The sequence below is a fragment of the Sporolactobacillus shoreicorticis genome, from assembly GCF_024125445.1.
In the GTDB taxonomy this organism is placed as follows: domain Bacteria; phylum Bacillota; class Bacilli; order Bacillales; family Sporolactobacillaceae; genus Sporolactobacillus; species Sporolactobacillus shoreicorticis.
Genome location: NZ_JAMXWM010000025.1, coordinates 1 through 56,590 on the forward strand (window position 1 = coordinate 1; position 56,590 = coordinate 56,590).

Below are 56,590 nucleotides of genomic sequence, written 5' to 3' on the forward strand. Positions count from 1 at the left end.
GGATACAAGATCCAACCTTGCTTTTTCGTTCATAAGATCCATAGCAATTTGAATTGATTATGGGGGTTTAAACCCTTTTATCACGCTTGGCTTTTGTTCAGTTTTCAAGGAACATTCTTTGTCGTCTCTATCAGACGACCTAAACAATTATATCTTCTTAAATCTTCATTGTCAATCCTTTTTTTTAATTTAATTTTGATTACTTAATCGCATCAAATTATTAGTTCGGAAAGACAACAAAATTTATTTTATCAGCTATAAAGAAAATGTCAACAGTTTTTTTATTTTTTCCTATCCATAAAGACGGTCCGCATATTAACTAGAGCTTGCCCATACAATGGTACAAACAGTCGAGCGAGGTGGACACTCATGCTTTGGATCATCAATGGTAAACGTTTAAAGAACATCATACTGATTATTATTGCCGCTTTCTTTGCGGCACTGATCTTATTTGTTCAAAAACAAGAAACGGATGTGTTTACACCGATTCAGTCAACTGGAGCGCTCTCAAAAGTTGAAACAGATCAGAAGCACTTAGCTCTGACATTTGACATTAATTGGGGAGATCAGCAGCTCCCGCTTATTTTGAAGACTCTTAATAAGGAGCATGTGAAAGCGACCTTCTTCATTTCCGGAGAATGGGCCGAACGGCATCCGAGCATTGTCCGCAGCATGGCACGAAACGGGCATGAAGTTGAATCTCATGGCATGCGTCATGAAGATTACACGCAATTGGATACCTCTCGCGTTCGCTCGGACATCTTGTTTGGTCGCGAAGCGATTTATAAAACACTTGGCGAACGACCGAATATGATACGACCGCCCTTCGGAAAAACAAACAAAGAGACATTGAAAACAGCAGGCAATTTGAATCAGCAAGTGGTGCTTTGGAGCGTTAATCCTCGAGATGAAACAAATCCGGGCTACAAAGTCATTGTCAGTCGAGTCTTGCAAAAAACGGGCAAGGGAGACATCATTAAACTCCATGCTTCAGACTCGGCAAAAGGGACGGATCGTGCGTTGCCTCTTATTATAAGAGAGCTTGAAAACAGAGGGTTTCAATTTGTCACATTAAAGAGTCTTATTTCCGATACTCAGTCAAAAAGCAAGTTAATGGATTAAGGATTTTCCTGACTCTCCGAATTCTGCTGGCTTTCCGATTTTTCCTGTTCTTTCTTTAAGGCGGCAATGATCGCATTGGCAAGCCGTTTTTTATAGAGTGGAGTCGCCATGAGTTCGCTAATGGTCTGCTCGATTTGCCCGCGAAACGGCTTGGTTTTAAGAAGGCTCAAGTATTGCTGCTGCATTTCAGGCGTCTTTAGAATATCCATCATCATGCCTTGATACCCCGGATCCTTCATCATTTGCTTCAATAATTTCTCATTTTCGCTTTCCATGGTTTTAGCCAGTTGTTCAGAGAAATCAGGATCGCTAAAGAGTTGCTTCCATAGCTTTTGCCCCTGCTCCGTCGTGAGTGTCTGTACAATTGTTTTACGGACAATCGGATCATCCAGCACAATTGCTTGTCTCATTTCGCTGTCTTTCAATAAATCTCTGATCGTATCTTTGCCTTCATCAGTTTTCAGTAGATCCAGAACCATTTTTTTATTTTCCTGATAAGTTGGCTGTTCTTGCCCGCTTCCGCAGCCCACCAAGCCACTGAGCAAAGCAGCACACAGAATCAATGATAGTACCCTAGACATAAATGCGATCCTCCTTAAATGGCAAGTCCCTGATTTAATATGTGTGGCTCACAGTTTTTTATACAGGCAACTTGACTGAATCGCAAAATAAAAAGGCGGTACCGATCTGTTGATTAAATAGGATTATTGTGCAGTAAAAATAGGCTGTGCAATACCTTTTTTGCGGTTTTTCACTATTCGTTATGAGTTTCGGAATTCATTACTACTTTTGATGATTTAGTTACCACTTTGAGCTCTTTCGTTACAAGTTTCCTCTTCGGTCTGGCTTTTCGATCGTTTGGTCCAACTTTTCCACGCTTCGACCTAACTTTTGCTGTACGGCTTTCGCGGATGACTGCCCATCCTCAATTGCGTTTACTGCGCATCTTCCATCTACGATCCAGAAGTAAAACCCCGAACTCGGATGTCCACATCCAATGCTCGGGGTGAATGGTTTAGAATCAATTTTTAACATATCTTTCCAATTACTTTTTCAGCAATCCCATTGTAGACAGCGGCGACCGGATCATCTTCAAAATAGACGCCTGGTGCAAATTCTCCTTCTTTCGACTGCGGCTGCGTGAGCGGCACCCGTCCAAGCAGATCGGTGTGCAGCAGGTCACTGAGTTTGTCGCCACCGCCTTTGCCAAAGACATACTCGATCTCGCCTGTTTTTTTGCTTTGGTAGTAAGCCATGTTTTCAACAATCCCGAGGATTTCGTGTTTGGTGTGGACTGCCATGGCGCCTGCACGCGCTGCGACAAATGCGGCGGTTGGATGGGGTGTAGTGACAATGATCTCTTTTGAGTGCGGCAGTTTGCTGTGAATGTCCATGGCCACATCACCGGTTCCCGGAGGCAGATCAAGTACCAAGTAATCCAAGTCGCCCCAATATACATCATTGAAAAAATTGTTCAGCATTTTGCCGAGCATCGGACCACGCCAAATCACCGGAGAATTGTTTTCAACAAAGAAGCCCATGGAAATGACTTTGATGCCCAACCGTTCAACCGGAATAATCCGATTATGTCTTATCTCCGGGCGCTTCTCAATCCCCATCATGTCCGGCACACTGAAACCGTAAATGTCGGCATCCAGCAGGCCGATCTTCTTCCCCTGCCGCGCAAGTGCGAGCGCGAGATTAACGGAAACAGTCGATTTCCCCACACCGCCCTTGCCGCTTGCCACGGCAATGAACTCAGTCTTAACTCCCGGAGAGAGCAGTGTCGGCAGATCAACTGGAAACCCGCCCAGTTGTTTTATTTCTACATCGCTGAGCACTGCAAACCGAACACTGACCACTTTTGCGCCTTGTTCTTTAATTTTGGAAGAGAGTTCAACCTGGATCTGCATCTGCTTCACTTGATCCTGCTTGGCAAGCGCGATCTTCAAGCGAACGTGATCATCCTCGATTGTCAAATACTTCAATGCCTGTGTTTGCAAAAGATTTTTATGTAAAAAGGGGTCCTGGACGGTTTTCAAAACATCCAAAACCTGCTGTTGCTTAATCATTTTCTCACCAACCCTCTCCCAATTGCATGCACCCTCAGTATACCAATCCGATTATGAAAAACCCAGCAATTGAACATTTGTGCCTTAATCAGAAGGGACCTTTTCATTCGTGAAATAACGCATGACGCCTTGGCTGATAGAAGCTGCCGCTTGCTTTTGATAATTGCGCTGAATAAGTAATGCTCGCTCCTGGGCATTTGAGAGAAATCCTACCTCGACGAGTGCGGACGGTGCTTCCGACTTTTTTAGGAGATAGACATGGCTGATCGGTTTCGCATATCGGTTTGTATTGCCGAGATTGCGTTTCAGAGAATCCTGAATGAATAGTGCGAGCTTGCGGTTTTCGCTGAACTTCGGATGGTAAAATGTTTGAGCGCCATGCAGGCTCGGCATTGGAATCGCATTAAGATGAACACTGACAAAGGCGTCTGGATGCGTTTTATTAATCAGGTCTGCTCGGCGCACGAGGTCCTGCCTTTTATGCCGTCCTTCATAATTGTCGTCTGCCAAATCCATGTCCTTGTCCCGGGTCATCACCACAACAGCGCCCATTTCCTGCAAATAATGACGCACATCCTGTGCAATTTTGAGGGTAATATCCTTTTCTTCTGTGCTTCCGCCTACCGCACCTCCGTCTGGCCCCCCGTGTCCCGCGTCAATGACAATGATCCGTCCCGCCAGCGGTGTATGCCAATTCTGACTCGTATGCCAACTGACCAGCCATTTGATACCGGCCAGTGATACAAAACCGAGCACTACGATCATACATCCCCAAAATAACCATCTGCGTCTCACGCCAATCCCTCCACCCATGCAAGCCTGTCTCTATCTCATATATATGGACAAAGCCTGCGATTATGCGCGGATTAGCGAAGCTTGAGACGCCAGCGTTTTAATGAGGCGTCAAATCCCTCAGACCACCAATTGAATAAGTATTTGCGGCATGTATCCTGCAAGTCATCAAGCGATTGTTGATCTGCCCCCCAAAAAAGCCAGAAATCATAAAAATCATCAAAAAGCCCATAAAATTCAATTTTACATCGTTTGAATGCCGCAATTTTTTCTTCCCCGTAAAAACCGAAACGTCCCATCGAAGAACCAAGCAAAAAGCTCTCAAGTGCGTATTCTGCACACATCTCCTTGCCGGTTTTCACTGCCGCGGGAACAAGCACTAAATAACTGTCAAAATAATCGTGCACCGCCTGTTCAATTTTAGTAAACGATAAATCTTGAAGCGCTCGTCGTTCTGAATCAAGCTGCTTATGGCGCTGCTTTTCTTTAAAATCCATGACTACACCCATGATCGCTCCTCCTTCCCTCTTTATCATCGGGCAAGTGAGGTGCCGGCAACCGTAACACCTTTTTCCATGCCGCTGTGATCACAAGGAAAGTGGTGCCAGCATAATCCGTGTAAAAATATTTGTCTTTGGAATGATTGACGCAGGCTTATGAAAAACTGATACTTAAGTTAAAATAATTAAATAGGGAAAAGCAATCCGGAGGTGATTGTCATTGACTGATCGAACCCGACTTTTTTTCGATGAAATCGAAGGAATGGTTCGAGGCGGCTTCCTGTCTCAAGCGGAGGCATCACGCCTGCGTATCGCTTACACTGGTTATATAGCGCACCTAGAAGCGGCGACGAACGTGCCGATTGCGCGACCGAAAAAACCGCCGCTTGAAAAATCAAAGGGATTAGAAGCCCGCAAAATCAAAGCAGCGCCAATGCCAAAACAGCCGAAGAAAAAGCTGACTCACGAGCAGCTTCGTGAGAAAAATTTGACGCTGGTACTGATATTAGGTGTTTCATTTCTTCTTCTAGGCGGATTCATTTTAGCGACAACGAATTGGGGCACGATGAATGCTTGGGTGAAGATGCTGACCATTCTTTCTGTTTCTCTTGTCTTTTCTGTAATGAGTTTCATTGCGCGCAAGCTGCATATCCGTCAAACAGCCTTTGCGTTCACAACATTATCGGCGCTCTTTCTTCCTATTGTGCTTGTCTGTGCTTCGTATTATCAACTTTTCGGCACTTATTTTGCCCTTCATGGTTATGGTGCATCGCTGCTCGGCTTTTTCTCATCCCTGCTTTTTGTTCTGCTCTATCATTGGATTGCCCGGCGTTTTGCATCCCGCTTTTTTAAGGGACTGTCGCTTTTATTCGGCTATATCGCGCTGTGCTTCGGCACCTACTTTATGACGCATCAGGTAATTGCATGGCAAACGCTCATTAACCTGTTCAGTCTTTTATGGCTCGCTGCGCCTCACTTCGTGCGGCACGCAAGACAGTTCCGCTTTTTTCACGATACGCTGAAGTACGACCGGCTGTTTACTCAAGCTCTTGTGGTTGCAAATGTTCTTCTCGCTTTGGTCTTTTGGCGTCCCGCAGTTGCCTACACACTTGTGACTCTCCTTGTGTCCTGTTTATTTCTCTGGTGCGTTTATCGAGAGCTTTCCAAGGTCTATCACGCCGGTTTCTTATTCTTTTGCACTCTGACCTTTCTGCAAACGATGCTGTATGCCCATAATGATTCACTCTCGATCGTCCTGTGGACCGCACTGCTTATTTTCTATACCTCCCTTTCGGAATTCGCCATCCGGCGATTTGCCGATTCACTTTGGATACGTGTGTACCAGCACTTGAACGTTGCCGCCGGCTGTTTCTTCAGCAGTGCAATCCTGCTCGTCACGTATTCCGATGTCACTGTTCCTCCGAGCCGCGGCATATACTCGTTGTCTCTGATCTGTCTGGCTGTTATTCTTGGTATCCTTGATTATTTGACGCGGCGTCACCCGGCAGCATGGTTTCCTTACGCCCCATTGTTCTCGGCTTATGCACTTGTCTTTGATGCCTGCGTGATCTTTAGAGACTCCTTTACGATTGAACTTCGCAGCGTCATGATGCTCAGCATTGCGCTTTATTCAGGACTTTTCCTCTATAAAAAGGCAGCGCGCTTCATGTCACGTTATCAAACAGCACTTCCGATCATGGTCACAAGCTTCACGCTGCTCAGCCTGACCGCAAGCTATGCGATTTTCAGCAAATTGGAATGGCTGACTTGGTCATTTATCGCTTGGGCACTCATGCTGCTGACCGGTTTACTGCGTACGGACCTGATCGCGAAAATCGCGGGACATAGCCAATCCGCCGCATTCGGCCTGATCCTGCTCATCTTTTTCCCTAATAGCTGGCAATATGATATCCAGCTGGCATCAGCGAGTGCCGTTCTGCTTGCGGCTCATTTGCTCACGCGGACGTACTTGGCACCTTACCAGATGACAATCCTTTATACAAGCGGTGTTTATTACCTACTTTCGTTCCTGTTTATCTTTAACAAAATTGAGTTGTTCCGGTTCTTGCCATCCTTTTCTACGGCATGCTGCTTTCCGTTATATTCCTGATGCGAAAACCAATCGATTTATGGGCCGCGCTGCATGGATTGCTGACCATTATTGCTTTACTCTACCCTGTTTGGCTGCTTGTAAGCCATGACATTCCGGTTACCGCGCCCGTACTCTATCTGGAAGGTGCAGCGTTCGTCTCGGCGGCAGTATGTTACCTGCTTCATCAGAAAAAGCTGACACTTGTCGAAACCATTTATTATTGGCTGACGCATATATTTATGTTTTTCAGTATCTTGCTCATTTGGAACAGCTTTTTTGAAGCGCCTGCGTTTCCATTGGTATCGGCCTTGGCCGTGGTAGGCTACATGTACTATTGCTTCAAAACAAAAAATATGGCTGCGCGGTTAATTAGTTTTTGCGTTTCCGCAATGCTTATCCTTACGCTATTCGAAAACAGCTGCCTTTTCTGGTCTATAACCGGCATAAATTTTGAGCAATGCCTCTCTGTTACGACAGTGATCCTGCTCTTGTTTTACAGCAAAGCAAACAGCTTATGGCGGTTTACAGCCTATTATCCAACACTTGTTTTTCTTGGTCTTTCTGTGCCGACTGCTTTTCTTGATCCGTTCTACTGGATGGTCATTCCGCTCGGGGGATTCGCCTGGTTTACCTGGCGCGCAGTCAAAACGGCTGAACGCTATATATTCAGTTCCATTGTTTTCCTGCTGATTTTTCTTTTGGGTCTGCGAATTCAGGAACTACTGCCGATAACACATGAGGCAGTTTATTCACTGGCATTGACCGCACTCGTTGCAACACTGTGCTGGTTCCTTGGCAAGGAAACCTGGCGTCCCATCCTGTATCCAGCCGTTTTTGCTCTTTTAGTATTCACTGCACTGACTGCCATTCGCACGACCTGGGATACTGTCAGCATGATCATCACCTTAATCGGAATCTGTGCATCGGCCGGCCTTCTTATATTCCTTTACCTTTACCGTCTGAAGAATCTGAGCGTCGTGCCCCTGATGTTGCTTTCCCTGCTGATTTGGCTGAATCTGGTTAATGCACCTTTTGGGGTCAAAACGGCAAGCTTTCTCAGCGCTTCACTGGCTCTGCTCGTCGTTTCACTCTGGAGGCGGAAACCCTTTATTGAGAAAACGCATTTTTCGCTTAATTATGAACGGATCACAGCCTTTGCCTATTTATTCGTTTTTTACGGATTCATGGCCGCGCATACACTCTATTTCGGAAGGCTGGCTGCTGCCTGTCTTGCGGTATTGTATGGCGGATTGACTGCCTATCGCAGCACTCAACTCGAACGGAAAGTCTGGATGAACGGAGCGCTGGCTGCTTTACTTTGGCCGGCGGCGATTATCCTGCAAAAAAGTCCGCTCTTCCCATTTATGAATCATATGCTGCTTGCCGCGCTTTTCCTGATCATTGTCTCCCTCTCCTGCCGAAGAATATGGGGCGCAGGTCTCTATTGCCTGCGCATTGAATGGATTGCGGTTGCTGTCATTTACCTGCGGCTGATGCTACTCGCGCTCATGATCGGCGAGACAGGAGCGCTGCTTGCCTTCGCCGTTGTGGCATTGATCGGCACAATCAGCGGATTTCTTTTAAAATATAAATCCTATTTCTTCTCAAGTATCGTGGCACTGATCATCAGCTTGCTCTATAACCGGCGCCATATGTGGGTTGTGCTGCCTTGGTGGCTTTATCTGGTCATCGGCGGATTCGTGTTGATTGCCACCGCCAGCATCGTCGAATGGACGCGGCAGGATAAACTCCGCCGTGCCAAACTTAATCTGCCGCCGCGTGTGTCGATGCTGCGCAAAATCAAATATTATCTCCATACATGGCGTTAATAAAAGCTCCCGGAAGTTGCCGGGAGCTTTTATTATGCGGTTTGACTAATCATTGCCTTCAGCTGGCGTACATGCGTGCGATCCTGATTCAGCAACTCCCTGACGACCCGCTCGCTTTCCGCCGAGAGATTGCCACGCACCGTTTTTTCCGTCATCTCAATGCCAAGCTGCTCGCCTTCAATTGCCTTTTGGATAATTTGTTCATCCTCATGCGGCACCCTCAATTTAACAAGATAGTCTTGAAAGGCTCCGATCCAGCCGGCATCTTCAATAGGGGTACCGCCCAGATTCTGAATTCGTTCGACAACGCGCAGTGCTTGCTCCCTGATCTCATGCTGAATCGTTTGAAACGTTTGTTTGAGATCATGATTCTTCGCGTTTTCCATAAAATGATCATAGGCATGGATACCCATATACAAACCCTTCAGCAATCCATTTAATGCTGTTAATTCTTCATTTTTCATGACTAATCGCACCTTTCACTCCTAGGCTTTCCTATAAAAGGTAAAATCATCAATCAACCATTTGCGATTCATGTTAAGTGAATCGTATAACCTTTCAAGTACATGAGCACTGAAAAAAAATGACGATATTCTACAGATAACTCATTTGATTTTTTTTTACAATTTTAGGCAAGAAAAAAACCTGCACATAAGTGCAGATTCCTTCTTAAAATTATTTACCTACCGCGATTCCATGAAAATGGCTGATTTCCACGTTATCCGGTTTGCTCGCAATCAATATCTTTTTTCCGTTTTTCTTTTCTAGCTTTAACGTCTGAGTCAACTTTCTGAAAGTCTGAGTTCCGTCGCCACGTAACGTAACCTTATTTAAATATAAAATATTGTTTTTAATGACTGCCTGACTTGATTTTACAGCGCCTGCAAGTGCGACGGGATGAAGGTTATAGTAAATATAATTTTTCGTAATTAATAGTTGATACATTGTGTAAGTACTCTTCTTACCAAAATACCATGAGCCCTCAAACTGTTTATACGTCGCAACCCGTGATTTCGATAGATTGGCGACATTGATATAGCCAACTGTTTTGTGATAAGTGACGCGATCCAAATCATGGGCAGGTTTATGACGTAAATAAAATTTTGTATTGGTAGGAAGATCTTGAATCATTTTAGTTTCCTGCTTATCCTTGTAAATCCTCGTTCCTTGCACAGTATAAAAAACGGTAGGTTTCGGCGCTACAGCCGATGACGATGACGAAAAGAACTGTTACTTTTAAAATTAAATTGCACATCTATGAAATATTAACCTGCACATCAGAGTATTATGATTATAGATGGTTAATTTCTCATTTTTGAGAATGATTTCCTTTTATATCTTGCTAATGTACTCTCACTTATTCCAGTGATTTCAGCTACTTCACCGAATGAAGAAAATGTAAGAAGAGATAGTGCGTATTCGATCTGTTGATCATTAAATTTTCTTGGTCTTCCTTCGCGAAACCCTTCATGTTTCCTTGCTTGTTCTTTACCTTCCTGCGTTCGTGTAATTACGAACTCTCTCTGCACGAGTAAATGCACAGAAAATCTTAAAAATATGCTCCCCGTCTGGCGTACTATCCATAATACCCATATTTAATATATTAACTGTTACTTGCATATGAAACAGGTTACTGACTATTGTCATTGCCTTTGAGTAACTGCGTGCAAAAGAGTCAAGTTTTGGGACGACTAACGAATCACCACTTTTTAAACGTGAAAGAAGAATTTTGAAATTTGATAAATCCTGCTTTAACTCAGACGTTCTATCCAAAAAAATTTCAGTACATCCAGCAGAATGTAACATTTGATACTGCTTCTCCAAACTTTGAGATTGCAGAAAAACGCGGACATAACCATAGATCATCGTATCACCCTCCGAATTCATTTTATTCCCAGTGTCAGGCTGTCCCGTGCAGCGTTGACAACATCCAATGAAATAGATTGAAGGTTATTTATCTCAAGAATCCTCTCAATTTGTGCAAAGAGACGGTGGATCAATCTAAAGTTACCATTTGTTATTCTTATGATACCTGAGATTGCCTCATAGTCGGAAAAGTCCTCTAATCTCACAGACAATCCCAATTCATGCCATTTATACTCTAGGATGTGATGTGCCTCATCCTTGCTTAAACGGTCAAATTCATGTGCAAATCCTATCCGTGAATATAATTGAGGATAACGCGATAAACGTTTTTCGATTCCAGGCATTCCGACAAAAATTATCGCCAGTTCATGTTGATCATAAATATCTCGAAGTTGCTCCAGACCTTGCATCTTTAATCGATCAACTTCATCAACAATAATCAAAGAAATATTTTCAAAATGATTGTGTGAATACTTTTCTTCTGCTCCAAATGTTTTCACACGATACGCTGCAATTCTTTCAATATCACCAGTCATTCGTGTTGCACGAATAGCTGGTGCTGTATAGAAAACGATCTGATGATCAAGGATTTTCTTGTCTACGGTCTCAACTACTTGTGGAGCGGTTTTAAGTGTTGATCAATATAGTCCCAATCCGAATAATACCTTGAAGAAAGTGTCTTCCCAACTCCTGGCAAGCCATAGCAAATCCCAATGTACTGATATTTAATACATGCATCGCAAAATTCAGCAAAACGTTTATATTCCTTGGTTTCGATAAAACTTATTTTTTTATTCATTGAGGTACCTCTTCAATTTTGTTTTTTTCGGCTTTTTATCATTCACATTAGACTGTCCTGTTGTTTAAGTACAATTTCCTCTACAACCGTTTTAGCGCTATCGATTTGCTTTTTTAGATCACATCTTCTTTTATTTCGAGCAGAGATAATATCTTGTATATCTACGGTGTAATCGGATATTTCTGGAGAGATAGCTGTGCAAAGGAATTCATTATGATAAAAAACACGTATTTCGGCCAGATCTCTTGGATCATAACGAATCAATACCATTTCACCAACATAAGCAGCCAAATTAGTATTTAAGTATTTTAATCCTTGAAAGTGTATCCCATCTTGCTGAACCTTCCTCGCCTTTGTGACATTCAATAAAAGTAGATCAAGACTTTCTAGGCTTTCCGGTAAATTGGGTAAAAATCCTGATTCATTCCATGAGATAATCGGCATTTTTTTCGTCGTACCGTGAATGCGATGATGATAATTATGAATAATGAAATATTGAACAGCATCCTCAAGTTCTTTGAAGGTTAGTAGAGAAGCGTTATCTTCCTGACCAATATAGCCGGGAAGATCCTGAAGAAGAAGTTGATTAACTGTAGAAAAAAAACGTTCTATTTTGCCACGGTTACGGGGAACACCAATTGATGAAAAAATTAAATTTATTTTTAAATCAATGGCAACCTGTTCAAGGTGATTCGACGTAAAATCAGAGCCATGGTCTGTATAAAAATTCTCTGGGATACCGCAAATAGGCCAATCTTTATTTTTCTTTTGCCATATCGCTTGATGAAATGCTAAAGAGGTCTGCATTGCTGAAGGATCGTGAAAAGATAAAAAGTAACCAGCAATTGCTCGACTGTAGTCATCCATGATTATAGTCAACCAAGGCCTCTGCGGATTTCCCTTTTCGTTTAAAACAAAAATATCTAAAAGAGTGTGATCTGCTTGCCATATTTCATTAGGAAATATAGCCCGTCTTGTATGGATTAAATGATATTCGTTCTTATATTTCTTGGTTCCTTCAAACGCAAGTTTTTTCATTCCAGGCGTTAGCGATTTAGACACAGCCATTACCTGATAATAGCTTGGCTGCTCTAAATGATTTTGTTCGCAATACGTACATACCTTTCTGTAGATGGAGGCTACAGAGTTCCTTTTATGTTGAAGAATCAGTCTTTCTATTTGCTTTTTGACTTGTGAATCCACCCTTATGATTTCTGCGTCATTTCGTTTTTTTCGTACAAGATCTTTTAAACCAAGTTTCTCATAACTGCTGACCCAATAATGCAATGTTCTTCTCGAAATGCCAAATTCCTTTGATATTGCCTGTAGTTTCTTTTCATTCGTAAGATACGGAGAAATAATAGTAAACTTTTCCACAGCAGCTTGTCTTTGTTCATCCGAGAAGAATGTAGGTGGAGGAGGCTCTTGCATAGAAAGGCTCCCTTCATATTTTGGTAGGTACTTAGGATATAACCCGTTCTTGATTCAAGTAACGGTATAAAGTTGCTCGACTAATACCCGTCATTTCTACAATTTCTTTAACACTGTATTGTTCTGAACGATACAAATTGACTGCTCTGTTAATATCACGCGAGTTAACTTTTGGACGGCCACCTTTACGGCCACGTGCTCTGGCACTTTTTAATCCCTCTTTAGTTCTTTCGACAATCAAATCCCTCTCAAATTGACTGAACGCTTGAAATACAGTCATCATGAGACGTCCTTGTGGTGTCGATGTATCGAAACTTTCTTTGATACTATTTAATTTGACATGTTTTTCTTCAAAATAGCCCACAAGTTCAATTAGATCTTTTGTGCTTCGTCCTAACCGTGAAAAGCTTTCCACAACGACAACATCTCCCGGACGCAATTTATCTTTTAGTCGATTAAGTTGTGGCCGATCAGCTTTTGTTCCTGTCATTTTTTCTGTCAGTACCTCATTACAATTATATTTTTTTAGTAAGTCAAGTTGTCGTGCTAAATCCTGTTGACGTGTACTTACTCGAGCATAACCATAAACATAAGATTCCATAATAAAAAACCACCTTCTGGCTTTAATAATAGCACAAAGGGTGGTTATAGAGATATAGTTTATGAGCAATGTTTTAATACATGAAATTCAACGAAATAGCTGTAACTTATGACAAAAAGAAAAACGTCTCAAAAACAATCGTAATCGAGACAAATAGATCTTATTGATAGCCCTTCTTAAGACGTTAGAACTTACTTTGGAAAATTGTTTTTTTCTTCATTCGTAAACTTTAAAGTATTAACTCTTCCTAGCAAGAAGATTAGTGGAACAATTATTATTGCTATGCACGCCATTTCATAAGTATTTATTAGATTATAAACAATTGCCAAGTTAGCTAACCAAAGGGACAGTGGTTGAAATACAAAGTCAATGAAGTCCAATATCCCAGATATTTTCCCTAATACATTCCCTGGAACTGTTTGGTTTAGAAACACTATACTGGTAGAGCGCTGATAACTCATTAAAATGCCAAGAAATATTAAACCAATTATAAACAAAATTTCAGACGGAAATATAAAGAAGATTATAGTAAACGAAAACATAATCGATGAATAAATAAATACTCTAAGCTTTTTTGGTGGGAATATGCCTAATAGAAGACTTCCAGCTAAAAGACCATACTGCCAGATAGGGGTGACCATTCCATATACATATGAATTCACGTGCATACTATTAATTAACTCATGTGGGACAATAACATCTTGAATTCCAGTCATTGTTATCCCAATAACGATACTTGCTATTATAAAAACATGTATATATGAATTATGGAATAAAAGTTGCATCGATTCCTTAACTTCCTCAATAGATCCCCTACTTTTTTTATTAATTATTACACGATCATCTTTTACATTTTTTTCTTTAATTAATAATAACGGAAACGATGCAAATAAATAAAATAACCCAATCAAATACCATAGTGAATAAGAGTTAATATTGCTCAATACAGCACCTGAGATGAAAGGAATAATTAAAAATATGAATTGCCCAGACGACTGTAGTGTTGCAACACCATGTGGAATTTCTGAGTTAGTTAATATTCGTTTTGGTATTACATTAGTCGCTATTGAAGCTGCTCCTCCAAAAAAACCTAAAATCGCTCCTAATAAGAATGAGCCTCCATATGACGTAAGAAGGCCAAGTGGGGTCATAACCGCTATTAACGATCTAAATACTTCACAAAATAGTAAACTTAATTTTGGACCATATCGATCAATAAAAAATCCAGATAAAATTGATCCTATTGCTAAAAACAAAGTATAAATCGTCAGATAATATGCTAGTAATGAGGAACTAGAATGTTCAATTTTCAAAATCTGCCATGGTATGACAATAGGGATAATGTTAGTTACCAAGCGACTCATACTTCTACTAAGAGTAAATGCGCGCATATTTTTGTTTTTGAGTGTACTTTTCCAATTAGCCCATGAATCTCTAATCCTATTCACAATTATCCACACTTTCTTTTGCGATATTTAAATCATTCAAAACAATTAATGAATTTATACGATGGTTACGTCCTCTTTTCCATGTTTAATTAGATTGTCTCTAATTTGACATCTTGTATCTCCTGACCACATATCACCAGTCGTTACATAGTTGAGCGCTGGACATCCGCCGTGACAAAAATATTCAAACTTGCAACTATTGCAAAATATATCCTTTGTCTTTCCTGACCTAAGTATTTTAAATACCAAAGAGTTTAGCCAAATATTTTTGATTGAACTTTCAAAAACATTCCCCGCACTAAATTTATTTTTATCAAACAACGCACATCCTAGCATGGTCCCATCGTTCATAATTTCTAATCTTGTTTGGGCTGCAGAACAACCACTTTTCAAAATTTCGTAGGGTGACTTGGGAATATTAGACTTTTGTAATTGCTGATCTCCTGTCCAAAGTTGGCATCCCTCTAGTCTATAATTTATGGCATCGTTATATTTTTCTTTAATGTATTTTTTGACTTTACTTGAGATTTCCCGATTTTCTTTTAGTGAGAATCCTTTAATTTCAACTTGATTTATATTCGCAAAAGCGCCCATGGAAAACTCATATAATCCTTCTTTAACAGCAAAATCAACTAATTGATATATACCATCAATAGTTTTTGGTAATGCCAGTGTATGAATCCCACAATCAATTCCTACCTCACGACAATTTTCAACAAAACTCACTGTCTTTTCCCATGATCCATAAGTTAATTCTTTGTGTCTATCATCTAGAGATTGTAAAGATACTTTTAAGGTCAAATTGTGATATTTCTTAAGGTGATCGATAATACTTGTACTTAAAATACTTCCATTAGTAGTAATATGCGTTTTTTGACCAATTGCATCAAGATAATCTAACATATTCCAAATATCTGGATAAAGTAAAGGCTCACCACCAAGTATGGTTAAATATGGAATCTTTAATTTCTTTATTTCATTTAAAACAGGAATCCATTGGTTCATGGGATAAACGACTTTTTTATCATCCCATTTTTCCTGAGAGACAAAACAAAATTTACATTTCAAATTACAAACCATACCTGGATATAACGATACGTTGACAGGAGCAGATAAAAAATCAATTTTTTTAACCTCCTCTTTCTCTTTCTTGAATTTATTGATTGTTAAATCAGTTAAACAATGGTACTTATGTTTTGCTGGTCTTAAAAAATTATCCAATTCTGAAATTGCATCCGTAATAATATCTTGGGCAATATCCTGTTGGTACAAAGCTGAAAGGATAACAGCTTGCTGCGAAATATCATTGGTAAGTTCAAATAACAGTAGTAAGTCTGTAGTAAAATCATTAATTTCAAATTCACCCTTATTAATTACTATAATTAATCCACCCCAAAATTCTCTTCTAACGATTACATCATTTTTCAATTGAAATAACAAAGTAATTATCTCCTTTAATTTATTATTCATATTATTGAAAAAGGGCTACCTCAAGAGAAAAACTAATCTCAAGGCAGCCCTAAATCAATACTTACCATCCATCACCTTTTGCCATTACAGAAACATTCATTACTTCGCCGAGGTCAACCTTCTTAACTTTGACTTCAACTTTTTGATTCTTAGCCATTGTTAACACCTCTTTTCATTAATTCTATTTTTAATCTAATACTTTTTGGGATTACTTCAATAATATTTTTGAATGTTCATGGATATTTAAATGAATATTCACATATTATCCATTTGTTTATAATAAAGCAAAAAATCAAATGCTTTTAATATGTAATTTAAAATGTTTAATATGGGAGTGGACTGATGGAAGATAAGTTTTTAGTTTATTTGTGCATTATTTCTCGTGTAAAGAAGAATTCTCATTATGTATAAACATGAGAGTAAAGAGCAAGCAAGAAAACATGAAGGATTTTTGCAAATAAAGGGGCTTAACAGTCAACAGATTGACTATCTAAAGCTGAAATAACTGGGATAAGTACAAGTACGCTGGTAAGATATAAAAGAAACTTTCCTCATGATTAGAACATTGATCATTTTGATTTATCATTATTTATCCAAATTGACGGTGCAATATTTTATTTTATAGGTGTGCAATTTAATATTAAAAATAACAAAAAGAACGTACAAGAAAGAAACAAAATTGTGGCGAGCAAAAAAGCTGAATAACATTTTTTCATTTTAAATCTTCTTTCGTAATATTTTTGTAATCTTCTTGTTATATTCGCAATATAATTCTTTTCTTAATTAACGTCAACATCAGTTTGAAAACTGTAACTTTTTTGGCATTGGTCAAAATACCCTATTTATTCTGTTTATTCAAATTTACAAAGTGATGCCATAATTGCATTAATAGAAAAGGGCCCAGCAGAGCCCAGTGAAAATAATATAGGCGGTAATTCCTTAGAACCTCGAGTAAGGCTATTACAGTTCCATATTATTCATAGATCAAACCTTGTTTCAGTGCAAAAAAAGGACCCACAATGTGGGTCCGTCAAGGGGATTAAGTTCTTTGATCACTTAATTTATCGGTTCAATTGCTTAAATTTACACCATTTTCCACAACAAAACAGAAATTTTTTCTATAAATTATTTGATTTAACCAAAGATTCTTTTGCGAGATTAGATCTTCGTTTCAACTGTTTTTGCTTCAATTTCAAAACCGAGATCCGCAATCATTTGATAATCCTCCGACTTGTTCTGACCTTCTGTTGTCAAGTAGTCACCAATAAAAATCAAATTTGCAATATAAAGGCCCAGATTCTGTGAGGAACGCAGGTTTACTTCGCGACCGCCTGCGATACGAATTTCTTTTGTCGGATTAATAAAACGGAAAAGTGCTAAAATTTTCAAACAGCGATTCGGTGTCAACTCGTGCCTATTCTCTAATTTTGTTCCCGGAATAGGATTAAGGAAATTTACCGGAATTGAGTCTGCGTCCAGCTCCTTTAGAGCAAAAGCCATATCAATGATGTCATGATCTGTTTCTCCCATCCCGCAAATGACGCCAGAACATGGAGATATGTTTGCCTTTTTTACTGCTTCAATGGTGCCTACGCGATCTTGATATCGATGTGTCGTTGCGATCTGATCATAATGAGCGGCACTTGTATTCAAATTGTGATTAAACCGGTCAACACCGGCATTCTTCAGGGCCTTTGCCTGCTCTTCATTAATCAGGCCGAGACACGCACATATTTTCATTGTCGGCATTGTTTCTTTTATTTTTTCAACAGCCGAACAGACCGCGCGTATTTCTCTCGGCGCCGCTCTTCGTCCGCTCATCACGATACAATAGGTACTGATTTGATTTTCATACGCTTGTTTGGCGCCGTTCACAATGATTTCTTCATGAACGAGTGGATATTCCTCAATTGATGTGTCCGCATAAATGGACTGGGAGCAATAACCGCAGTCTTCCGCACAACGACCGCTTTTAGCGTTGATAATTAAATTCAATTTCATAGACGTCCCAAAATACTGTTTCCGCAGTTGGTATGCACCGCAGACAAGATCGATCGTCTCATCATCCGGAACACTTAAAATCTGTCGTGCATCTTCCACCGTACAAGAGTCACCGGCAATAATGTTCTGAGCTAAATCATACCACTTCAAACGGCGCACCATCCTTTTTCATACGAATTTGATTTTTTTTAAAATCGAAAGTCTTTGTTTTAGTTGGCTACCGACCACCGCACATAGGGCCGCTTTCACTAGATCGAGTAGAAAAAGCATCAGATTGCCCTCCGCCACAGACAGAAGCGGGAGATGATTATAAAAAGCAAACCACGGTACGCCAATCGCATAGATAATCAGAACACCGGCAGAAATCGCAAGATAATACCGAAACACCATCCATTTTTTTTGCTTTATGTAGTCGGTAAGCAAGCCAGTAACGAATACAGCAAGTGGCCACGCAAGTACATAGCCCCCGGTCGTCCCAAGCAGAACACCCAATCCGCCACGATATCCGGACAATACCGGAACGCCTGCGGCCGCAAGTGCGGTAAAAACAAGCATGGCAGCGAGTCCTTTTCTCGCGCCAAGGATACAGCCAACCAGCATGACCCCAATCATTTGAAAAGTAAACGGAACGGGAACAAACGGAATGACAACGGTGGGCAATGCACCAAAGACGATCATCATCGCGACAAATAATGAAATGAGCGTAAGCGATCTTGTTTTCAAAATATCCTCTCCTTTCGTTAACAAAATATAATTTTAAGTTCACCTTTTATATATGTCAACCAAACAATAATATAAGTTAACATTTATTGTGCAAGCATTCATGAATTATTCTGACTGTATTTTACTAGTTGAAATGAAAAGACATGATCACTCACAGTGCCAAAAAAGTGATGCACTGTTGCTGAAAAGATTAAGGCTAAAAAATGAGCAATGCGAAAACTGTACCAATATACAAAAAAAAGCTCCCAACCAAATAAGGTTGAGAGCCCTTGAACGCCTGTAAATCAGCGTTTTGAGAACTGTGGTGCGCGACGTGCACCTTTGAGTCCGTATTTCTTACGTTCCTTCATTCTCGGGTCACGTGTCAGGAATCCGGCTTTTTTCAGAACAGCGCGGTATTCCGGATCTGCTTCGAGCAGTGCGCGGGCAACGCCGTGACGAATTGCGCCGGCTTGGCCTGTGAAACCGCCGCCTTCTACATTAACAAGAACATCGTATCTGCCTTCGGTTTCTGTCGCGACGAGCGGCTGCTTCAGAATTGTGCGCAGTGTTTCAAGATTAAAGAATTCATCGGCGCTGCGGCCGTTGATGACAACATTGCCTTCACCCGGTACGAGCCTTACACGTGCGATCGAGCTTTTACGGCGTCCGGTGCCGTAATATTGAACTTGTGCCATGATTTATTTTCCCTCCCTGATCAACCGCGAAGCGTATATGCTTCCGGCTGTTGTGCCGCATGCGGATGCTGCGCGCCTTCATAGACATGAAGTTTCAAGAAACATTTTTTTCCGAGACTGTTGTGTGGCAACATGCCCTTGATCGTTCTTTCAAGCATGTCACGAGCACGTGTTGCACGCATATCTTGTGCGGAACGTGCTTTGATACCACCCGGAAAACCGGAGTGGTGAATATATTTTTTCGTCAGCAATTTCTTGCCGGTTAATTCGATCTTGTTTGCATTGATAATGATGACATGGTCGCCACAATCAACATGCGGTGTAAAAGTCGGTTTCGTTTTACCGCGCAAAATGGCTGCCACTTCACTTGCCAAGCGGCCGAGTGTTTGGCCTTCGGCATCGACAACGAGCCATTTGCGCTCAACATTAGCCGCATTGGCCATAAAAGTTGTACGCACGTTCATTTCCTCCTCTAAGCAAATCAAACATTCATATTCTTGTCTCATGCGCGACCCACAACCGCGTCTGAGTTGAGAGCGAATAAAGCGATTGCTCTCTCACCGTTTCAGTTATCTAATTGAGCCAATATCTTTGGGGCTAATAGTGGTCAAATTAGAAATGCCAAATTATATTTTATAATATCTTGATGCTCATGTCAAATCGTCGGAGTATTTTTTCATCGTTTATTTACTCCTAGATTTTCTCTTTAAAATGTTAAACAATGGTGATGGTGCTGTTTTTTCATCGATTTAATGAGCGGTGTGGGTGAACGTTCACCCCGTCTCATCAAACCGGTGAACCCTTCCGCACCTGTGATAAACGGTAGGCTTTTCACAAACGAGCTGATAACATTGTTCCAAACAACAAAATAGTTTAACAAGACCGCAAATTAATAAGTAACGCCCCACAGAGTCAGTCCTTGCGGCGGTGCGGTTGCCGAAGCGGCTTGTCTGTCGCGGCCGTCAATAATTTCTGCAACTCTGTCCGGTGTAATTTTATAGATACCGACATCCAGCAATGTTCCGGTTATAATCCGAACCATTTGGTACAGAAAACCGCTGCCAACAATTCGGATCACTGTTTCGTCATCCTTTTCCTGTCGAACGGATAAATAGTAAATGGTACGCACCTTATCCTTGATATCGGTATTTGCTGCACAAAAGCAGGAAAAGTCATGTGTTCCAAGGATCGCGGCAGCGGCCAGGTTCATGGCATCTACATCAAGCGGCTGTTTGATGTGTGTCGTGTACGCTCTGCGGAACAGATCCGGCTCAGGCCGTGTCAGCAGCCGATAGCGATATTCCTTCTTTTTCACATCGTAGCGGGCATGAAACTGCTCGGAAACCTCCTCCGCTTGCCGCACATAAATGTCGTTCGGCAGCAAACTGTTCAATGCAAGCGTCCAGCGATCCTCCGGAATATGAAGCGGTGTTTCAAAATGGAACACTTGACCGAATGCGTGAACCCCGGCATCCGTTCGTCCTGACGCAGCAATTTTAACCAATTGGCCATGATGCATTCGTGACAGCACGGCTTCTATCTCACGCTGCACCGTCCGCTTCCCGGGCTGTACTTGATAACCATGAAATAGCGTGCCGTCATAGGCAACCGTGCATTTGATTTTTGTCATGATTTCGACTTCACCTTAAATCGCTTAGTTTCTCGCAAAAATCAGTAGAAGTGCAAGCAGGACCAGCGCAGAAATCAACAATGAGTCGCGCCAGCTCCACTTCAGTTGATGAAGCTTGGTCCGACCATCATCTCCATGATAGCCTCTTGCTTCCATCGCCATCGCCAAGTCCTCCGCTCGCTTGAATGCCCCGACAAACAGTGGGACGAGCAGAGGCACGATGGCCTTGATTCGGCCCCTCAGTGAACCAGTGGTAAAATCCGAACCACGAGCCGCTTGAGCCTTGATAATTTTTTCTGTTTCTTCGAGTAATGTCGGAATAAAACGAAGCGAAATCGACATCATCAATGCGAATTCGTGTACTGGCATTTTTATTTTCTTTAACGGATTGAGCAGGCTCTCCATGCCGTCGGTAATCTCAATCGGCGATGTGGTTAAGGTGAGCAATGTTGTCACCACGATAATGACCATGATTCGGACAGCAATAAAAACAGATTGGGTGAGACCGCCTGTTGTCACATGAAACCAGCCCCAACTGAACAGAGTCGTTCCGCCGGAAGCAAGAAAAAGATTAAGAACAAAAGTGAGCAAGACAATGAGCAAGATTGAGCGCAGCCCTCTGTATATGTAAGACAACTGCATCTTTGAAAGCAGAATACCTGCGAAACAGAACAGAATCATCAGTATATTTGTCAACCAATTATTAGCGAGGAAAACAATGACGACAAAAAGAAAGACGCCGATCAGCTTCGAACGCGGATCAAGATGGTGTACGTACGAATCGAGCGGAACGTATTGACCGATAACAAGATTAAACATGATCCTTCACCCCATTCAATATACGGATCACTGCATCTGCGGCTTCATCAACGGTGAATGCGGGAATCTTGTCCTTGCTCCCTGCTTTATCAAGCACTTTATTTAGGAACAACATCGTTTCCGGGATATCAAGACCGACTTTTCGAAGCAGGTCCTCTTGAAGAAATACATGCTTCGGCGAACCGGCCAGCAAAAGCTTGCCGCCGTCCATCACAATAACTTGATCGGAGTAATTGGCCGCATCGCTCATATTATGCGTGACCATAATAATTGTCAGCTTCAAACGCGCATGCAGATCATCGAATAAGCTGAGTATTTCCTCACGGCCTTTCGGATCAAGCCCTGCCGTTGGTTCATCTAGAATGATCACCTGCGGACGGACCGCGAGCACGCCGGCAATTGCGACCCGACGCATTTGTCCGCCACTCAGTTCAAAGGGCGAACGATGCCAAAACGATGCCGGAAGCCCGACCAATTGTAAGCTTTCTTCTGCGCGCTTGGTCGATTCCGCATCGGAAATACCGAAATTCATCGGCCCGAAGCATACATCTTTAATAATCGTTTCCTCAAAAAGCTGGTGTTCCGGATATTGAAAAACAAAGCCTACCTGTTTCCGCAATTCCTTAAAATCTTTCTTTTTTTCGTGCGCATGAATCACAAAATTGCCCACGGTTATTTTTCCTTCGGACGGTTTCAAAAGCCCATTTATGTGCTGCACCAAGGTCGATTTCCCTGACCCAGTATGACCAATAATCGATGTAAAGGAGCCGGATGGAATACGAATCGTAACATCATCAAGGGCCAGCTTCTCAAACGGGGTCTTTCGGCCGTACACATGAGTCACATGCTCGAATGTAATGTCCATAGTTCATCCACCAACTCCTCCTGGAATAATGCAGTGTCTGACAGCGGCACACCTTTAGCGCGCAATACGTTGCGCATCTTGATCGCAAATGGCAAGTCCAGACCGATCTTTCGAAGTAATGCAGTTGACTTGAAAAGATCGTGCGGCTTCCCTTCTCGAATCAATTCTCCATCGTTCATGACGAGCAGACGATCAGAATGAATGGCCTCTTCAAGGTCGTGAGTAATCGAAATGACGGTTAGATGACGGTCTCTGTTCAACGCACGCACGGTTTGGATGATTTCTTTTCTTCCTTCCGGATCAAGCATTGATGTTGATTCATCCATGATAATAATGAGCGGCTGAAGTGCAACAATACCGGCAATAGCAACCCTCTGTTTCTGCCCACCGGAAAGACGATGCGGCTCACTCTTTGCAAATTGATCCATTCTCACGAGACGCAGTGCTTCTGACAGACGTTCGGCCATAATCTCACGTGACAAGCCATGATTTTCCATGCCAAATGCGACATCATCCTGAACCGTCGCACCGACAAATTGGTTGTCCGGATTTTGAAAGACCATACCGACCAGACGACGAATCTCCCAGATCTTTTCTTCGTCAGAGGTCATAAAACCGCCGACATTCACCGTTCCTCTTTGAGGAAGGATTAAACCATTGAGGCATTTTGCTAAGGTTGATTTTCCCGAACCATTATGACCAACAATGGAAAGCCACTCACCTTTATTTACCGTAAAATTGATATTCTTTAACACATAGGGCTGTTCTTCAGAATAGCGATAGGACAGATCGCTCACTTCAATGATCTTCTCCATCTCGTGCCTCCACTCCTCTCAGGGCGCATAAATACGTCTGCCTTTCTTTATGTATAACGAACAGGCTGGCATTCGCTCTCATCTCAGCTCAAGCTGCTCTCATGAATTGAATTATAGACCGGTCTTGAAATTAAGTACAAATGAATCCTTGCTAAATGTCAATAAAAAAACAAAATCTCTTCTGATTATGAAAAAAAGCAGAAATCCAAGCTCATGCGAACCCGGCTTCTGCCTCTGGTAAATCACTGATTATTTAACCAGTTCAATAATTGCCATTTCAGCACCGTCGCCTTGGCGAGGTCCTACTTTCAGGATGCGTGTATAGCCGCCCTGGCGCTCAGCATAGCGCTTTGCAATATCATCAAACAGTTTTTGAACCGCATTCTGACGTTCTTCCTTAGATGCTTCCAAATCAACAATTTCATTGCGGATAAAAGCCGCCGCCTGACGACGTGCATGCAGATCGCCGCGCTTACCCAGCGTAATCATTTTTTCAACGATCGGCCGAAGTGCTTTTGCTTTGGAATGCGTTGTCTGAATCCGTTCGTTAATAATCAAGTCGGTCGCTAGATCGCGGAACAGCGCCTTCCTCGCAGCTGAATCCCGGCCTAATTTTGCATATGCCATTTACTTGTACCTCCTTTATTCCTGCCTTAAAATCTTTCTTTTTTGCGCAAAAAAGAAAAATAATCCCTTGTCCGGTCAACTGGTTACTCTTCCACTCTCAGTCCGAGACCGAGGTCGTGCAGCTTTTCTTCAACTTCCTCAAGAGACTTCCGTCCAAGATTCCGAACCTTCATCATATCTTCTTCACTCTTCTGGGCCAGCTCTTGGACCGTATTAATTCCGGCGCGTTTCAGACAATTGTAAGACCTTACGGACAGGTCAAGTTCCTCAATCGTCATTTCCAGCACTTTTTCTTTCTTATCTTCTTCTTTTTCGATCATGATCTCGGCTTTTTGAGCCTGATCCGTCAAGCCAACAAAGATATTTAAGTGTTCCGTCAGGATTTTGGCACCTAAAGCAATCGCTTCCTCCGGACGAATGCTTCCATCGGTCCAGACGTCAAGTGTCAGCTTATCGTAATTCGCCACCTGACCCACTCTGGTTTTCTCGACTTGGTAATTTACGCGTGTGATCGGCGTATAAATCGAATCGATCGGGATGACAGCAATCGGAAGATCGTCACTTTTGTTTCCTTCTGCAGGAACATAGCCACGGCCCTTCTTAGCAAGCATTCTCACGTGGAAGTGAGCCCCTTCGTCGAGTGTTGCAATTTCCAGATCCGGATTCAATATTTCCACGTCACTGTCGTGGATAATATCGGCAGCTGTCACTTTCCCCGGTCTCTGAACGTCAATTTCCAATGTCTTTTCTTCATCCGAATAAAGCTTCAAACAAAGCTTTTTAACATTCAGGATAATCGCCGTTACATCTTCCACAACGCCTTCAATGGTAGAAAATTCATGAAGTACAGTATCAAACTGTACCGTTGTTACAGCCGCGCCTGGAAGGGATGATAGTAAAATTCGACGTAAAGAATTACCCAGAGTCGTGCCGTATCCACGTTCGAGCGGTTCAACAACAAACTTTCCATAACTTCCGTCGTCTGCTATTTCAACCGTATCGATCTTTGGCTTTTCGATCTCAATCATCAAATATGAACCCTCCTTCAAAACGTCGATACTTCGGTCAGCGCGCGTTGGCCAAAATGTTACCATTTCATATGGGCTTACGGCGTGCTTCTCAGTTTTCGGTGTACACGTTTAGTCATAGTTGCATTATTAACAGATTAATAGCGAGCTATACAATCAAACGCGGCGACGTTTCGGAGGACGGCAGCCGTTGTGCGGAACCGGAGTGACGTCTCGGATCGTTGTCACTTCAAGTCCTACAGCCTGAAGTGCGCGGATAGCTGCTTCACGACCGGCACCAGGTCCTTTAACAGATACTTCAACCGATTTCATGCCGCTGTCCATTGCACTTTTGCCTGCCGCTTCTGCTGCAGTCTGTGCCGCGAAAGGGGTGGATTTTCTGGAACCTTTGAAACCCAGACCGCCTGCACTTGCCCATGCAATAGCGTTACCATGCGGATCAGTAATGGTAACGATCGTATTGTTGAATGTTGAGCGGATGTGTGCCACCCCGTTCTCCACATTTCTCTTAATCCGGCGCTTACGCGTACGTTGTTGTGCTTTTGCCATAAATGTTTAAACCTCCTTTACTTATTTCTTTTTACCAGCCATCGTGCGCTTCGGACCTTTACGCGTACGTGAATTGTTTTTTGTGTTTTGTCCGCGTACCGGCAGACCCCTGCGGTGGCGGATACCTCTATAGGAACCAATTTCAATAAGTCTCTTGATGTTCAGAGAAACTTCGCGGCGAAGATCACCTTCAACGCGGTAGTGGTCAACCACTTCACGAATACGTGTCTGTTCTTCCTCAGTCAGATCGCGTACACGTGTATCTTCGGAAACGTTGGCTTCCGCCAGAATTTTCTTGGCGGTAGCAAGACCAATGCCGTAGATATAGGTCAGAGAAATAACCACGCGTTTTTCTCTTGGAATATCGATACCTGCAATACGAGCCATACGTCAGAGCACCTCCTTTTAACCTTGTCTTTGTTTATGTTTTGGATTTTCACAAATCACCATGACTACACCTTTACGGCGGACAATCTTGCACTTTTCACACATCTTTTTAACTGATGGTCTTACCTTCATTACTGAACCCTCCTTCTTGCACCGCAGAGCAATTATTTATGCCTGAACGTAATGCGGCCGCGCGACACATCATATGGCGACAGCTCGACCGTTACTTTATCTCCCGGCAAAATGCGAATGAAATGCATACGGATCTTGCCGGATACATGAGCTAAAATCTTATGGCCATTCTCCAATTCCACACGAAACATTGCATTAGGCAGTGGCTCGATAACGGTGCCTTCAACTTCAATGACATCTTCCTTAGCCATCGGCTGACTCACCCTTCCCTCTTGTTACTGATTTTTCCATCCAAAAAATGAGCGATGGCAAAACGCAGCTTTCCGTTTGTCACGCGTCCGACATCGCGCAGACTTTTCTGTACTTCGACAGATATATATTTTTGAAGTTCAAGATGGCTGATGTTCTTCTTTTTTGCATTGTCAAACTTTCTCTTATCACCATCTGCAATTTCAACAAAACGATGATCGATAAGCCGCACAATAACAAAATAAGAACCCGATTCTTTTCCCTTCAGCACGCGTGCGAGCTGACCGGGAACAGGTAAAGGGGCTTGATCACTACTCATCAATCATCACCTTCACTTATTGCTTTGTCAAGATTTCATTTCCATTTTCCGTAATGACAATCGTATGTTCAAAATGAGCACACGGTTGTCCGTCCTGGGTCATCAAAGTCCAGTCATCATCTTCAACCATCCAGATATCGCGGCTGCCTTCATTGACTAAAGGTTCAATCGCCAGCACCATTCCGGTTTTCAAAATAGGGCCCAGACCGGATCTGCCGAAATTCGGTACATCCGGCTCTTCGTGAAGCGCACGCCCAACACCATGACCCGTTAATTCACGTACGACGGAAAATCCATTTGACTCGGCACAGCTTTGAATCGCATGGGAAATATTCGATAGCCGTGCTTTCGGCTTTGCTTCGGCAATTCCCTTATACAACGATTCTTCCGTCGTTTCCAGAAGTCTTCGGGTCGTCTCAGAAATCGTGCCCACGGGGAAAGTCCAGGCGGAGTCTGCATGAAAGTCTTCATACTTGGCACCAATATCGATACTGATTATGTCTCCGTCCTGCAGAACATAGGAACCGGGAATGCCATGGGCTAATTGATTATTGACGGATGTACAGATACTGCGCGTGAAACCGTCATATCCTTTAAATGATGGTTCAGCTCCCGCATTCCTTATCAAGCGCTCTGCCAGCGTATCGAGTTCAATGGTCGATAGGCCGGGACGAATAGTCTGGCGCAGGGTTTCCAGCGTTCGTGCGACTATTTTTCCCGCAATGCGAATCCTATTGATTTCTTCAATCGTTTTCCGCGTAATCACTTAGCAAGGTCGCTCAAGATCTCTGAAACTTCATGGAAAACATCATTAATATCCTGCTCCCCATTAATTGTTTGCAAAGATCTCTTTGCTTCATAAAAGTCGAGCAGCGGCTGCTGCTGACGCATATTCACCTGCAGTCGTTCATGAACAGTCGCTTCATTGTCGTCTGCGCGCTGTTTCAAAGCACCGCCGCACTTGTCACAAATTCCTTCTTTCACAGGAGGATTGAAGATCAGGTGATACGTTGCTCCGCATTCGGAACAGATTCTGCGGCCTGTAAGACGAGCAAGCAGTTTCTCAGGATTAACACGAATATAGAGAACCGCATCAATCTTCTTTCCTTTTTCCTCCATCATTTGATCGAGTGCTTCCGCCTGCTCAACCGTCCGAGGAAAACCATCAAGAAGGAACCCTTTATTCGTATCGTTCTCAGACAAGCGTTCATTGACAATGCCGATGGTTACTTCATCGGGAACAAGCGCGCCTTGATCAATAAATGACTTTGCCCGTTTTCCGAGTGGTGTGCCACCCTTAATCGCCGCGCGAAACATGTCACCGGTTGAAATATGGGGGTAACCGAACTTATCAACAATCCGCTCTGCCTGAGTGCCTTTGCCGGCACCAGGAAGTCCCATTAAAATAAGATTCATCGTACTCCTCCTGACTCATTCACCGTCACTGCCTTACCTTTTCCTGATAAAGCCTTGATAGTTCTTTTTGACCAACTGGCTCTCAATACGCTTCATTGTATCAAGTGCAACACCGACAACGATCAGCAAGCTTGTTCCGCCGATTCTTGCGCTCGCCGGCAGACTGCCTATTTCGCCGAACACAATCGGAAGAAGTGAGATCACTGCAAGAAAAATGGCACCTAAGAATGTCAGGCGGTAGAGAATCGTTGTAATAAATTTCTCTGTATTTTTCCCCGGACGAATCCCCGGGATATAACCGCCTTGTTCGCCAAGGTTTTTTGCCATTTTTTCCGGGTTGACCTGGACAAATGTATAGAAATAGGTAAAGGCAATAATCAGTGCCGCGTAAATGATCATCCCATAAACCGTTGAATAATCGAACACGCGGATAATCCACGCAGTCACATTATTCTGTGGAAAGAAACGGGCAATCGTCGGCGGTGTGATCATCAGTGAGATTGCAAAGATAACCGGGATAACTCCGGCAGCATTGACCTTGATCGGCAAATGTGTCGGCTCCGCACTGTATGTCTTCGTACCAATTGTCCTTTTCGCGTATTGAATCGGAATTTTTCGCGTCCCTTGCTGCACAAAAATGGTTCCGACAACAATCAACAAAACAATAACGACAATGGCAAGCAATCCAAGTACTTCCATAAATGTGTTGGTTGACGCTGCAAACCGCTGAGTATAAATCTGGCTGATGGCCGTAGGAATTCGAGCAACGATTCCGGCAAAGATAATAATGGAAATGCCGTTTCCTACTCCATAGGCAGTAATCTGATCACCCAACCATACGAGAAAAGCCGTACCGGTTGTCAGTACCAAAGCAATGATTAGAAAGGTCCAAATCGTTGGATCGCTTACCAATCCTTGATAACTGTTACTGAACGTGTAGGAAAGTCCAAGTGCTTCAACAAAGCCGAGAACGATCGTTCCATACCTTGTCAGCTGATTCAGTTTACGCCGTCCCATTTCTCCCTGCTTCGACCATTCAGTCAATTTCGGTACAACATCCATCTGCAGCAGCTGCACAATAATGGAGGCCGTAATGTAAGGCATGATGCCCATAGAGAAAATGGAGAAGTTCTCCAGCGCGCCACCACCAAAAGTGTTGAACAAGCCAAAGGCGCTTGAATCGCTGATATTGATCATCTCTGTATTAATATCCGGAACAGGAATGAATGTCCCGATCCGAAATATAATGAGCATAAGCAGTGTGAATACTATTTTACGGCGAATTTCGGCTTCTCGCCACATACTGGAAAGTACTTGAAACATCAAATCACCTCAATGTTTCCGCCGGCAGCTTCAATCGCTTCTTTAGCAGAAGCGGAGAATTTATGCGCCTTAACTGTCAATTTAGCCTCAAGTTTGCCTTCGCCTAAAATCTTAACGCCGTCGTTTAATTTCCGAATGACTCGCTTTTCAAGAAGCAATTCCGGTGTGATTGCTGTTCCATTTTCGAAACGATTCAGTGTTTCAACATTAACAATAGCGTAGATTTTACGTGTCGGGTTCTTAAAGCCCTTCTTCGGCAGCCTTTGAAGCAATGGATTCTGTCCGCCTTCAAATCCAAGGCGTACCCTGCCGCCCGAACGAGCTTTCTGTCCTTTTTGTCCTCGACCAGATGTTTTGCCAAGTCCTGAACCGTAGCCGCGCCCTACTCTTTTGCGAGCAAAACGAGAGCCCTCAGCCGGTTTCAATTCATGAAGTTTCATCTTGGCACCTCCTTATTCTCAATTTCACTTTCAAAATCAATCATTCAGTTCGCGAACCGCCAAAAGATGAGAGACTTTGTTGATCATGCCGCGAATTGCCGGATTGTCATCTTGAACAACGGTTTGATATGTCTTCCTAAGACCAAGCGTTCTTACCGTCACGCGTTGCGATTCAGGACGGCCGATCACGCTATGTTTGAGGGTAATTTCCAATTTGTTCGCCAATTTTGTTCCCCCCTTATCCAAGCAGTTCTTCTACTGATTTGCCGCGCAGTTTTGCCACTTGCTCTACACGTTTCAGGCTTTGCAATCCTTCAACAGTCGCGCGAACCATATTGATCGGATTGTTTGATCCGAGAGACTTCGAAAGAATGTCGCCCAGTCCGGACAATTCGAGTACAGCACGGACAGGACCGCCGGCGATAATTCCGGTACCTTCGGAAGCCGGTTTCAGCAGCACACTGCCGGCGCCTGAATGACCTGTTACTTGATGAGGAATAGTTGTGTTTACGATCGGAACATTAAATACGTTCTTTTTCGCATCTTCAATTGCTTTACGAATGGCTTCAGGTACTTCATGAGCCTTTCCCTGGCCATAACCTACATTGCCTTTTTTGTCGCCAACGACAACCAGTGCTGAAAAACGGAACCGGCGTCCGCCTTTAACTACTTTCGCTACTCGGTTGATTGTTACGACGCGTTCTTCAAATTCTGATTTATTGCGATCATTATTAGCCATGGATTCCCCTCCTTAATGTTAAAATTTAAGTCCTGCTTCCCGGGCGCCTTCGGCTACGGCCTGAACACGTCCGTGATAGATGTAACCGCTGCGGTCAAAAACAACCGCTTCGATTCCTTTTTCCAAAGCACGTTCGCCAATCAGTTGGCCGACTTTTTTTGCTGCAGCAACATCGCTGCCTTTTTCAAGATCGAATGCTTTGTCGATTGATGAAGAAGAAACGATCGTTATACCCTTCGAATCATCAATCAATTGTGCATATATATTCTTGGAAGAACGAAAAACATTTAAACGCGGACGTTCCGCAGTACCCACGATACGGTGGCGTACATGAAGATGTCTTTTCTGACGAAGCGCGTTTTTGTCTTTTTTGGTAATCATACAGTCTGTCGCTCCTTTCTCGTAGAAATTGAACTCAATTACTTACCTGTTTTGCCTTCCTTGCGACGTACTTTCTCGCCTTCATAGCGAATACCTTTGCCCTTGTAGGGTTCAGGTGCACGAACGGAACGGATGTTAGCAGCGACTTCGCCGACGCGCTGTTTGTCAATTCCCGAAACAGAAATCTTGTTGTTACCTTCAACAGCAATGTCGATTCCTTCTTCAGGAACGATTTCTACTGGGTGAGAGTAGCCAACGTTAAGTACCAGATTCTTGCCTTGTTTGTTGGCACGGTAACCAACGCCGACAAGTTCCAATTTCTTAACGAAGCCCTTTGTTACACCCTCGACCATGTTGCTGATCAAGCTGCTCGTCGTACCGTGCAAAGCACGGTGCTGATTCGAATCATCAGGTCTTTCAACTTTTACTTCATTTTCTTCCTGCTTGATAATCATATCCGGATGAAATTTTCGGGATAATTCACCTTTCGGCCCTTTGACTGTTACAATCTGACCGTTAATCGTAACCGTTACGCCATCAGGAACAGCAGTCGGTCTTAATCCTATACGAGACATTAGGACACCTCCATTCTTGTTTGCTCATTACCAAATATATGCAAGCACTTCTCCGCCAACTTTTTGCTGACGTGCTTCTTTATCCGTAATAACACCTTTTGATGTTGAAACAAGCGCAATGCCGAGACCGCCAAGAACTTTCGGCACCTCGTCTGCCTTCGCATACACACGAAGACCTGGCTTGCTGATTCTTTTCAAACCGGAAATTACTCGTTCTTTGCTGCCACCGTATTTCAGAATTAGTCGAAGCACACCTTGTTTGTTGTCTTCAATGTATTCAACGTCCTTGATGAATCCTTCACGTTTCAGGATCTCAGCAATTTCTTTCTTGATTCTGGAACCTGGCAGCTCAATCTGTTCATGGCGAACAATATTGGCGTTGCGAATGCGGGTCAGCATATCTGCAATCGGATCTGTCATGACCATGCAAATCGACCTCCTTCCCTATCACTTAAAATTTTACCAGCTAGCTTTTCTAACACCTGGGATTTGTCCTTTATGGGCAAGTTCGCGAAAACAAATTCTGCATAATTTGAATTTCCTAAGAACCGAATGAGGACGTCCGCAGCGTTCACAGCGTGTGTATTCCTGCACTTTGAATTTTTTTGGGCGGTGTGACGAAACAAGCATTGATTTTTTTGCCAAAATTCATATCCTCCTTGCGATTATTTTTTTACGAACGGCATGCCTAGCAGTGTAAGTAATTCTGCTGCTTCTTCATCTGTGTTGGCAGATGTGACGATAACGATGTCCATACCGCGTACTTTATCAACTTTATCATAGTCAATTTCAGGGAAAATCAATTGTTCACGAATACCCAGCGTATAATTTCCGCGGCCGTCAAATGCCTTCTTTGAAACACCACGGAAATCACGTACACGAGGAAGTGCAACGGTGACCAGCTTGTCAAGAAAATCGTACATACGATCTTTTCTAAGGGTTACCTTTGTTCCAATCGCTACACCTTCGCGAAGCTTGAACGCAGCGATTGATTTTTTAGCACGTGTAATTACCGGTTTCTGACCGGACAATGCAGTCAGATCTTCTACAGCACTATCCAGTGCCTTCGAATTATGAACAGCCTCACCGACACCCATATTAATGACTACTTTTTGAATGGACGGCACCTGCATTACCGATGTATAGTTAAACTTTTCAACTAAAGCCGGAACAACTTCCTTTTCATACTTTTCTTTGAAACGGCTCATGTATATTTACCTCCTTTCACAGACAATCCGTTTACTCGATAACTTCGCCTGATTTTTTAGAAACTCGAACTTTTTTTCCGTCTACTATTTTATGACCTACGCGTGTAGGTTCATTTGTCTTTGGATCAAGCAGCATAACATTTGATACGTGAATTGGCGCCTCTTTTTCAAGAATGCCGCCTTGCGGAGCCGCCTGGCTCGGCTTCGAGTGTTTTTTGACGATGTTGACACCTTCAACAAGCACGCGTTCCTTTGCCGGATAAGCTGCAAGAATCACACCTTGTTTGCCTTTATCCTTGCCAGAAATGACTTGAACCTTATCGCCTTTTTTCACATGCAGTTTTGCCATGTTAAATGCCACCTCCTTTTCCTAACCATTCAGAATTACAATACTTCCGGTGCGAGAGAGACGATTTTCATGAATTGCCCGTCACGCAGTTCACGGGCAACCGGCCCAAAGATACGTGTGCCGCGCGGACTCTTGTCTTCTTTAATTAATACAACGGCATTCTCATCAAAGCGGATGTAAGAACCGTCCGTGCGTCGAACACCGTGTTTTGTGCGAACGACAACAGCTTTTACAACTTCGCCTTTCTTAACAACGCCACCTGGTGTTGCTTGTTTGACCGTAGCAACAATAAGATCACCGATATTAGCGGTTTTACGACCGGATCCTCCCAGAACCTTAATGGTAAGAACTTCACGAGCTCCTGAGTTGTCGGCAACTTTCAAACGGCTTTCCTGCTGAATCATAACGTACAACCTCCTTTCAATCTCCGAACACATTCGGACAGATCAGATAATAACGGATTCCTCAACAATTTTTACAAGACGAAAACGTTTATCTTTAGAAAGCGGACGAGTTTCGCTAATTTCAACGATATCGCCGACTTTAGCCTGATTATTTTCATCATGTGCCTTGAACCTCTTGGAAAACTTCACATGCTTTCCATAGAGACGGTGGTTCTTGTATGTCTCAACGAGCACAGTAATGGTCTTATCCATCTTGTCTGAGACAACGCGACCAACCAATACTTTACGGGCGTTCGTGCGTGTTTCTTCTGCCATTCAAATAACCTCCTTCTCAGCCGTTTTGAACATTTAATTCACGTTCATGCAAAATTGTCTTTGCGCGGGCAATGGATTTGCGGACTGCGCGAATGCGAGCCGGATTCTCCAATTGTCCCGTAGCGAGCTGGAAACGCAGATTAAATAATTCTTCTTTCAAAGACTTGACATTTTCCTCAACTTCAGCAGTGGTCAAATTACGAATTTCCTCAGCCTTCATTTGCGTCACCACCCACTTCTTCGCGTTTCACGATTTTCGTTTTAATAGGCAATTTGTGGCTCGCAAGTCTTAAGGCTTCGTTTGCCACTTCTTCACTAATGCCACCGACTTCAAATAGAACACGGCCGGGCTTAACAACAGCTACCCATCCTTCAGGTGCACCTTTACCGGAACCCATTCGAACATCAAGAGGTTTCTTTGTATACGATTTTTGCGGGAAAATTTTGATCCATACTTTTCCGCCACGTTTCATAAAACGTGTCATGGCAATACGTGCCGCTTCAATCTGACGACTGCTGATCCATGAGGATTCCAGCGCCTGCAAACCGTATTCACCGAACGTTACTGAAGCGCCGCCCTTAGTCTGACCGCGCATTCTTCCGCGGTGCTGTCTGCGATACTTTGTACGTTTAGGCATTAACATAATTATTTGCCTCCTTTCTTATTTGTCGTTCCTTTCGTCGGAAGAATTTCTCCGCGATAAATCCATACTTTTACACCGATTCTGCCATAAGTAGTTGCTGCTTCAGCAGTGCCATAATCAATGTCGGCACGGAGCGTATGAAGCGGAACCGTTCCTTCACTGTAATCTTCCGTACGCGCCATATCTGCACCGCCAAGGCGTCCGGCACATTGCGTTTTAATCCCTTTTGCCCCTGCCCGCATTGCTCTTTGCAGTGTTTGTTTTTGTGCGCGTCTCCACGAAACACGGCCTTCGAGCTGCCGAGCAATGTTTTCAGCAACAAGCTTAGCATCAAGATCCGCTTGCTTAATTTCAAAAATATTTACATGGACGCGTTTGCCTGTAAGATCATTCAAAGCTTTTCGAAGGTTTTCAACTTCAGAACCGCCTTTGCCGATGACCATACCCGGTTTCGCTGTTTTAATGGTTACATTAATCCGGTTCGCTGCACGTTCCAGTTCAATACCGGAAACAGCGGCGTCTTTCAGTTTCTTTTCGATATATTGACGAATTTTAATATCTTCGTGAAGATAGGTTGCATATTCTTTATCAGCATACCATTTGGATTCCCAATCGCGAATGACTCCGATTCTGAACCCGGTAGGATTAATTTTTTGACCCACGCGTTATCCCTCCTTCTTTTCCGATACAATAATTGTAATATGGCTGGTACGTTTGTTGATTTTGCTTGCACGTCCCTGGGCGCGTGGGCGGAAGCGTTTCAAAGTGGCCCCTTCATCAACAAATGCCTGCTCTACATACAAGGTATCTGTATCCATATCATAGTTATGTTCCGCATTAGCAATAGCGGATTTCAATACTTTTTCAATAATCGGGGATGCTGCTCGCTGTGTATTTTTCAGCACAGCAATGGCATAGCCGACATCCTTGCCCCTGATAAGATCGATAACAAGTCGTGCCTTACGAGGAGCAATACGAATTTGTTTAGCGACAGCTTTTGCTTGCATCAAAAGTTCCTCCTTTCGTTAGCGTGCACTTGTTTTCTTATCAGAGGAGATGTGTCCGCGATAAGTTCTAGTCGGAGCAAATTCTCCAAGTTTATGTCCTACCATGTCTTCCGTAACATACACCGGCACATGCTTGCGTCCGTCATAAACAGCAATGGTGTGACCGATGAATTCCGGGAAAATGGTCGATCTGCGTGACCATGTTTTAATGACTCTTTTTTCGTCTTTTTCATTCAGGCGGGCAACTTTTGTCATCAAGTGATCATCGACAAAAGGTCCTTTTTTCAGGCTTCGGCTCATGAGTAGGCCTCCTTCCAAAATAAAATATCTATCCAGCATTATTTCTTTTTACGGTGTCTGATGATGAATTGTTCAGAAGCATTCTTCTTCTTGCGTGTCTTGTAGCCCATCGTCGGTTTGCCCCATGGAGACATTGGTGATTTTCGTCCGACTGGAGCCTTGCCTTCACCACCACCATGCGGATGGTCGTTCGGGTTCATTACAGAACCGCGGACTGTTGGACGAATTCCTTTCCAGCGGGAACGTCCTGCTTTACCGACAGAAACAAGTTCATGTTCCAGGTTGCCGACTTGACCGATCGTCGCACGGCATGTTTCGAGAACCATACGTACTTCACCAGACACAAGGCGAATAAGTACATATTTTCCTTCTTTGCCAAGAATCTGGGCGGAAGTTCCTGCGGAACGAACGAGTTGTCCGCCCTTCCCCGGTTTTAATTCAATATTGTGGATCGTGGTACCTACCGGAATGTTTTTCAGTGGAAGCGCGTTTCCGACTTTAATGTCGGCATCGGCGCCCGACAGAATCTGAGTTCCAACTTCAATACCCTTAGGAGCAAGAATGTAGCGTTTTTCGCCGTCTGCATAGTGAACAAGAGCAATGTTGGCCGTACGATTCGGATCGTATTCAATCGTTGCGATCTTACCTGGTACGCCATCCTTGTTGCGTTTGAAATCAATAATACGGTATTGACGCTTGTGGCCGCCGCCTTGATGCCGAACCGTCAGTCTGCCTTGATTGTTTCGTCCGGCCTTCTTTGGCAACGACTTCAGCAATGATTTTTCCGGTGTATCCGTTGTAATTTCTGCGAAATCAAGTGAAGTCATATTTCTACGACCATTGGTTGTCGGTTTGTACTTTTTAAGTGGCACGATTAATAACCTCCTTCTTTAATATTCCTTATTCGCCTTCGTAAAAGTTGAGTTCTTTGCTTTCCGGCGTTAAAGTGACGATCGCTTTCTTACGTTTATTTGTATAGCCTGAATAGCGGCCATAACGTTTCGGTTTACCTTTTACGTTCAACGTATTGACTTTGACAACTTTAACATCAAAGATGGCTTCCACAGCGCGCTTGATTTCAGACTTATTCGCCTTCGTATCAACATCAAATGTGTATTTCTTGTCGGCCATCTGACCAGTTGTACGCTCAGTCAGTACAGGGCGCTTTATAATATCACGAGGATCCTTCATTATCCAAGCACCTCCCCAAGCTTTGCCGCAGCTTCCTTGGTGACGATCAGCTTGTTGTGCGCAACGACATCAAGAACGTTGACTTCGTTTGCAGCAAGCACCTTTACACCAGGAAGGTTGCGGGATGACAAAACAGCCGTTTCATCAACATCGTTTGTGACAATCAGCGCTTTGTCTGAAACAGACAAGCTGTTCAGTAAAGCAACAATTTCTTTCGTTTTCGGAGCTTCAATCTTCAGTGTATCCAGTACGATCAGATCATTTTCTCCTGCCTTGCCGGACAGTACCGACTTAATGGCAAGTCTGCGCACTTTCTTGGGCAATTTGTAGGCATAGCTACGCGATGTAGGCCCGAATACCGTACCCCCGCCAACCCATTGTGGTGAGCGGATGGAACCCTGACGCGCACGGCCGGTTCCCTTTTGTTTCCACGGTTTGCGGCCACCACCGCGTACGGCAGAACGATTTTTTACAGCATGTGTTCCTTGGCGTTGAGAAGCCTGTTGCATGACAACTGCTTGGTAAACAACATGTTCATTAGGTGTAATGCCGAATACAGCGTCTGCCAATTCAACAGTTCCAACTTCAGCGCCTTTTTGATCAAATACAGTTACTTCTGGCATGGAAGCATCCTCCCTTCTTATTTAGCTTCTTTTGCTTTGAGTGCGGATTTTATAACAACATAGCTCTTCTTGGCGCCTGGTATATTGCCGCTGATAAGAATCAATTTGCGTTCCGAATCAACTTTTGCAATGACTAGGTTTTCAACAGTAACCGTTTCGCCGCCCATACGTCCGGCTAATTTCTTGCCTTTGAAAACGTGAGCAGGATCGATAACACCCATGGAACCGGGACGACGGTGGTAACGGGAACCGTGAGTCATCGGTCCGCGAGACTGATTGTTTCTCTTAATCGGGCCTTGATAGCCTTTACCTTTTGACGTACCGGTCACATCGACAACTTCACCGGCCTTAAACGTGTCAGCGGTTATCTCCTTACCCAATTCGTAATCATCTAAATTTACATTACGGATTTCTTTAATGAAGCGCTTAGGTTCAGCTTTTGCTTTTTCAGCATGTCCCTTTGCCGGTTTGGTAATTCGTGATGCCTTTGCATTATCAAAACCGATCTGTACAGCTTCGTAGCCGTCTGTTTCAATTGTCTTCTTTTGAAGAACAACATTGTCAGATACGTCGACAACCGTAACAGGGATCGCATCGCCGTTTTCAGCAAAAATCTGAGTCATGCCGATTTTCTTGCCTAAGATTCCTTTGCTCATCCGTAACACCTCCTGTTTGTTCTAAATGAATTATAATTTGATTTCAATGTCGACACCTGAAGGCAGATCCAATCTCATCAATGAATCTACGGTCTGGGGTGTAGGCTCAACAATATCAACTAAGCGTTTGTGAGTGCGCATTTCGAATTGTTCACGTGAATCTTTGTATTTGTGTACCGCACGCAAAATCGTATAAATCGATTTTTCGGTAGGAAGCGGAATCGGTCCGGATACTTTAGCACCTGAACGTTTTGCCGTTTCCACAATTTTTTCAGCGGATTGATCCAAAATACGGTGATCATATGCCTTTAAACGAATGCGAATCTTTTGCTTTGCCATGGTGTATTCCCTCCTTTTTTCGTCCATTTTTCAAAAATAGACTTGCTCCGCGAAAATTTCCAGATAGCCCGCCTTGGCAAAGGAGCCGGGTGTATCTGCAACCTTCCGCATCATTGCCAAAAAACCAACTTCACTATTATACCTAAACAGCAGGTACAAAGCAAGGCAAAACGCCACTTTTTTCAGTAACTGCTATATTATAAAGATTTTTTCATAAAAGATCAAATGAAAATAAAATTTTTATAGAAATTAGCTAAAAAAAAAGAACCCTCCAAAGAGAGTCCTTTTTCAGTAGATCATTATTCAACGATTTCAGACACGGAACCGGCGCCTACCGTACGTCCACCTTCACGAATGGAGAATTTCGTTCCCTGTTCGATCGCGATTGGAGCAAGCAGATCAACATCCATTTCAACGTTGTCACCAGGCATTACCATTTCTGTTCCTTCAGGAAGTGTAATGGTTCCGGTAACGTCTGTTGTCCTGAAATAGAATTGAGGACGGTAGTTCGAGAAGAATGGAGTATGACGTCCACCTTCTTCTTTTTTCAGCACGTAAACTTGAGCCTTGAATTTCTTGTGTGCTGTTACGGTACCTGGTTTGATCAAAACCTGGCCACGTTCGATGCCTTCACGATCAACGCCACGAAGCAGTGCACCGATGTTGTCGCCGGCTTCTGCGAAGTCCAAAGTTTTACGGAACATTTCAACGCCCGTTACAGTGGATTTCTTAGGAGCATCAGTCAATCCAAGAATTTCAACTTCATCACCGATTTTAACCGTACCACGTTCAACACGGCCGGTTGCAACCGTACCACGACCTGTGATCGAGAATACATCTTCGACAGGCATCATGAATGGCTTGTCGTTTTCACGAACAGGAGTTGGAATGTAGTCATCAACAGCTTCCATCAGATCAAGAATGTGTTGTTCTTCTTCAGGATCGCCTTGCAGTGCTTTCAGAGCAGATCCGCTGATTACAGGAACATCATCGCCCGGATAGTCATATTCGCTTAGGAGATCACGAACTTCCATTTCAACGAGTTCCAGAAGTTCAGGATCGTCAACCTGGTCCGTCTTGTTCAGGAAGACAACGATCGCAGGTACACCCACTTGGTTTGCAAGCAGAATGTGTTCACGCGTTTGCGGCATCGGACCGTCAACTGCGGATACAACAAGGATTCCGCCATCCATTTGAGCAGCGCCGGTAATCATGTTCTTTACATAGTCGGCGTGCCCTGGGCAGTCAACGTGTGCATAGTGACGTTTGTCCGTTTCATATTCAACATGAGCCGTTGAAATCGTGATTCCGCGTTCACGTTCTTCAGGAGCACCGTCGATGGAATCGTAAGCGCGTGCCTGAGCTTTACCTGATTTCGCCAGAACAGTTGTAATAGCAGCCGTCAGAGTTGTTTTACCGTGGTCAACGTGACCAATTGTACCGATGTTAACATGCGGTTTTGTACGTTCATAATGTTCTTTAGCCATGGATTGTATTATCCTCCTTTAATTCAATAGAAAGTTTAAAATTTATATGCAGTAAGAAAGTTGGCAAGCTTAGTGCCATCTCCCCTAGCTTACAATAAAACAAATGGTGTGACAATTAATTTAATAAGCATGCGCGGTTAAAGTAATTATTCACCGGTTGCCTTTTTAATAATCTCTTCACTGACACTCTTCGGCACTTGTTCATAGTGATCGAATTGCATTGTAAAGGTTCCGCGTCCCTGTGTTGCAGAGCGAAGGTTCGTCGCATAGCCGAACATTTCTGCGAGCGGAACGTGAGCACTGACAACCTGAACACCTTGGCGTGCTTCCATGCCATCAACGCGTCCGCGGCGGCTTGTGATATCACCCATAATATCTCCTAAATACTCTTCAGGCATGCTGACTTCCACTTTCATGATCGGTTCAAGAATAACGGGTGCGCACACAGATTTAGCAGCCTTCAATGCCATTGAAGCTGCGATCTTGAATGCCATTTCACTAGAATCGACATCATGATAGGATCCGTCAACAAGACTTGCTTTTACGTCGATCAATGGGTAGCCAGCAAGCAATCCGTTTTGCAGCGAGTCTTTTAAGCCCGCCTCAACCGCAGGGATGTATTCACGAGGAACAACACCGCCGACAATTTTGTTTTCAAATATGAATCCTTCGCCCTCTTTTTGAGGTTCGAATTCGATCCAAACGTGGCCGTATTGACCGCGCCCACCGGACTGGCGAATAAATTTGCCTTCTGCTCTGCCAGCCTTGGTCAGCGTTTCACGATAAGCAACCTGCGGATTGCCGACGTTGGCATCGACTTTAAATTCACGACGCAGACGGTCGACAATAATGTCGAGGTGAAGCTCACCCATACCGCCAATAATAGTCTGACCGGTTTCATCGTCCGTGTGTGTCTTGAAAGTCGGGTCTTCTTCAGCAAGTTTCGCAAGTGCAATCCCCATCTTATCCTGGTCAGCCTTCGATTTTGGTTCAATGGCAACATGGATAACCGGATCAGGAAATTCCATTGATTCAAGAACGATTGGATGATCTTCATCGCACAGTGTATCTCCGGTTGTTGTATTCTTCAAACCAACCGCTGCCGCGATATCACCCGAGAATACTTCTTTGATTTCGCTTCTGTGGTTCGCGTGCATTTGAAGAATACGGCCCATACGTTCACGATTATCCTTTGTTGAGTTCTGAACATATGATCCAGCTTCGATTGATCCGGAATATACACGGAAGAAAGTAAGCTTACCGACAAACGGGTCAGTCATGACTTTGAAAGCCAAGGCCGCGAACGGTCCCTTGTCATCCGCAGGCCGTGTTTCTTCTTCGTCTGTATCCGGAACGCTACCTTTAATCGGCGGTACGTCAAGCGGTGAAGGCAGATAATCAATGCACGCATCCAGTACGTGTTGTACACCTTTGTTTTTAAAGGCGGTACCACATAGTACCGGATAGAATTTAACCGCACAAGTCGCTTTACGAATTGCCGCTTTTAATTCTTCAATAGAGATTTCTTCGCCGTTGAGATATTTTTCCATGAGATCGTCATCAACATCGGCAACCGCTTCGATGAGTTTTTCATGATATTCTTCAGCTTGTTCCTTGTATTCGGCCGGAATTTCTTCGGCATCTACAATGGAGCCCTGATCATCTTCGTAAACATATGCTTGCATGTTCACCAAGTCAATTTCGCCTTGATAATTGTCTTCAGCACCCATTGGTAACTGAATCGGATGGGCATTTGCTTGAAGGCGTTCATGCAACGTTTTACAAGAATAGAGGAAATCAGCGCCGATCTTATCCATCTTGTTAACAAATACAATTCTCGGTACACCGTATGTTGTTGCCTGACGCCACACAGTTTCTGTCTGCGGCTCAACACCGGATTGCGCATCAAGAACCGTTACGGCTCCGTCAAGGACACGAAGAGAACGTTCTACTTCAACAGTAAAGTCCACGTGTCCCGGGGTGTCGATAATGTTAATTCGATGGTTCTTCCACTGAGCGGTTGTCGCCGCGGATGTAATCGTGATTCCACGTTCTTTTTCCTGATCCATCCAGTCCATTTGTGAAGCCCCTTCATGGGTTTCACCAATCTTATGAATACGGCCTGAATAGAAAAGAATACGCTCGGTTGTTGTCGTCTTGCCGGCATCAATGTGGGCCATGATACCGATATTGCGCGTCTTTTCCAGGGAGAATTCCCTTGCCATGGTTTTCTCTCCTTCCTATTTTTATTACCAGCGATAATGAGCAAATGCTTTATTTGCTTCAGCCATTTTATGCATATCTTCGCGTTTCTTAACCGATGCACCTGTATTGTTGGATGCGTCGATAATTTCATTTGCTAACCGTTCAACCATCGTTTTTTCTCCACGAAGTCTTGAGTAGTTAACCAAGTAGCGAAGTCCTAAAGTCGTCCGGCGTTCGGGACGAACTTCAACCGGCACCTGATAGTTAGAACCACCGACACGGCGTGCTTTAACTTCCAGCACGGGCATAACATTCTTCAGTGCCTGTTCAAATATTTCCATAGGTTCCTGATTCGTACGTTCCTTAATCAGATCAAATGCCTTATAGAGAATGGTTTGCGCCTTTCCCTTTTTGCCGTCTTCCATAATCCGGTTGATCAAACGAGTGACCAGTTTGGAATTATAAAACGGATCAGGTAATACATCGCGTCTTTCGACAGGGCCTTTTCTAGGCATGTTAATTCCTCCTCCCAGTTAATAGTGATCAAGCCTTAGGCTTCTTTGCGCCGTATTTCGAGCGGCCTTGCTTACGGTCAACAACACTAGCCGTATCCAGAGCACCGCGGATAACATGATAACGCACACCAGGGAGATCCTTCACACGTCCGCCGCGAATCAGAACAACGCTGTGTTCCTGAAGGTTGTGGCCGATTCCCGGGATATAAGCATTGACTTCAATATTGTTTGACAAACGAACACGGGCGTATTTACGAAGCGCAGAGTTAGGTTTCTTTGGTGTCATCGTTCCGACACGAGTGCACACGCCCCTCTTTTGTGGCGCAAAGTCATCAGTCAACGATTTTTTGAAACTGTTGTAGCCTCTGTTCAATGCAGGCGCCGTGGACTTTTTGATTTTCGACTTACGTCCTTGACGAATTAATTGATTAATTGTAGGCATTTACCTGTTCCTCCTTTCAAATTTCTAAACCCACTGATCCAGGCGGTTCATTTATCGCGCAAAAAAGTGTTTTTGCAAGGCTCGCCTTGCAAAAACATCATTTTCTTATCGCAACAGCCGATGCTCCGACTTCAATGCCGCAAGCCTGACCCAGTTTCTTCATTGAGGCCACTTTACTTACAGGCACTTTCAATTCTTCCGCAAGTGTCAGTACTTTATTGGTTACACGCACATCTGCATCTTCAGCAATGACAACCTCTTTAACACGGTTTTCTTTCAATGCCTTGATTGCTTGCTTCGTGCCAATAATCACATCGTTCTTTGATTGTGTCACTTTTTCATAAGAAATCACAAAAGAATCCTCCAAAGTAACCAGTGTAAAAGAACACTCAGATATAATAGCACCCACCCTTGACCATTGTCAATGGCTGAATCAACTTTCTTGATTCATCAGTGCTTCGGCAGGTTCCGCTTTTGCGTCCGTGCCCGTCACATCGCCTTCAGTTTCAACAACAACATTACGATATTTCGGCATTCCGGTTCCTGCAGGAATGAGTTTACCGATAATAACGTTTTCCTTCAAGCCAAGAAGTTCATCAACCTTGCCTTTAATTGCGGCATCAGTCAAGACTCGTGTTGTTTCCTGGAACGAGGCCGCCGAGAGGAAGGAATCTGTTTCAAGAGCCGCCTTTGTAATACCAAGCAGGGCCGGATGGCCGGTTGCCGGCATTTTTCTGTGCAGCAGCACATCACGATTATCATCCTTAAAGCGATGAATGTCCACTAGTGACCCTGGTAATACAGAGGTATCCCCGCTATCAATAACACGAACTTTGCGCATCATTTGTCGCACCATAACCTCAACGTGTTTGTCGCCGATTTCTACACCCTGCATACGGTAAACCTTTTGAACTTCGCGCAGCAGATAATTTTGCACACCCTGCAGCCCGACAACATGAAGAAGTTCTTTAGGGTCGATCGATCCGCTGATCAGCGGCTGTCCGGCTTTAACTTCATTGCCCTCAGCAACTTTCATGCGTGCACTCAGCGGTACCGTATAGGTTCTGGTTTCCATAGCACCTTTGACGACAATCTCTCGTTTATCTTTCAACTCGGTTACCGATGTAACGGTTCCATCAATTTCCGTAATGGTTGCCTGGCCCTTAGGATTCCGTGCTTCAAATAATTCTTGGATACGCGGAAGACCCTGCGTGATGTCGTCTCCGGCAACACCCCCGGTATGGAACGTACGCATGGTAAGCTGAGTACCAGGTTCACCGATTGATTGTGCGGCGATAATACCAACAGACTCGCCGACCTCAACCTCAGATCCTGTAGCCAAGTTGCGACCATAGCATTTTTTGCAGACGCCGTGTCTTGTTTCGCAGGTAAATACCGTACGGATTTCAACTTCGGTAATGCCCGCTTCTACAATTCTGTTGGCCGTGTCTTCGTTGATCATCTCGTTCTTCTTAACAAGAATTTCATCGGTATCCGGATGATATACCGTTTGATTTGCCGTACGACCAACTAAGCGGTCATACAAGCTTTCAATTTCCTCATTTCCTTCGCGAATCGCATGTACACGAATACCGCGATCTGTACCGCAATCGTCTTCTCTGACAATGACGTCCTGAGCAACATCAACAAGACGTCGGGTCAGGTAACCAGAGTTCGCCGTCTTAAGAGCGGTATCGGCAAGTCCCTTACGCGCACCGTGAGTTGAAATAAAGTATTCCAGCACGGTAAGACCTTCACGGAAACTTGAAATAATAGGAAGTTCAATGATTCGGCCGGAAGGATCAGCCATCAAACCTCGCATACCGGCAAGCTGAGTAAAGTTCGATGCGTTACCACGCGCACCCGAATCGCTCATCATAAAGATTGGGTTGGTTTTTGCCAGCGAGTCCATCAGTTTGGATTGAATGGTATCTTTGGCATCGCTCCAAATACCGACAATACGCTCATAACGTTCATCTTCGGTGATCAGACCTCGACGGAACTGCTTCGTTACCTTCTGAACATTATCTTCGGCCGCATCCAGAATTTCTTTCTTTTCTGGAAGCACGATGACGTCCGATACACCGACTGTGATGCCAGCCTTAGTCGAATATTGGAAACCAAGTGCTTTTAAACGGTCAAGAAATTTAGAGGTCTCCGTAACTTTATATTTCTTAAAAACCTCCGCAATGATATGACCAAGATAGCCCTTTTTGAACGGCGGAATCTCATCACGAGCCGCGATTTCCTTCGGAATATCCATTCCCATTGACACAAAATATTTATCCGGAGTTGCGACTTGAAGATTTTGATCCGTCGGTTCGTTAATGTACGGGAATGTCGGCGGCAATACATGGTTGAAAATTAATTTACCTGCGGTTGTCACCAAGTATTGTTTGTTTTGTTCTTCCGTAAACGTCGGATTATGCGTCGATTTTGCAGGAATGGCAATACGTGAGTGCAAATGAACGTAGCCATTGTAGTATGCGAGCATAACTTCATCTGCATTTTTGAAAATCTTGCCTTCACCGATTGCACCTTTTCTTTCAAGAGTCAGGTAGTAATTCCCCAACACCATGTCTTGAGAAGGAGTAACAATCGGCTTGCCGTCCTTAGGATTCAGGATATTTTGCGCGCCAAGCATCAGCAGGCGTGCTTCCGCCTGAGCTTCCGAGGAAAGCGGTACGTGTACGGCCATCTGGTCGCCATCAAAGTCCGCGTTATATGCGGTACATACAAGCGGATGAAGACGGATCGCACGCCCTTCTACTATTTTTGGTTCGAAAGCCTGGATGCCGAGACGGTGCAGCGTAGGAGCACGGTTTAAAAGAACCGGATGTTCCTTAATCACGTCTTCAAGAACACCCCAAACATCAGGATGAATTTTCTCTACTTTACGTTTTGCACTTTTAATATTATTGGCAATCCCGCGGCTGACCAATTCTTTCATAACAAATGGCTTGAACAGTTCCAATGCCATTTCTTTAGGCAGACCACATTGATACATTTGCAGCGTCGGTCCTACGGCGATAACAGAACGGCCGGAATAGTCGACACGTTTTCCTAACAGATTTTGGCGAAAACGTCCGTTTTTACCTTTCAACATATGTGAAAGAGATTTCAACGGTCTGTTACCCGGTCCGGTAACCGGACGGCCGCGGCGGCCGTTATCGATAAGTGAATCAACTGCTTCCTGCAACATACGCTTTTCATTTTGAACAATAATACTTGGTGCCCCTAATTCAAGCAAACGTTTCAACCGATTATTACGGTTAATCACTCTCCGATAAAGGTCGTTCAGATCGGAAGTTGCAAAACGTCCACCGTCTAGTTGCACCATTGGCCGAAGTTCCGGCGGAATGACCGGAAGTACATCCAAAATCATCCAAGATGGTTCATTACCGGATTCACGGAACGCTTCAATAACTTCGAGTCTCTTTACTGCACGCGTTCTTCTCTGTCCTTGAACACTCTTCAATTCTTCCTGCAGTGCTTCTGATTCTTTATCTACATCAACATCTTGCAAAAGTTTTTTAATTGATTCGGCGCCCATTCCGGCTTTGAATGTGTTGCCGTATTTTTCGCGGTAAGCACGGTATTCTTTTTCGGACAGCAGCTGTTTCTTCTCAAGCGGAGTATCACCTGGTTCAGTTACTACGTAAGACGCAAAGTAAATGACTTCTTCCAGTGCTCTTGGAGACATATCCAGCAAAAGCCCCATCCGACTTGGAATACCCTTGAAATACCAAATATGAGATACAGGAGCAGCCAGCTCAATATGGCCCATGCGTTCTCGGCGAACCTTTGCTCGAGTAACTTCAACACCACAGCGATCACAAACAACGCCCTTGTAACGGACACGTTTGTATTTGCCGCAATGACATTCCCAGTCCTTGGTCGGTCCGAAAATACGTTCGCAGAACAGGCCATCCTTTTCGGGTTTCAGTGTCCGATAGTTAATTGTTTCCGGCTTTTTTACTTCGCCGTGAGACCATGACCTGATTTTGTCAGGTGAAGCTAAACCAATCTTCATAAATTCAAATTTATTGACATCCAGCAAGGGGGCAACCTCCCTTATATTTTCAGTGTCTGGCATAAAGTGCCATCGCTTTAGTTCACCGAGTTGTTGCATGTTAGAAAATCGTTTTGCGGTTAGAAAAAACTGCTGAGTCGCTTCCCAAGTGCAAAACACATTCTATAAGAGGTTGATTCATAGAACTCAGACTTGAACATTTAAACTGTCGTCGAGTGTCTCTTCTTCGTCCTCAAGTTCTTTAATAACAATTTCCGAGTGGTCGCCGTCCAAAACTTTGACATCCATGCCAAGACTTTGCAGTTCTTTTATGAGTACCTTGAACGATTCAGGAACGCCTGGCTCAGGGACATTTTCGCCTTTGACAATGGATTCATATGTTTTCACACGTCCGACAACATCATCCGACTTAACAGTCAAGATTTCTTGCAGTGTATGTGCGGCACCGTATGCTTCAAGTGCCCACACTTCCATTTCACCGAATCGCTGACCGCCGAACTGCGCCTTACCACCAAGCGGCTGTTGTGTAACCAGTGAATATGGACCTGTAGAACGTGCGTGCAATTTATCGTCAACCATGTGTGCCAGTTTGATCATATACATGACACCGACCGAAACACGATTATCGAAAGGTTCGCCTGTACGTCCGTCGTAAAGAACTGTTTTTCCATCTCGGGAAAGTCCTGCTTCTTCAAGCGTGCTCCAAACATCCTCTTCACGTGCACCGTCAAAAACAGGCGTTGCAATGTGAATGCCCATCGCTCGGGCAGCCATACCAAGGTGAAGTTCAAGCACCTGACCAATATTCATACGGGAGGGCACACCAAGCGGATTAAGCATGATGTCCAATGGACGACCGCTGGGCAGAAACGGCATATCTTCTTCAGGAAGGATTTTGGAAATGACACCTTTGTTGCCGTGGCGTCCGGCCATTTTGTCTCCTTCATGAATCTTTCTCTTTTGAACAATGTACACACGGACAAGTTCATTAACACCTGGCGGCAGTTCATCTCCCGCTTCGCGTGTAAAGATCTTGACATCGTGCACAATACCGCCACCGCCATGCGGTACTTTTAGTGATGTATCACGCACTTCACGCGCTTTTTCACCAAAAATAGCATGAAGCAGCCGTTCTTCCGCAGTAAGTTCTGTGACCCCTTTAGGTGTTACTTTACCTACAAGAATATCACCGTCACGCACTTCCGCACCAATGCGAATAATGCCGCGATCATCGAGATTTTTCAGTGCGTCTTCGCCGACATTCGGAATATCACGGGTAATATCCTCAGGTCCGAGCTTCGTATCACGGGCATCCGATTCATATTCCTCTATATGAATTGAAGTATATACGTCGTCTTTCACGAGTTTTTCACTCATGATGACCGCATCTTCATAGTTGTAACCGTTCCATGTCATAAATCCGACAAGAACATTTCGGCCGAGTGCCAATTCGCCCTTATCCATCGAAGGTCCGTCAGCAATGATCTCACCTTTGTCAACAACCATACCCGCTTCGACAATTGGTTTCTGGTTGTAGCACATCCCCTGATTGGAACGTACAAATTTTGAAAGTTTGTATGAAACAACGTCGCCCTCGGTTTCCCGACCGTCGATTGTTTCCAAGGTGCGGATTTTAATGACACGTGCCGACACGTACTCAACGCGGCCGTGGAATTTCGAACGGATCGCCGCACCGGAGTCGCGGGCAGATACATATTCCATGCCCGTTCCAACTAGTGGAGCTTCCGGACGAAGAAGCGGAACGGCCTGACGCTGCATGTTAGCGCCCATCAGTGCACGGTTGGAGTCGTCGTTCGCTAAGAACGGGATGCAAGCCGATGCAACAGACACAACCTGCTTTGGCGATACGTCCATGTAGTCGACACGATCCTTATGCACAACCAGATTTTCGCTTCGGAAACGCGCGAGAATATGATCATCCATAAATTCGCCTTCATCACTTAACTCAGCGTTCGCCTGAGCAACAACATAATTATCTTCTTCGTCGGCGGTCAGATAATCGATGTGTTCAGTTACTTTACCCGTTTCCGGATCCACACGACGATACGGTGTCTCAATAAAGCCGTATTTATTAACGCGTGCATAGCTTGACAGTGAGTTGATCAAACCGATGTTCGGGCCTTCAGGTGTTTCAATCGGGCACATACGTCCATAGTGAGAGTAGTGTACGTCACGCACTTCCATGCCGGCACGTTCACGTGTCAAACCGCCAGGTCCAAGAGCGGACAGTCTTCGCTTATGCGTTAATTCGGCCAACGGGTTTGTCTGATCCATGAACTGTGAAAGCTGTGAGCTACCAAAGAATTCTTTTATCGATGCAATGACAGGCCGAATGTTGATCAGTGCCTGCGGTGTAATGCTATTAGTATCTTGAATCGACATACGCTCACGAATAACGCGCTCCATTCGTGACAAACCGATACGGAACTGGTTCTGCAGCAGTTCGCCAACAGAACGAAGACGACGGTTGCCTAGATGGTCGATGTCATCGGTATCGCCAATTCCATGAAGCAGATCAAAGAAATAATTAATTGAAGAAAGAATATCAGCCGGTGTAATATGCTTGATTGATCGGTCAATCACGCAGTTGCCCATGACGCTGACCACTTTGCCCTTATCTTCATCAAGAGGCGAGTATACATTGATTTTCTGAACTCGGATCGTTTGTCCTGCGATCACCCCGTCAGTCGGCGTATAGTCAACAAAACCCAGCTTTTTTTCGATGATCGGCAAAAGTCGATCAAGAGTCCGGCGGTCAAGCAAAGTACCTTCGTCAGCAACGATTTCTCCTGTTTCCGGATCTACCAGTTTCTCAGCCAGTCTTTGGTTAAACAGTCTGTTTTTAATATGAAGCTTTTTGTTCATTTTATAGCGGCCGACATTTGCCAGATCATAACGCTTTGGATCAAAAAATCTTGCTTCAAGCAAGCTTTTTGCGTTTTCAACGGTCGGCGGTTCACCCGGGCGCAGACGTTCGTAGATTTCTACAAGCGCTTTATCCGTGCTGTCGGTATTGTCTTTTTCCAAGGTATTTCTCAAATATTCGTCTTCTCCAAGGAGATCAATAATCTCCTGATCCGTACTGAACCCAAGAGAACGCAAAAGAACCGTTACGGGCACTTTCCTTGTACGGTCGATTCTCACATAGACGACATCTTTTGCATCCGTCTCATATTCAAGCCATGCACCACGGTTAGGAATAACCGTTGCGCCAAAGCCCTTTTTGCCATTCTTGTCGACTTTATCATTAAAGTAAACGCTTGGCGAACGCACCAACTGAGAAACGATCACTCGTTCTGCTCCGTTGATGATGAAGGTTCCTGCTTCCGTCATCAATGGGAAATCACCCATGAATACCTCTTGTTCCTTTACTTCGCCCGTTTCTTTATTAATTAGCCGAACTTTTACGCGAAGCGGCGCAGCATACGTCACATCACGCGATTTCGATTCATCAACTGAATACTTTGGTTCTCCCAAACTATAGTCGACAAACTCCAAAATTAGATTTCCCGTAAAATCTTCCACCGGAGAAATATCCTGAAACATTTCTCGGATTCCTTCGTCAAGGAACCACTGATAGGAGGCGGTCTGAATTTCAATAAGATTAGGGAGTTCCAGCACTTCTTTAATCCGAGCGTAGCTCCTGCGTTGGCGGTGGCGTCCGTATTGTACGAGTTGACCTGTCAACTATTTCACCCCTCAAATCAAGCATATTGAAAAAATCGGCAAACCATACTTCTTAAGCTTACCGCAGTCCAAAAATTATTTGATTAGTTTTCCCAAAAATAGGGATCCCTATACCGACAAATGTATCCATGTTAGCATTAAGACATAATACCATAGACGAATTTTAATGTCAACCTTTCCTCGCACAAAAAATACAGTATCCTTTTTTCTTTGTGACCACATCGACACGATCGTATAACGTTTGGAGCATTTTCATAGCGGACGGCGCACCTTGTTTTTTTTGAATCACCGTCCAAAGTTCGCCGTTTTCTTTTAAAAAACGATGAGCATCTTTAAAAATCTGGTGAACAACTTGTTTTCCCGCCCTGATTGGCGGATTGGTGAGGATTGCAGCAAATTCTCCGGATACGCGTTCAAACAAAGGACTTTGCAGCACTACAGGTGCGACTTGATTTTCCACGGCATTTCTCTTCGTCAATGCCACAGCACGTTCGTTGATATCAACCATTGTCACTTTTCGCCCAGAAAAGGATTTTGCTAACGCAATCCCAATCGGTCCATACCCGCAGCCCATATCTAAAAAATCACCTGATACGGCAGGTTCGCGAAAACTTTCAATCAGCAAAGTCGATCCGAAATCAATTGCATTTTTCGAAAAAACGCCCGTATCCGTTGTAAAAACAAGATCATGTCGCCTCAAGGTGGCATTCAAGGTACGCGGCTTGCTTTCCGCATGGGGATGCTCCGAATAATAGTGTTCTGCCATATGCATCAGCCCCTTTTGAAAATCAAAATCGTACTCTGTTGTTTGTCCGGTGCAGTCCTAGTCGAATTCTTTTCTCAGAGGAAAAGAAAAAGCCCGCGCAAGCGCGGGCTTTTTCAGAACTTATTTCAGTTCTACTTTTGCGCCAACTTCTTCAAGTTTGCCTTTGATTTCTTCGGCTTCTTCTTTAGCAGCGCCTTCTTTTACAGGGCTCGGAGCACCGTCAACCAATGCTTTTGCATCTTTCAGACCGAGGCCTGTAATTTCACGGACAACTTTGATAACCTTGATCTTTTGTGCGCCTGCTTCTGCAAGAACAACATCGAATTCTGTTTGTTCTTCAGCTGCACCGGCACCGGCACCCGCCTGAACAGCAACCTGAGCTGCTGCAGTTACACCGAATTCTTCTTCGATTGCTTTAACGAGATCGTTTAATTCAAGCACGGACATTTCTTTAACCGCGCTAATGATTTCTTCCTTAGTCATTGATAATCCTCCTCAAGTTTCGTTCTATTTTAAATAATTTTTTCAAAATTAAGCCTCTTGTTCTTTCTTTTCGGCAACAGCTTTGACGCCCAAAGCAAACTTTTGAATCGGAGCCTGCAGAACATTTGCCAGCATGGAAAGTAATCCTTCTCTGGATGGCAGTTCCGCAAGAGCCTTGATTTCATCAACTGAAGTCAATTTGCCTTCGATAACACCTGCTTTGATTTCAAGAGCCTCATGCTCCTTCGCAAAGTTATAGAGTACCTTTGCTGGAGCAATGACATCTTCCTTACTAAAGGAAACTGCTGTAGGTCCTTTCAAAGCATCGTCAAGTCCGGAAAGACCGGCAATCCCGGTCGCACGGCGTGCAAACGAGTTTTTATATACTTTGTAATCAACGTTTGCTTCTCGCAATTGTTTACGCAATTCTGTAACTTCTGCCACAGAAAGGCCACGATAGTTAACGATGATCGTTGCGACGCTGTCTTTTAATTTGCCGGCAATTTCGTCAACGATTTTCTTTTTGCCTTCCAATACTTTCTCGTTACTCATGATAAATGGCACCTCCTCTTTCGAAATCGATTCGTATCAGTATTTCCCCCATTTTAGGCCCATCAAAAAGCCCTCGATCCATATGACTCGAGGGCGTAATCTATCAAACAAAAAGTTATCAAGAACTCGCTAAACCTCGGCTGGGATTGATTAAGCATTAATTATGCCCCTGCTGTCTACGGCTAATCATTCAATTAACACAACATAAAATATTATATTAAATTTACCAAAGCATGTCAACCTAATCGATCAATGCCAGACGATTATTTTATAGATGCTACGGCAACCTTTACGCCGGGGCCCATCGTTGATGAAACCGCGATGTTCTTCAAGTAAGTACCTTTAGCGGCTGCAGGTTTAACCTTGACCAGCGTTTCAACCAGCACTTTGAAGTTTTCTATCAGTTTCTCATCATCAAAGGAAACTTTGCCAATCGGCACATGAACATTTCCGTCTTTTTGGGCACGGTATTCAACTTTACCTGCTTTTATTTCTTTAACAGCTTTTTCAACGTCAAAAGTTACGGTACCCGTTTTCGGGTTTGGCATTAAGCCTTTCGGTCCAAGCACACGTCCAAGACGGCCAACCTGAGCCATCATGTCTGGTGTAGCAACGACGACGTCAAAATCAAACCAGCCACCGTTGATTTTTTCAACATATTCTGCTTCGCCAACGTAATCTGCTCCGGCAGCTTCCGCTTCCTTAGCTTTTTCGCCCTTTGCGAAAACGAGCACACGCTGCGTTTTACCCGTACCATTCGGCAAAACGACGGCACCGCGAACCTGCTGGTCGTTCTTCCGTGTATCGACACCCAGACGGACAGCAACATCAACGGATTCATCGAATCCGGCGGAAGCAATTTTCTTTACCAAGCTAACAGCTTCTTCAACGTCGTATGCTTTTGAACGATCAACCGCTTTAGCTTGTTCTTGATACTTTTTACCTCTTTTAGCCATTGGAAATCCTCCTTCGTGGTATTAACGGTTTGCATATGACCTCCCACCAACCATAAACAAAAGCGTGAAACAAAATTCTTTTTTATTTGTGCAGTGTCCGATCAGTCTTCGACAACGATGCCCATGCTGCGTGCAGTTCCTTCGACCATGCGCATAGCTGACTCAACGTTTGCCGCATTCAGATCAGGCATTTTCAATTCAGCGATCGCGCGAACCTTGTCACGTTTGATCGTTGCCACCTTTTTCGTATTCGGCGTGCCGGAACCGGATTGAATGCCGGTTTCTTTTTTAAGCAGAACGGCTGCCGGTGGCGTCTTTGTGATGAACGTAAACGAACGGTCTTCATAAACAGTAATAACGACCGGAATGATCAGACCTGCCTGATCGGATGTCCGAGCGTTGAATTCTTTACAAAAGCCCATAATGTTAACGCCCGCCTGACCCAATGCCGGACCAACTGGCGGAGCCGGATTTGCTTTCCCTGCTGGAATCTGCAGCTTAACTAGCTTGATTACTTTCTTTGCCATGAGAGCACCTCCCTACAACAATTTGTGGTACGGGTTGCCCCTTCCACTCCTAAATTACCTCTATGGCCTCTTTCACTTCATGTGACTTGCAATGGTGAGATCGGATAAAATCATACAAACATCAAGATTATACAATCGGCAAGCACAAATTGCAAGGTTTGATCATGACCTTTTGCGATTATGCCGTGAAACAAAACTCAATCGAGCTTTTTCACTTGGTCAAAGTCGAGTTCCAACGGTGTCTCACGCCCGAACATGTTTACGTGTACCTTCAATTTACTCTTCTCTTCATCAATGCTTTCAACACTTCCGATAAAGTCGGCAAACGGACCTTCTTTTACTTTAACTTGCTCTTTCAATTCGAAGTTGGCATCGCTGGTCTTCTCTTTCAAGCCCATCTGTTTCAAAATTGCATCGACTTCATCAGGTAGAAGCGGAATTGGTTTTGAACCGGCGCCTGTCGAACCGACAAAACCTGTAACACCCGGAGTGTTGCGCACAACGTACCAAGAATCGTCGGTCATCACCATCTCGGTCAGCACATAGCCGGGAAATACTTTTTTCATTGCTGTTTTCTTTTGACCATTTTTAATCTCAGTTTCTTCTTCCATGGGTACAAGAACGCGAAAAATCTTGTCCGCCATGCCCATGGTCTCAACCCGTTTCTCTAAGTTGGTCTTTACTTTGTTCTCATAACCTGAGTATGTGTGAACAACATACCAGTTCTTCTCCATATCGTTCTTCCTCCAAATGATCCATTCGCCGATCAGCCTTGGCAAAGGATCATTGATTTGTGATCACGTGCAGAAGCTGGGAGATTCCCAGATCAATGACAACAAAAAAGAGTGCCAGAAAGACTACGGTCACAATAACCGTAACCGTGTATCGCAACAATTCTTTTCTTGTCGGCCAAGTGATCTTTTTCGATTCAGTGACAATGTTTTGAAAAAATTTACCGGTCCCTTTGATAATGCCCGCCATAGGTACTACCTCCGCTAATCAGATTATTTCGATGCCTGTTCCCTCGTATATGTCTTGCAATTTCTGCACGATTTATGGATGATTTAACCTGCATTTCATTTACCCGGATCATGTTCTGAATAAAGGCTGCGGGTCTGGGACATGCAGTCTCACTCAGGGATGATATCCCTAATCTATCCGTCTGAAATGAGCCCGCATTTTCTGCAAGTAAAAGAAAGAAAGGCGCTAATTCGCCTTTCTTGTTGTCTGTTGTCATATGCTTTCTATACTTTACCATAGGGAAATGCAACCTGTCAACAAAGCGTCAGGTTGCATAAACTTCAAATGCTGAATTCCTGCAAATGCATGCAATGTTCCAGTTTTCGTTTCACGCGCTGCAGTGCGTTATCAATTGATTTAACATGCCGTTTTAAATCAACAGAGATTTCTTGATAGGTTCTTCCGTCAAGGTACTGTCTAAGTACTTTGCGCTCCAAATCACTGAGAACGCGCGACAGCTTTTCCTCAATGTCGTCGTATTCTTCACGGCTGATCAGCATCTGTTCAGGATTGCTTGACCGCGCTTCACAAACAACATCCATCAGTGTCCGTTCGGATTCTTCATCATAAATCGGTTTATCCAGTGAAACATAAGAATTTAGCGGAATATGTTTTTGCCGAGTCGCCGTCTTGACGGCCGTAATCATTTGACGGGTAATGCACAATTCTGCAAATGCTTTAAACGACGCCAGCTTGTCTCCTCGATAGTCGCGGATCGCTTTAAACAGCCCGATCATTCCTTCTTGAATGATATCCTCGCGATCAGCACCGACCAGAAAATAAGCTTTTGCTTTGCCGCGTACAAAATTCTTATACTTAAAAATGAGATATTCCAGGGCTTGGTTATTTCCTTCGTGAACCGCTTTCAATAGTTCTGTGTCATCTAGTGAACCAAAAGCTGCATTTGCCTTAACCGGATTATCAATCATCTTTAATCCCCCCGAGCACTTGGATGCCTTTTGTTAAAATATTATACATTACAGTTTTTTAAATCGTCAAGAAAATTCAAAAACCTCTGCGCATTTGCTCTAGTTTTTTTCGTGTCGCCTCATCAAGATAAATTTTCGTTATTGACGAAGAAGTCCGTTCATTCATGGTGCTTTTCTTAATCTCTTTTTCTATTTCGCCAATCTCTTCAATCAG

At 43.8% G+C, this 56,590-nt stretch carries 69 protein-coding genes, 2 pseudogenes and 1 other annotated feature (1 of these 72 cut by a window edge); of the genes and pseudogenes, 3 read left to right on the top strand and 68 right to left on the bottom strand.

Annotation, left to right across the window (positions count from 1 at the left end; genetic code table 11):
• Nucleotides 1-369 precede the first annotated feature (369 nt).
• Nucleotides 370-1,122 carry a polysaccharide deacetylase family protein gene (locus tag NIE88_RS16665; RefSeq protein WP_253063853.1) on the top strand — a complete coding sequence of 251 codons (753 nt, stop codon included), beginning with the start codon at nucleotides 370-372 and terminating at the stop codon, nucleotides 1,120-1,122.
• Here NIE88_RS16665 and gerD read toward each other — a convergent pair.
• From gerD to NIE88_RS16685, 4 genes are all read right to left on the bottom strand, one after another.
• Complete coding sequence (gerD, locus tag NIE88_RS16670) at nucleotides 1,119-1,703, bottom strand: spore germination lipoprotein GerD (protein WP_253063855.1); 585 nt, start codon at nucleotides 1,701-1,703, stop codon at nucleotides 1,119-1,121. The genes NIE88_RS16665 and gerD overlap by 4 nt on opposite strands.
• 447 nt (nucleotides 1,704-2,150) lie before the next feature.
• On the bottom strand, nucleotides 2,151-3,194 hold the full coding sequence (salA, locus tag NIE88_RS16675; RefSeq protein ID WP_253063857.1) for an iron-sulfur carrier protein/transcriptional regulator SalA: 1,044 nt from the start codon (nucleotides 3,192-3,194) through the stop codon (nucleotides 2,151-2,153).
• Nucleotides 3,195-3,278: 84 nt separating this feature from the next.
• Nucleotides 3,279-3,989, bottom strand: a complete 711-nt coding sequence (cwlD, locus tag NIE88_RS16680) for an N-acetylmuramoyl-L-alanine amidase CwlD (protein WP_253063859.1) — start codon at nucleotides 3,987-3,989, stop codon at nucleotides 3,279-3,281.
• A gap of 71 nt (nucleotides 3,990-4,060) precedes the next feature.
• Nucleotides 4,061-4,495 carry a DUF2521 family protein gene (locus NIE88_RS16685; RefSeq protein ID WP_253063861.1) on the bottom strand — a complete coding sequence of 145 codons (435 nt, stop codon included), beginning with the start codon at nucleotides 4,493-4,495 and terminating at the stop codon, nucleotides 4,061-4,063.
• Nucleotides 4,496-4,706: 211 nt separating this feature from the next.
• On the opposite strand from NIE88_RS16685, the gene NIE88_RS16690 reads away from it, so the two are divergent.
• Entirely contained in the window at nucleotides 4,707-6,596 is a 1,890-nt protein-coding gene (locus tag NIE88_RS16690; RefSeq protein ID WP_253063863.1) for a hypothetical protein, read from the top strand.
• A complete protein-coding gene (locus NIE88_RS16695; RefSeq protein ID WP_253063865.1) occupies nucleotides 6,596-8,407 on the top strand; it encodes a hypothetical protein in 1,812 nt (603 codons plus the stop codon). The genes NIE88_RS16690 and NIE88_RS16695 overlap by 1 nt, the downstream gene beginning before the upstream one ends.
• Nucleotides 8,408-8,439: 32 nt before the next feature.
• Here the strand turns inward: NIE88_RS16695 and NIE88_RS16700 are convergent, their stop codons facing one another.
• From NIE88_RS16700 to NIE88_RS17010, 64 genes and pseudogenes are all read right to left on the bottom strand, one after another.
• The gene (locus tag NIE88_RS16700; protein ID WP_253063867.1) at nucleotides 8,440-8,871 is read right to left on the bottom strand and encodes a DUF2383 domain-containing protein; all 432 of its coding nucleotides are present in this window, start codon (nucleotides 8,869-8,871) and stop codon (nucleotides 8,440-8,442) included.
• A gap of 211 nt (nucleotides 8,872-9,082) precedes the next feature.
• Nucleotides 9,083-9,538, bottom strand: a complete 456-nt coding sequence (locus NIE88_RS16705) for a hypothetical protein (RefSeq protein WP_253063868.1) — start codon at nucleotides 9,536-9,538, stop codon at nucleotides 9,083-9,085.
• Between the two features lie 170 nt (nucleotides 9,539-9,708).
• Nucleotides 9,709-9,948, bottom strand: coding sequence for a helix-turn-helix domain-containing protein (locus NIE88_RS22850; RefSeq protein ID WP_373689452.1), 240 nt, complete (start codon nucleotides 9,946-9,948; stop codon nucleotides 9,709-9,711).
• Complete coding sequence (locus tag NIE88_RS16710; RefSeq protein ID WP_253063869.1) at nucleotides 9,896-10,273, bottom strand: recombinase family protein; 378 nt, start codon at nucleotides 10,271-10,273, stop codon at nucleotides 9,896-9,898. Before NIE88_RS16710 ends, NIE88_RS22850 begins: the two co-directional genes overlap by 53 nt.
• Before the next feature lie 17 nt (nucleotides 10,274-10,290).
• Nucleotides 10,291-11,072 (bottom strand): annotated as a pseudogene (locus NIE88_RS16715) (AAA family ATPase).
• Nucleotides 11,065-12,503, bottom strand: a pseudogene (locus NIE88_RS16720) (TnsB C-terminal domain-containing protein). The pseudogenes NIE88_RS16715 and NIE88_RS16720 overlap by 8 nt, the downstream one beginning before the upstream one ends.
• Before the next feature lie 31 nt (nucleotides 12,504-12,534).
• Nucleotides 12,535-13,104, bottom strand: coding sequence for a recombinase family protein (locus NIE88_RS16725; RefSeq protein ID WP_253063871.1), 570 nt, complete (start codon nucleotides 13,102-13,104; stop codon nucleotides 12,535-12,537).
• A gap of 191 nt (nucleotides 13,105-13,295) precedes the next feature.
• Complete coding sequence (locus NIE88_RS16730; RefSeq protein ID WP_253063872.1) at nucleotides 13,296-14,552, bottom strand: MFS transporter; 1,257 nt, start codon at nucleotides 14,550-14,552, stop codon at nucleotides 13,296-13,298.
• 54 nt (nucleotides 14,553-14,606) lie between these two features.
• On the bottom strand, nucleotides 14,607-15,992 hold the full coding sequence (locus tag NIE88_RS16735; protein ID WP_253063873.1) for a radical SAM/SPASM domain-containing protein: 1,386 nt from the start codon (nucleotides 15,990-15,992) through the stop codon (nucleotides 14,607-14,609).
• Nucleotides 15,993-17,180: 1,188 nt separating this feature from the next.
• Nucleotides 17,181-18,173, bottom strand: coding sequence for a biotin synthase BioB (gene bioB, locus NIE88_RS16740; protein ID WP_253063874.1), 993 nt, complete (start codon nucleotides 18,171-18,173; stop codon nucleotides 17,181-17,183).
• A gap of 18 nt (nucleotides 18,174-18,191) precedes the next feature.
• A complete protein-coding gene (locus NIE88_RS16745; RefSeq protein ID WP_253063875.1) occupies nucleotides 18,192-18,746 on the bottom strand; it encodes a biotin transporter BioY in 555 nt (184 codons plus the stop codon).
• A gap of 284 nt (nucleotides 18,747-19,030) precedes the next feature.
• A complete protein-coding gene (gene rpsI, locus NIE88_RS16750; protein WP_253063877.1) occupies nucleotides 19,031-19,423 on the bottom strand; it encodes a 30S ribosomal protein S9 in 393 nt (130 codons plus the stop codon).
• Nucleotides 19,424-19,443: 20 nt separating this feature from the next.
• Nucleotides 19,444-19,881: a 50S ribosomal protein L13 gene (gene rplM / locus NIE88_RS16755; protein WP_253063879.1), complete on the bottom strand. Its 438-nt coding sequence runs from the start codon at nucleotides 19,879-19,881 to the stop codon at nucleotides 19,444-19,446.
• A gap of 431 nt (nucleotides 19,882-20,312) precedes the next feature.
• A complete protein-coding gene (gene truA / locus NIE88_RS16760; RefSeq protein WP_253063881.1) occupies nucleotides 20,313-21,053 on the bottom strand; it encodes a tRNA pseudouridine(38-40) synthase TruA in 741 nt (246 codons plus the stop codon).
• Nucleotides 21,054-21,077: 24 nt separating this feature from the next.
• Entirely contained in the window at nucleotides 21,078-21,875 is a 798-nt protein-coding gene (locus NIE88_RS16765; protein WP_253063964.1) for an energy-coupling factor transporter transmembrane component T family protein, read from the bottom strand.
• Entirely contained in the window at nucleotides 21,865-22,737 is an 873-nt protein-coding gene (locus tag NIE88_RS16770) for an energy-coupling factor ABC transporter ATP-binding protein (RefSeq protein ID WP_253063883.1), read from the bottom strand. Before NIE88_RS16770 ends, NIE88_RS16765 begins: the two co-directional genes overlap by 11 nt.
• Nucleotides 22,713-23,552 (bottom strand): energy-coupling factor ABC transporter ATP-binding protein, encoded by an 840-nt coding sequence (locus NIE88_RS16775; protein ID WP_253063884.1) that lies wholly within the window; start codon nucleotides 23,550-23,552, stop codon nucleotides 22,713-22,715. Before NIE88_RS16775 ends, NIE88_RS16770 begins: the two co-directional genes overlap by 25 nt.
• A 249-nt stretch (nucleotides 23,553-23,801) precedes the next feature.
• Complete coding sequence (gene rplQ / locus NIE88_RS16780) at nucleotides 23,802-24,179, bottom strand: 50S ribosomal protein L17 (protein ID WP_253063885.1); 378 nt, start codon at nucleotides 24,177-24,179, stop codon at nucleotides 23,802-23,804.
• 83 nt (nucleotides 24,180-24,262) lie between these two features.
• The gene (locus NIE88_RS16785; protein WP_253063886.1) at nucleotides 24,263-25,207 is read right to left on the bottom strand and encodes a DNA-directed RNA polymerase subunit alpha; all 945 of its coding nucleotides are present in this window, start codon (nucleotides 25,205-25,207) and stop codon (nucleotides 24,263-24,265) included.
• A 156-nt stretch (nucleotides 25,208-25,363) separates the two neighbouring features.
• Nucleotides 25,364-25,756 (bottom strand): 30S ribosomal protein S11, encoded by a 393-nt coding sequence (rpsK, locus tag NIE88_RS16790; protein WP_253063887.1) that lies wholly within the window; start codon nucleotides 25,754-25,756, stop codon nucleotides 25,364-25,366.
• A 21-nt stretch (nucleotides 25,757-25,777) separates the two neighbouring features.
• Complete coding sequence (rpsM, locus tag NIE88_RS16795; RefSeq protein ID WP_253063888.1) at nucleotides 25,778-26,143, bottom strand: 30S ribosomal protein S13; 366 nt, start codon at nucleotides 26,141-26,143, stop codon at nucleotides 25,778-25,780.
• An 18-nt stretch (nucleotides 26,144-26,161) separates the two neighbouring features.
• On the bottom strand, nucleotides 26,162-26,275 hold the full coding sequence (gene rpmJ / locus NIE88_RS16800; RefSeq protein ID WP_010024581.1) for a 50S ribosomal protein L36: 114 nt from the start codon (nucleotides 26,273-26,275) through the stop codon (nucleotides 26,162-26,164).
• Between the two features lie 32 nt (nucleotides 26,276-26,307).
• Complete coding sequence (gene infA / locus NIE88_RS16805) at nucleotides 26,308-26,526, bottom strand: translation initiation factor IF-1 (protein ID WP_010024579.1); 219 nt, start codon at nucleotides 26,524-26,526, stop codon at nucleotides 26,308-26,310.
• An 8-nt stretch (nucleotides 26,527-26,534) separates the two neighbouring features.
• Nucleotides 26,535-26,843, bottom strand: a complete 309-nt coding sequence (locus NIE88_RS16810; protein WP_253063889.1) for a KOW domain-containing RNA-binding protein — start codon at nucleotides 26,841-26,843, stop codon at nucleotides 26,535-26,537.
• Between the two features lie 16 nt (nucleotides 26,844-26,859).
• Nucleotides 26,860-27,609: a type I methionyl aminopeptidase gene (gene map / locus NIE88_RS16815; protein WP_253063890.1), complete on the bottom strand. Its 750-nt coding sequence runs from the start codon at nucleotides 27,607-27,609 to the stop codon at nucleotides 26,860-26,862.
• On the bottom strand, nucleotides 27,606-28,259 hold the full coding sequence (locus tag NIE88_RS16820; RefSeq protein WP_253063891.1) for an adenylate kinase: 654 nt from the start codon (nucleotides 28,257-28,259) through the stop codon (nucleotides 27,606-27,608). Before NIE88_RS16820 ends, map begins: the two co-directional genes overlap by 4 nt.
• 33 nt (nucleotides 28,260-28,292) lie before the next feature.
• On the bottom strand, nucleotides 28,293-29,582 hold the full coding sequence (gene secY / locus NIE88_RS16825) for a preprotein translocase subunit SecY (protein WP_253063892.1): 1,290 nt from the start codon (nucleotides 29,580-29,582) through the stop codon (nucleotides 28,293-28,295).
• Nucleotides 29,582-30,022 (bottom strand): 50S ribosomal protein L15, encoded by a 441-nt coding sequence (gene rplO, locus NIE88_RS16830; protein ID WP_253063894.1) that lies wholly within the window; start codon nucleotides 30,020-30,022, stop codon nucleotides 29,582-29,584. Before rplO ends, secY begins: the two co-directional genes overlap by 1 nt.
• Before the next feature lie 36 nt (nucleotides 30,023-30,058).
• Entirely contained in the window at nucleotides 30,059-30,247 is a 189-nt protein-coding gene (gene rpmD / locus NIE88_RS16835; protein ID WP_253063896.1) for a 50S ribosomal protein L30, read from the bottom strand.
• Between the two features lie 13 nt (nucleotides 30,248-30,260).
• The gene (rpsE, locus tag NIE88_RS16840; RefSeq protein ID WP_253063898.1) at nucleotides 30,261-30,761 is read right to left on the bottom strand and encodes a 30S ribosomal protein S5; all 501 of its coding nucleotides are present in this window, start codon (nucleotides 30,759-30,761) and stop codon (nucleotides 30,261-30,263) included.
• 18 nt (nucleotides 30,762-30,779) lie between these two features.
• The gene (rplR, locus tag NIE88_RS16845; RefSeq protein ID WP_253063900.1) at nucleotides 30,780-31,142 is read right to left on the bottom strand and encodes a 50S ribosomal protein L18; all 363 of its coding nucleotides are present in this window, start codon (nucleotides 31,140-31,142) and stop codon (nucleotides 30,780-30,782) included.
• Between the two features lie 38 nt (nucleotides 31,143-31,180).
• A complete protein-coding gene (gene rplF / locus NIE88_RS16850; RefSeq protein WP_253063902.1) occupies nucleotides 31,181-31,717 on the bottom strand; it encodes a 50S ribosomal protein L6 in 537 nt (178 codons plus the stop codon).
• 27 nt (nucleotides 31,718-31,744) lie between these two features.
• The gene (rpsH, locus tag NIE88_RS16855; protein WP_253063904.1) at nucleotides 31,745-32,143 is read right to left on the bottom strand and encodes a 30S ribosomal protein S8; all 399 of its coding nucleotides are present in this window, start codon (nucleotides 32,141-32,143) and stop codon (nucleotides 31,745-31,747) included.
• Nucleotides 32,144-32,176: 33 nt separating this feature from the next.
• Nucleotides 32,177-32,362: a type Z 30S ribosomal protein S14 gene (locus tag NIE88_RS16860; RefSeq protein WP_093674131.1), complete on the bottom strand. Its 186-nt coding sequence runs from the start codon at nucleotides 32,360-32,362 to the stop codon at nucleotides 32,177-32,179.
• Between the two features lie 20 nt (nucleotides 32,363-32,382).
• Nucleotides 32,383-32,925 (bottom strand): 50S ribosomal protein L5, encoded by a 543-nt coding sequence (rplE, locus tag NIE88_RS16865; protein ID WP_253063906.1) that lies wholly within the window; start codon nucleotides 32,923-32,925, stop codon nucleotides 32,383-32,385.
• Nucleotides 32,926-32,956: 31 nt separating this feature from the next.
• Nucleotides 32,957-33,265, bottom strand: a complete 309-nt coding sequence (gene rplX / locus NIE88_RS16870) for a 50S ribosomal protein L24 (protein WP_253063965.1) — start codon at nucleotides 33,263-33,265, stop codon at nucleotides 32,957-32,959.
• Between the two features lie 44 nt (nucleotides 33,266-33,309).
• Nucleotides 33,310-33,678, bottom strand: a complete 369-nt coding sequence (gene rplN / locus NIE88_RS16875; RefSeq protein ID WP_253063908.1) for a 50S ribosomal protein L14 — start codon at nucleotides 33,676-33,678, stop codon at nucleotides 33,310-33,312.
• A 42-nt stretch (nucleotides 33,679-33,720) separates the two neighbouring features.
• Nucleotides 33,721-33,993, bottom strand: a complete 273-nt coding sequence (rpsQ, locus tag NIE88_RS16880) for a 30S ribosomal protein S17 (protein ID WP_253063910.1) — start codon at nucleotides 33,991-33,993, stop codon at nucleotides 33,721-33,723.
• Nucleotides 33,994-34,009: 16 nt separating this feature from the next.
• Entirely contained in the window at nucleotides 34,010-34,213 is a 204-nt protein-coding gene (rpmC, locus tag NIE88_RS16885) for a 50S ribosomal protein L29 (protein WP_253063912.1), read from the bottom strand.
• Entirely contained in the window at nucleotides 34,203-34,637 is a 435-nt protein-coding gene (rplP, locus tag NIE88_RS16890; protein WP_253063914.1) for a 50S ribosomal protein L16, read from the bottom strand. Before rplP ends, rpmC begins: the two co-directional genes overlap by 11 nt.
• A gap of 2 nt (nucleotides 34,638-34,639) precedes the next feature.
• On the bottom strand, nucleotides 34,640-35,299 hold the full coding sequence (gene rpsC, locus NIE88_RS16895; protein WP_253063916.1) for a 30S ribosomal protein S3: 660 nt from the start codon (nucleotides 35,297-35,299) through the stop codon (nucleotides 34,640-34,642).
• Nucleotides 35,300-35,302: 3 nt separating this feature from the next.
• Nucleotides 35,303-35,644, bottom strand: coding sequence for a 50S ribosomal protein L22 (gene rplV / locus NIE88_RS16900; RefSeq protein WP_253063918.1), 342 nt, complete (start codon nucleotides 35,642-35,644; stop codon nucleotides 35,303-35,305).
• A gap of 18 nt (nucleotides 35,645-35,662) precedes the next feature.
• Nucleotides 35,663-35,944, bottom strand: coding sequence for a 30S ribosomal protein S19 (gene rpsS, locus NIE88_RS16905; RefSeq protein WP_253063920.1), 282 nt, complete (start codon nucleotides 35,942-35,944; stop codon nucleotides 35,663-35,665).
• A gap of 38 nt (nucleotides 35,945-35,982) precedes the next feature.
• The gene (rplB, locus tag NIE88_RS16910; RefSeq protein ID WP_253063922.1) at nucleotides 35,983-36,816 is read right to left on the bottom strand and encodes a 50S ribosomal protein L2; all 834 of its coding nucleotides are present in this window, start codon (nucleotides 36,814-36,816) and stop codon (nucleotides 35,983-35,985) included.
• 28 nt (nucleotides 36,817-36,844) lie between these two features.
• Entirely contained in the window at nucleotides 36,845-37,135 is a 291-nt protein-coding gene (gene rplW / locus NIE88_RS16915; protein ID WP_253063924.1) for a 50S ribosomal protein L23, read from the bottom strand.
• Nucleotides 37,135-37,758, bottom strand: coding sequence for a 50S ribosomal protein L4 (gene rplD, locus NIE88_RS16920; protein ID WP_253063926.1), 624 nt, complete (start codon nucleotides 37,756-37,758; stop codon nucleotides 37,135-37,137). Before rplD ends, rplW begins: the two co-directional genes overlap by 1 nt.
• Before the next feature lie 17 nt (nucleotides 37,759-37,775).
• On the bottom strand, nucleotides 37,776-38,414 hold the full coding sequence (gene rplC, locus NIE88_RS16925; protein ID WP_253063928.1) for a 50S ribosomal protein L3: 639 nt from the start codon (nucleotides 38,412-38,414) through the stop codon (nucleotides 37,776-37,778).
• 30 nt (nucleotides 38,415-38,444) lie between these two features.
• Nucleotides 38,445-38,753, bottom strand: coding sequence for a 30S ribosomal protein S10 (gene rpsJ, locus NIE88_RS16930; RefSeq protein ID WP_010024543.1), 309 nt, complete (start codon nucleotides 38,751-38,753; stop codon nucleotides 38,445-38,447).
• 299 nt (nucleotides 38,754-39,052) lie between these two features.
• Entirely contained in the window at nucleotides 39,053-40,240 is a 1,188-nt protein-coding gene (tuf, locus tag NIE88_RS16935) for an elongation factor Tu (protein ID WP_253063930.1), read from the bottom strand.
• A gap of 146 nt (nucleotides 40,241-40,386) precedes the next feature.
• Entirely contained in the window at nucleotides 40,387-42,465 is a 2,079-nt protein-coding gene (gene fusA / locus NIE88_RS16940; protein ID WP_253063932.1) for an elongation factor G, read from the bottom strand.
• 24 nt (nucleotides 42,466-42,489) lie between these two features.
• Entirely contained in the window at nucleotides 42,490-42,960 is a 471-nt protein-coding gene (rpsG, locus tag NIE88_RS16945; RefSeq protein WP_253063934.1) for a 30S ribosomal protein S7, read from the bottom strand.
• 28 nt (nucleotides 42,961-42,988) lie between these two features.
• Nucleotides 42,989-43,402: a 30S ribosomal protein S12 gene (gene rpsL, locus NIE88_RS16950; RefSeq protein ID WP_253063936.1), complete on the bottom strand. Its 414-nt coding sequence runs from the start codon at nucleotides 43,400-43,402 to the stop codon at nucleotides 42,989-42,991.
• Nucleotides 43,403-43,499: 97 nt separating this feature from the next.
• Nucleotides 43,500-43,751 (bottom strand): 50S ribosomal protein L7ae-like protein, encoded by a 252-nt coding sequence (locus NIE88_RS16955; protein ID WP_253063966.1) that lies wholly within the window; start codon nucleotides 43,749-43,751, stop codon nucleotides 43,500-43,502.
• 84 nt (nucleotides 43,752-43,835) lie between these two features.
• Nucleotides 43,836-47,462 carry a DNA-directed RNA polymerase subunit beta' gene (rpoC, locus tag NIE88_RS16960; RefSeq protein WP_253063938.1) on the bottom strand — a complete coding sequence of 1,209 codons (3,627 nt, stop codon included), beginning with the start codon at nucleotides 47,460-47,462 and terminating at the stop codon, nucleotides 43,836-43,838.
• 159 nt (nucleotides 47,463-47,621) lie between these two features.
• Complete coding sequence (gene rpoB, locus NIE88_RS16965) at nucleotides 47,622-51,143, bottom strand: DNA-directed RNA polymerase subunit beta (protein WP_253063940.1); 3,522 nt, start codon at nucleotides 51,141-51,143, stop codon at nucleotides 47,622-47,624.
• A gap of 169 nt (nucleotides 51,144-51,312) precedes the next feature.
• The gene (locus tag NIE88_RS16970) at nucleotides 51,313-51,909 is read right to left on the bottom strand and encodes a class I SAM-dependent methyltransferase (RefSeq protein WP_253063942.1); all 597 of its coding nucleotides are present in this window, start codon (nucleotides 51,907-51,909) and stop codon (nucleotides 51,313-51,315) included.
• A 120-nt stretch (nucleotides 51,910-52,029) separates the two neighbouring features.
• Nucleotides 52,030-52,392, bottom strand: a complete 363-nt coding sequence (rplL, locus tag NIE88_RS16975) for a 50S ribosomal protein L7/L12 (RefSeq protein ID WP_253063944.1) — start codon at nucleotides 52,390-52,392, stop codon at nucleotides 52,030-52,032.
• Between the two features lie 48 nt (nucleotides 52,393-52,440).
• Nucleotides 52,441-52,944 (bottom strand): 50S ribosomal protein L10, encoded by a 504-nt coding sequence (gene rplJ, locus NIE88_RS16980; RefSeq protein ID WP_253063946.1) that lies wholly within the window; start codon nucleotides 52,942-52,944, stop codon nucleotides 52,441-52,443.
• 54 nt (nucleotides 52,945-52,998) lie between these two features.
• Nucleotides 52,999-53,144 (bottom strand) — a sequence feature (ribosomal protein L10 leader region).
• Nucleotides 53,145-53,207: 63 nt separating this feature from the next.
• Complete coding sequence (gene rplA, locus NIE88_RS16985) at nucleotides 53,208-53,900, bottom strand: 50S ribosomal protein L1 (protein WP_253063947.1); 693 nt, start codon at nucleotides 53,898-53,900, stop codon at nucleotides 53,208-53,210.
• A 101-nt stretch (nucleotides 53,901-54,001) separates the two neighbouring features.
• Nucleotides 54,002-54,427 (bottom strand): 50S ribosomal protein L11, encoded by a 426-nt coding sequence (gene rplK / locus NIE88_RS16990; protein ID WP_253063948.1) that lies wholly within the window; start codon nucleotides 54,425-54,427, stop codon nucleotides 54,002-54,004.
• A gap of 197 nt (nucleotides 54,428-54,624) precedes the next feature.
• Nucleotides 54,625-55,161, bottom strand: coding sequence for a transcription termination/antitermination protein NusG (gene nusG, locus NIE88_RS16995; protein ID WP_253063949.1), 537 nt, complete (start codon nucleotides 55,159-55,161; stop codon nucleotides 54,625-54,627).
• 49 nt (nucleotides 55,162-55,210) lie between these two features.
• On the bottom strand, nucleotides 55,211-55,396 hold the full coding sequence (gene secE / locus NIE88_RS17000; RefSeq protein WP_370646078.1) for a preprotein translocase subunit SecE: 186 nt from the start codon (nucleotides 55,394-55,396) through the stop codon (nucleotides 55,211-55,213).
• 332 nt (nucleotides 55,397-55,728) lie between these two features.
• Nucleotides 55,729-56,376, bottom strand: coding sequence for an RNA polymerase sporulation sigma factor SigH (gene sigH / locus NIE88_RS17005; RefSeq protein WP_253063951.1), 648 nt, complete (start codon nucleotides 56,374-56,376; stop codon nucleotides 55,729-55,731).
• Nucleotides 56,377-56,452: 76 nt separating this feature from the next.
• On the bottom strand, nucleotides 56,453-56,590 hold the 3' end of the coding sequence (locus NIE88_RS17010) for an NYN domain-containing protein (protein ID WP_253063952.1). 372 nt of this gene lie beyond the right edge of the window; only the last 138 of its 510 coding nucleotides appear in the window; its start codon lies off the right edge, out of view — the gene reads right to left on this strand; its stop codon occupies nucleotides 56,453-56,455.

Excerpts from the sequence above, each read along its gene's own strand:
- NIE88_RS16665 (WP_253063853.1), top strand. The coding sequence starts at position 370 with ATGCTTTGGATCATCAATGGTAAACGTTTAAAGAACATCATACTGATT.
- gerD (WP_253063855.1), bottom strand. The coding sequence starts at position 1,703 with ATGTCTAGGGTACTATCATTGATTCTGTGTGCTGCTTTGCTCAGTGGC.
- salA (WP_253063857.1), bottom strand. The coding sequence starts at position 3,194 with ATGATTAAGCAACAGCAGGTTTTGGATGTTTTGAAAACCGTCCAGGAC.
- NIE88_RS16685 (WP_253063861.1), bottom strand. The coding sequence starts at position 4,495 with ATGGGTGTAGTCATGGATTTTAAAGAAAAGCAGCGCCATAAGCAGCTT.
- NIE88_RS16695 (WP_253063865.1), top strand. The coding sequence starts at position 6,596 with ATGCGAAAACCAATCGATTTATGGGCCGCGCTGCATGGATTGCTGACC.
- NIE88_RS16700 (WP_253063867.1), bottom strand. The coding sequence starts at position 8,871 with ATGAAAAATGAAGAATTAACAGCATTAAATGGATTGCTGAAGGGTTTG.
- NIE88_RS16705 (WP_253063868.1), bottom strand. The coding sequence starts at position 9,538 with ATGATTCAAGATCTTCCTACCAATACAAAATTTTATTTACGTCATAAA.
- NIE88_RS16710 (WP_253063869.1), bottom strand. The coding sequence starts at position 10,273 with ATGATCTATGGTTATGTCCGCGTTTTTCTGCAATCTCAAAGTTTGGAG.
- NIE88_RS16725 (WP_253063871.1), bottom strand. The coding sequence starts at position 13,104 with ATGGAATCTTATGTTTATGGTTATGCTCGAGTAAGTACACGTCAACAG.
- rpsI (WP_253063877.1), bottom strand. The coding sequence starts at position 19,423 with ATGGCACAAGTTCAATATTACGGCACCGGACGCCGTAAAAGCTCGATC.
- truA (WP_253063881.1), bottom strand. The coding sequence starts at position 21,053 with ATGACAAAAATCAAATGCACGGTTGCCTATGACGGCACGCTATTTCAT.
- NIE88_RS16770 (WP_253063883.1), bottom strand. The coding sequence starts at position 22,737 with ATGGACATTACATTCGAGCATGTGACTCATGTGTACGGCCGAAAGACC.
- NIE88_RS16775 (WP_253063884.1), bottom strand. The coding sequence starts at position 23,552 with ATGGAGAAGATCATTGAAGTGAGCGATCTGTCCTATCGCTATTCTGAA.
- rplQ (WP_253063885.1), bottom strand. The coding sequence starts at position 24,179 with ATGGCATATGCAAAATTAGGCCGGGATTCAGCTGCGAGGAAGGCGCTG.
- NIE88_RS16785 (WP_253063886.1), bottom strand. The coding sequence starts at position 25,207 with ATGATTGAGATCGAAAAGCCAAAGATCGATACGGTTGAAATAGCAGAC.
- rpsK (WP_253063887.1), bottom strand. The coding sequence starts at position 25,756 with ATGGCAAAAGCACAACAACGTACGCGTAAGCGCCGGATTAAGAGAAAT.
- rpsM (WP_253063888.1), bottom strand. The coding sequence starts at position 26,143 with ATGGCTCGTATTGCAGGTATCGATATTCCAAGAGAAAAACGCGTGGTT.
- rpmJ (WP_010024581.1), bottom strand. The coding sequence starts at position 26,275 with ATGAAGGTAAGACCATCAGTTAAAAAGATGTGTGAAAAGTGCAAGATT.
- infA (WP_010024579.1), bottom strand. The coding sequence starts at position 26,526 with ATGGCTAAGGAAGATGTCATTGAAGTTGAAGGCACCGTTATCGAGCCA.
- NIE88_RS16810 (WP_253063889.1), bottom strand. The coding sequence starts at position 26,843 with ATGAGTAGTGATCAAGCCCCTTTACCTGTTCCCGGTCAGCTCGCACGC.
- NIE88_RS16820 (WP_253063891.1), bottom strand. The coding sequence starts at position 28,259 with ATGAATCTTATTTTAATGGGACTTCCTGGTGCCGGCAAAGGCACTCAG.
- secY (WP_253063892.1), bottom strand. The coding sequence starts at position 29,582 with ATGTTTCAAGTACTTTCCAGTATGTGGCGAGAAGCCGAAATTCGCCGT.
- rplO (WP_253063894.1), bottom strand. The coding sequence starts at position 30,022 with ATGAAACTTCATGAATTGAAACCGGCTGAGGGCTCTCGTTTTGCTCGC.
- rpsE (WP_253063898.1), bottom strand. The coding sequence starts at position 30,761 with ATGGCTAATAATGATCGCAATAAATCAGAATTTGAAGAACGCGTCGTA.
- rplR (WP_253063900.1), bottom strand. The coding sequence starts at position 31,142 with ATGATTACCAAAAAAGACAAAAACGCGCTTCGTCAGAAAAGACATCTT.
- rplF (WP_253063902.1), bottom strand. The coding sequence starts at position 31,717 with ATGTCTCGTATAGGATTAAGACCGACTGCTGTTCCTGATGGCGTAACG.
- rpsH (WP_253063904.1), bottom strand. The coding sequence starts at position 32,143 with ATGGTCATGACAGATCCGATTGCAGATATGCTGACCCGCATTCGCAAC.
- rplE (WP_253063906.1), bottom strand. The coding sequence starts at position 32,925 with ATGAGCCGTTTCAAAGAAAAGTATGAAAAGGAAGTTGTTCCGGCTTTA.
- rplN (WP_253063908.1), bottom strand. The coding sequence starts at position 33,678 with ATGATTCAGCAGGAAAGCCGTTTGAAAGTTGCCGACAACTCAGGAGCT.
- rpsQ (WP_253063910.1), bottom strand. The coding sequence starts at position 33,993 with ATGGCAGAAGAAACACGCACGAACGCCCGTAAAGTATTGGTTGGTCGC.
- rpmC (WP_253063912.1), bottom strand. The coding sequence starts at position 34,213 with ATGAAGGCTGAGGAAATTCGTAATTTGACCACTGCTGAAGTTGAGGAA.
- rplP (WP_253063914.1), bottom strand. The coding sequence starts at position 34,637 with ATGTTAATGCCTAAACGTACAAAGTATCGCAGACAGCACCGCGGAAGA.
- rplV (WP_253063918.1), bottom strand. The coding sequence starts at position 35,644 with ATGCAAGCAAAAGCTGTCGCTAAACAAATTCGTATTGCTCCTCGTAAG.
- rpsS (WP_253063920.1), bottom strand. The coding sequence starts at position 35,944 with ATGAGCCGAAGCCTGAAAAAAGGACCTTTTGTCGATGATCACTTGATG.
- rplW (WP_253063924.1), bottom strand. The coding sequence starts at position 37,135 with ATGAAGGATCCTCGTGATATTATAAAGCGCCCTGTACTGACTGAGCGT.
- rplD (WP_253063926.1), bottom strand. The coding sequence starts at position 37,758 with ATGCCAGAAGTAACTGTATTTGATCAAAAAGGCGCTGAAGTTGGAACT.
- rplC (WP_253063928.1), bottom strand. The coding sequence starts at position 38,414 with ATGAGCAAAGGAATCTTAGGCAAGAAAATCGGCATGACTCAGATTTTT.
- rpsJ (WP_010024543.1), bottom strand. The coding sequence starts at position 38,753 with ATGGCAAAGCAAAAGATTCGCATTCGTTTAAAGGCATATGATCACCGT.
- tuf (WP_253063930.1), bottom strand. The coding sequence starts at position 40,240 with ATGGCTAAAGAACATTATGAACGTACAAAACCGCATGTTAACATCGGT.
- fusA (WP_253063932.1), bottom strand. The coding sequence starts at position 42,465 with ATGGCAAGGGAATTCTCCCTGGAAAAGACGCGCAATATCGGTATCATG.
- rpsG (WP_253063934.1), bottom strand. The coding sequence starts at position 42,960 with ATGCCTAGAAAAGGCCCTGTCGAAAGACGCGATGTATTACCTGATCCG.
- rpsL (WP_253063936.1), bottom strand. The coding sequence starts at position 43,402 with ATGCCTACAATTAATCAATTAATTCGTCAAGGACGTAAGTCGAAAATC.
- NIE88_RS16970 (WP_253063942.1), bottom strand. The coding sequence starts at position 51,909 with ATGGCAGAACACTATTATTCGGAGCATCCCCATGCGGAAAGCAAGCCG.
- rplL (WP_253063944.1), bottom strand. The coding sequence starts at position 52,392 with ATGACTAAGGAAGAAATCATTAGCGCGGTTAAAGAAATGTCCGTGCTT.
- rplJ (WP_253063946.1), bottom strand. The coding sequence starts at position 52,944 with ATGAGTAACGAGAAAGTATTGGAAGGCAAAAAGAAAATCGTTGACGAA.
- rplA (WP_253063947.1), bottom strand. The coding sequence starts at position 53,900 with ATGGCTAAAAGAGGTAAAAAGTATCAAGAACAAGCTAAAGCGGTTGAT.
- rplK (WP_253063948.1), bottom strand. The coding sequence starts at position 54,427 with ATGGCAAAGAAAGTAATCAAGCTAGTTAAGCTGCAGATTCCAGCAGGG.
- nusG (WP_253063949.1), bottom strand. The coding sequence starts at position 55,161 with ATGGAGAAGAACTGGTATGTTGTTCACACATACTCAGGTTATGAGAAC.
- sigH (WP_253063951.1), bottom strand. The coding sequence starts at position 56,376 with ATGATTGATAATCCGGTTAAGGCAAATGCAGCTTTTGGTTCACTAGAT.